50 protein-coding genes, 2 tRNA genes and 1 pseudogene (1 of these 53 only partly in view) are annotated in these 57671 nt (G+C 66.4%); 27 read left to right on the top strand and 26 right to left on the bottom strand.

Annotation, left to right across the window (positions count from 1 at the left end; genetic code table 11):
- Nucleotides 1-619 carry the 3' portion of an Atu2307/SP_0267 family LLM class monooxygenase gene (locus ABD154_RS03035; RefSeq protein WP_211978514.1) on the top strand. It extends 452 nt beyond the left edge of the window, so only the last 619 of its 1071 coding nucleotides appear in the window; its start codon lies beyond the left edge, outside the window; its stop codon occupies nt 617-619.
- A gap of 19 nt (nt 620-638) precedes the next feature.
- Here ABD154_RS03035 and ABD154_RS03030 read toward each other — a convergent pair whose 3' ends face one another.
- The gene (locus ABD154_RS03030) at nt 639-1142 is read right to left on the bottom strand and encodes a MarR family winged helix-turn-helix transcriptional regulator (RefSeq protein ID WP_211978515.1); all 504 of its coding nucleotides are present in this window, start codon (nt 1140-1142) and stop codon (nt 639-641) included.
- A 92-nt stretch (nt 1143-1234) separates the two neighbouring features.
- Between ABD154_RS03030 and ABD154_RS03025 the strand changes: the two genes are divergently transcribed.
- Nucleotides 1235-2020, top strand: coding sequence for an SDR family NAD(P)-dependent oxidoreductase (locus ABD154_RS03025; protein ID WP_211978516.1), 786 nt, complete (start codon nt 1235-1237; stop codon nt 2018-2020).
- A gap of 244 nt (nt 2021-2264) precedes the next feature.
- On the opposite strand, the gene ABD154_RS03020 is transcribed toward ABD154_RS03025, so the two are convergent.
- The 10 genes from ABD154_RS03020 to dnaA form a co-directional block, all read right to left on the bottom strand.
- Nucleotides 2265-2663, bottom strand: coding sequence for a VOC family protein (locus tag ABD154_RS03020; protein ID WP_211978517.1), 399 nt, complete (start codon nt 2661-2663; stop codon nt 2265-2267).
- Nucleotides 2664-2946: 283 nt separating this feature from the next.
- Nucleotides 2947-3019, bottom strand: a tRNA-Ala gene (locus ABD154_RS03015).
- Nucleotides 3020-3170: 151 nt separating this feature from the next.
- Nucleotides 3171-3244 (bottom strand) — tRNA-Ile (locus tag ABD154_RS03010).
- Nucleotides 3245-3390: 146 nt separating this feature from the next.
- Nucleotides 3391-4260 carry a DUF3566 domain-containing protein gene (locus ABD154_RS03005; RefSeq protein ID WP_249120965.1) on the bottom strand — a complete coding sequence of 290 codons (870 nt, stop codon included), beginning with the start codon at nt 4258-4260 and terminating at the stop codon, nt 3391-3393.
- Nucleotides 4257-6905 (bottom strand): DNA gyrase subunit A, encoded by a 2649-nt coding sequence (gene gyrA / locus ABD154_RS03000; protein ID WP_211978518.1) that lies wholly within the window; start codon nt 6903-6905, stop codon nt 4257-4259. Before gyrA ends, ABD154_RS03005 begins: the two co-directional genes overlap by 4 nt.
- 178 nt (nt 6906-7083) lie before the next feature.
- Nucleotides 7084-9081, bottom strand: coding sequence for a DNA topoisomerase (ATP-hydrolyzing) subunit B (gene gyrB / locus ABD154_RS02995; RefSeq protein ID WP_198500092.1), 1998 nt, complete (start codon nt 9079-9081; stop codon nt 7084-7086).
- A gap of 190 nt (nt 9082-9271) precedes the next feature.
- Complete coding sequence (locus ABD154_RS02990) at nt 9272-9784, bottom strand: DciA family protein (RefSeq protein ID WP_198500091.1); 513 nt, start codon at nt 9782-9784, stop codon at nt 9272-9274.
- Nucleotides 9781-10935 carry a DNA replication/repair protein RecF gene (gene recF / locus ABD154_RS02985; RefSeq protein WP_198500090.1) on the bottom strand — a complete coding sequence of 385 codons (1155 nt, stop codon included), beginning with the start codon at nt 10933-10935 and terminating at the stop codon, nt 9781-9783. The genes ABD154_RS02990 and recF overlap by 4 nt, the downstream gene beginning before the upstream one ends.
- The gene (gene dnaN, locus ABD154_RS02980) at nt 10936-12075 is read right to left on the bottom strand and encodes a DNA polymerase III subunit beta (protein WP_171006973.1); all 1140 of its coding nucleotides are present in this window, start codon (nt 12073-12075) and stop codon (nt 10936-10938) included.
- Between the two features lie 527 nt (nt 12076-12602).
- Nucleotides 12603-14261 (bottom strand): chromosomal replication initiator protein DnaA, encoded by a 1659-nt coding sequence (gene dnaA / locus ABD154_RS02975; RefSeq protein WP_198500089.1) that lies wholly within the window; start codon nt 14259-14261, stop codon nt 12603-12605.
- 405 nt (nt 14262-14666) lie between these two features.
- Between dnaA and rpmH the strand changes: the two genes are divergently transcribed.
- From rpmH to ABD154_RS02930, 9 genes are all read left to right on the top strand, one after another.
- Nucleotides 14667-14804: a 50S ribosomal protein L34 gene (gene rpmH / locus ABD154_RS02970; RefSeq protein ID WP_009376895.1), complete on the top strand. Its 138-nt coding sequence runs from the start codon at nt 14667-14669 to the stop codon at nt 14802-14804.
- Nucleotides 14805-14807: 3 nt separating this feature from the next.
- Nucleotides 14808-15185 (top strand): ribonuclease P protein component, encoded by a 378-nt coding sequence (gene rnpA / locus ABD154_RS02965; protein ID WP_198500088.1) that lies wholly within the window; start codon nt 14808-14810, stop codon nt 15183-15185.
- A complete protein-coding gene (gene yidD, locus ABD154_RS02960; RefSeq protein WP_332839536.1) occupies nt 15157-15528 on the top strand; it encodes a membrane protein insertion efficiency factor YidD in 372 nt (123 codons plus the stop codon). Before rnpA ends, yidD begins: the two co-directional genes overlap by 29 nt.
- 106 nt (nt 15529-15634) lie before the next feature.
- Nucleotides 15635-16591 carry a membrane protein insertase YidC gene (gene yidC, locus ABD154_RS02955; protein ID WP_198500087.1) on the top strand — a complete coding sequence of 319 codons (957 nt, stop codon included), beginning with the start codon at nt 15635-15637 and terminating at the stop codon, nt 16589-16591.
- An 8-nt stretch (nt 16592-16599) separates the two neighbouring features.
- Nucleotides 16600-17121 carry a Jag family protein gene (locus ABD154_RS02950; RefSeq protein ID WP_198500086.1) on the top strand — a complete coding sequence of 174 codons (522 nt, stop codon included), beginning with the start codon at nt 16600-16602 and terminating at the stop codon, nt 17119-17121.
- Complete coding sequence (gene rsmG, locus ABD154_RS02945; RefSeq protein WP_198500085.1) at nt 17114-17752, top strand: 16S rRNA (guanine(527)-N(7))-methyltransferase RsmG; 639 nt, start codon at nt 17114-17116, stop codon at nt 17750-17752. Before ABD154_RS02950 ends, rsmG begins: the two co-directional genes overlap by 8 nt.
- Nucleotides 17753-17818: 66 nt before the next feature.
- The gene (locus ABD154_RS02940; protein WP_140955427.1) at nt 17819-18715 is read left to right on the top strand and encodes a ParA family protein; all 897 of its coding nucleotides are present in this window, start codon (nt 17819-17821) and stop codon (nt 18713-18715) included.
- Nucleotides 18708-20486 carry a ParB/RepB/Spo0J family partition protein gene (locus tag ABD154_RS02935; RefSeq protein ID WP_332839535.1) on the top strand — a complete coding sequence of 593 codons (1779 nt, stop codon included), beginning with the start codon at nt 18708-18710 and terminating at the stop codon, nt 20484-20486. Before ABD154_RS02940 ends, ABD154_RS02935 begins: the two co-directional genes overlap by 8 nt.
- Nucleotides 20487-20849: 363 nt before the next feature.
- Nucleotides 20850-21848 (top strand): IS481 family transposase, encoded by a 999-nt coding sequence (locus ABD154_RS02930; RefSeq protein WP_344250248.1) that lies wholly within the window; start codon nt 20850-20852, stop codon nt 21846-21848.
- 2701 nt (nt 21849-24549) lie between these two features.
- On the opposite strand, the gene ABD154_RS02925 is transcribed toward ABD154_RS02930, so the two are convergent.
- The 7 genes from ABD154_RS02925 to ABD154_RS02895 all read right to left on the bottom strand — a co-directional run bounded on the left by ABD154_RS02925 (nt 24550) and on the right by ABD154_RS02895 (nt 34352).
- Nucleotides 24550-25686, bottom strand: coding sequence for an N-acetylmuramoyl-L-alanine amidase (locus ABD154_RS02925; RefSeq protein WP_211978519.1), 1137 nt, complete (start codon nt 25684-25686; stop codon nt 24550-24552).
- A 93-nt stretch (nt 25687-25779) separates the two neighbouring features.
- On the bottom strand, nt 25780-26097 hold the full coding sequence (gene trxA / locus ABD154_RS02920) for a thioredoxin (protein WP_198500082.1): 318 nt from the start codon (nt 26095-26097) through the stop codon (nt 25780-25782).
- A 165-nt stretch (nt 26098-26262) separates the two neighbouring features.
- The gene (trxB, locus tag ABD154_RS02915) at nt 26263-27252 is read right to left on the bottom strand and encodes a thioredoxin-disulfide reductase (protein ID WP_211978520.1); all 990 of its coding nucleotides are present in this window, start codon (nt 27250-27252) and stop codon (nt 26263-26265) included.
- 161 nt (nt 27253-27413) lie between these two features.
- Nucleotides 27414-29843, bottom strand: a complete 2430-nt coding sequence (locus ABD154_RS02910) for a protein kinase family protein (protein ID WP_249120967.1) — start codon at nt 29841-29843, stop codon at nt 27414-27416.
- Between the two features lie 54 nt (nt 29844-29897).
- Nucleotides 29898-31511: a murein biosynthesis integral membrane protein MurJ gene (gene murJ, locus ABD154_RS02905; RefSeq protein WP_344249940.1), complete on the bottom strand. Its 1614-nt coding sequence runs from the start codon at nt 31509-31511 to the stop codon at nt 29898-29900.
- Nucleotides 31512-33821 carry a DUF6049 family protein gene (locus ABD154_RS02900; protein ID WP_211978522.1) on the bottom strand — a complete coding sequence of 770 codons (2310 nt, stop codon included), beginning with the start codon at nt 33819-33821 and terminating at the stop codon, nt 31512-31514.
- A 42-nt stretch (nt 33822-33863) separates the two neighbouring features.
- Nucleotides 33864-34352 carry an NUDIX domain-containing protein gene (locus ABD154_RS02895; protein WP_198500078.1) on the bottom strand — a complete coding sequence of 163 codons (489 nt, stop codon included), beginning with the start codon at nt 34350-34352 and terminating at the stop codon, nt 33864-33866.
- A gap of 105 nt (nt 34353-34457) precedes the next feature.
- Between ABD154_RS02895 and ABD154_RS02890 the strand changes: the two genes are divergently transcribed.
- From ABD154_RS02890 to ABD154_RS02850, 9 genes are all read left to right on the top strand, one after another.
- Nucleotides 34458-35939 (top strand): CCA tRNA nucleotidyltransferase, encoded by a 1482-nt coding sequence (locus ABD154_RS02890; RefSeq protein ID WP_211978523.1) that lies wholly within the window; start codon nt 34458-34460, stop codon nt 35937-35939.
- A 119-nt stretch (nt 35940-36058) separates the two neighbouring features.
- Nucleotides 36059-37765 carry an AMP-binding protein gene (locus tag ABD154_RS02885; RefSeq protein ID WP_282959866.1) on the top strand — a complete coding sequence of 569 codons (1707 nt, stop codon included), beginning with the start codon at nt 36059-36061 and terminating at the stop codon, nt 37763-37765.
- 305 nt (nt 37766-38070) lie between these two features.
- On the top strand, nt 38071-40512 hold the full coding sequence (locus tag ABD154_RS02880; protein ID WP_249120968.1) for a transglycosylase domain-containing protein: 2442 nt from the start codon (nt 38071-38073) through the stop codon (nt 40510-40512).
- 37 nt (nt 40513-40549) lie between these two features.
- Nucleotides 40550-41929, top strand: a complete 1380-nt coding sequence (locus ABD154_RS02875) for a hypothetical protein (protein ID WP_211978525.1) — start codon at nt 40550-40552, stop codon at nt 41927-41929.
- 137 nt (nt 41930-42066) lie between these two features.
- Nucleotides 42067-42357 (top strand): 30S ribosomal protein S6, encoded by a 291-nt coding sequence (gene rpsF, locus ABD154_RS02870; protein WP_137825555.1) that lies wholly within the window; start codon nt 42067-42069, stop codon nt 42355-42357.
- A gap of 32 nt (nt 42358-42389) precedes the next feature.
- The gene (locus ABD154_RS02865) at nt 42390-43010 is read left to right on the top strand and encodes a single-stranded DNA-binding protein (protein ID WP_137825554.1); all 621 of its coding nucleotides are present in this window, start codon (nt 42390-42392) and stop codon (nt 43008-43010) included.
- A 35-nt stretch (nt 43011-43045) separates the two neighbouring features.
- Nucleotides 43046-43285 (top strand): 30S ribosomal protein S18, encoded by a 240-nt coding sequence (gene rpsR, locus ABD154_RS02860; RefSeq protein WP_009376853.1) that lies wholly within the window; start codon nt 43046-43048, stop codon nt 43283-43285.
- A 16-nt stretch (nt 43286-43301) separates the two neighbouring features.
- The gene (gene rplI, locus ABD154_RS02855) at nt 43302-43760 is read left to right on the top strand and encodes a 50S ribosomal protein L9 (protein ID WP_137825553.1); all 459 of its coding nucleotides are present in this window, start codon (nt 43302-43304) and stop codon (nt 43758-43760) included.
- 233 nt (nt 43761-43993) lie between these two features.
- Nucleotides 43994-44677: a hydrolase gene (locus ABD154_RS02850; RefSeq protein ID WP_211978526.1), complete on the top strand. Its 684-nt coding sequence runs from the start codon at nt 43994-43996 to the stop codon at nt 44675-44677.
- 164 nt (nt 44678-44841) lie between these two features.
- Here the strand turns inward: ABD154_RS02850 and ABD154_RS02845 are convergent, their stop codons facing one another.
- Nucleotides 44842-45177 (bottom strand): winged helix-turn-helix transcriptional regulator, encoded by a 336-nt coding sequence (locus ABD154_RS02845; RefSeq protein WP_198500072.1) that lies wholly within the window; start codon nt 45175-45177, stop codon nt 44842-44844.
- A 212-nt stretch (nt 45178-45389) separates the two neighbouring features.
- On the opposite strand from ABD154_RS02845, the gene ABD154_RS02840 reads away from it, so the two are divergent.
- Complete coding sequence (locus tag ABD154_RS02840; RefSeq protein WP_211978527.1) at nt 45390-46025, top strand: DUF1345 domain-containing protein; 636 nt, start codon at nt 45390-45392, stop codon at nt 46023-46025.
- A gap of 249 nt (nt 46026-46274) precedes the next feature.
- On the opposite strand, the gene ABD154_RS02835 is transcribed toward ABD154_RS02840, so the two are convergent.
- The 4 genes from ABD154_RS02835 to ABD154_RS02820 all read right to left on the bottom strand — a co-directional run bounded on the left by ABD154_RS02835 (nt 46275) and on the right by ABD154_RS02820 (nt 48227).
- Complete coding sequence (locus ABD154_RS02835; protein ID WP_211978528.1) at nt 46275-47036, bottom strand: class I SAM-dependent methyltransferase; 762 nt, start codon at nt 47034-47036, stop codon at nt 46275-46277.
- 170 nt (nt 47037-47206) lie between these two features.
- Nucleotides 47207-47854 (bottom strand): DUF488 domain-containing protein, encoded by a 648-nt coding sequence (locus ABD154_RS02830; RefSeq protein ID WP_211978529.1) that lies wholly within the window; start codon nt 47852-47854, stop codon nt 47207-47209.
- Nucleotides 47851-48069, bottom strand: coding sequence for a hypervirulence associated TUDOR domain-containing protein (locus ABD154_RS02825; protein WP_211978530.1), 219 nt, complete (start codon nt 48067-48069; stop codon nt 47851-47853). The genes ABD154_RS02830 and ABD154_RS02825 overlap by 4 nt, the downstream gene beginning before the upstream one ends.
- Nucleotides 48070-48080: 11 nt before the next feature.
- The gene (locus ABD154_RS02820) at nt 48081-48227 is read right to left on the bottom strand and encodes a hypothetical protein (RefSeq protein ID WP_211978531.1); all 147 of its coding nucleotides are present in this window, start codon (nt 48225-48227) and stop codon (nt 48081-48083) included.
- A gap of 134 nt (nt 48228-48361) precedes the next feature.
- Here ABD154_RS02820 and ABD154_RS02815 point away from each other — a divergent pair, with 134 nt between their 5' ends.
- Nucleotides 48362-49660 carry a DUF445 domain-containing protein gene (locus ABD154_RS02815; protein WP_211978532.1) on the top strand — a complete coding sequence of 433 codons (1299 nt, stop codon included), beginning with the start codon at nt 48362-48364 and terminating at the stop codon, nt 49658-49660.
- Between the two features lie 9 nt (nt 49661-49669).
- Here ABD154_RS02815 and ABD154_RS02810 read toward each other — a convergent pair whose 3' ends face one another.
- The 3 genes and pseudogenes from ABD154_RS02810 to ABD154_RS02800 form a co-directional block, all read right to left on the bottom strand.
- Complete coding sequence (locus tag ABD154_RS02810) at nt 49670-50731, bottom strand: FUSC family protein (protein ID WP_344249921.1); 1062 nt, start codon at nt 50729-50731, stop codon at nt 49670-49672.
- Nucleotides 50732-50805: 74 nt separating this feature from the next.
- Nucleotides 50806-51195 carry a VOC family protein gene (locus ABD154_RS02805; protein WP_198500065.1) on the bottom strand — a complete coding sequence of 130 codons (390 nt, stop codon included), beginning with the start codon at nt 51193-51195 and terminating at the stop codon, nt 50806-50808.
- 123 nt (nt 51196-51318) lie between these two features.
- Nucleotides 51319-51549 (bottom strand): annotated as a pseudogene (locus ABD154_RS02800) (ArsR/SmtB family transcription factor); the annotation flags it as partial.
- 149 nt (nt 51550-51698) lie between these two features.
- On the opposite strand from ABD154_RS02800, the gene ABD154_RS02795 reads away from it, so the two are divergent.
- From ABD154_RS02795 to ABD154_RS02775, 5 genes are all read left to right on the top strand, one after another.
- A complete protein-coding gene (locus ABD154_RS02795) occupies nt 51699-52427 on the top strand; it encodes an ABC transporter ATP-binding protein (RefSeq protein WP_211978536.1) in 729 nt (242 codons plus the stop codon).
- 8 nt (nt 52428-52435) lie between these two features.
- Nucleotides 52436-53791 carry an FtsX-like permease family protein gene (locus ABD154_RS02790; RefSeq protein ID WP_249120969.1) on the top strand — a complete coding sequence of 452 codons (1356 nt, stop codon included), beginning with the start codon at nt 52436-52438 and terminating at the stop codon, nt 53789-53791.
- Nucleotides 53792-53817: 26 nt separating this feature from the next.
- On the top strand, nt 53818-55200 hold the full coding sequence (locus ABD154_RS02785; protein WP_198500061.1) for an FtsX-like permease family protein: 1383 nt from the start codon (nt 53818-53820) through the stop codon (nt 55198-55200).
- Nucleotides 55201-55346: 146 nt separating this feature from the next.
- Entirely contained in the window at nt 55347-56684 is a 1338-nt protein-coding gene (dnaB, locus tag ABD154_RS02780) for a replicative DNA helicase (RefSeq protein WP_198500060.1), read from the top strand.
- A 66-nt stretch (nt 56685-56750) separates the two neighbouring features.
- Complete coding sequence (locus tag ABD154_RS02775) at nt 56751-57656, top strand: LysR family transcriptional regulator (protein ID WP_198500059.1); 906 nt, start codon at nt 56751-56753, stop codon at nt 57654-57656.
- Nucleotides 57657-57671: the final 15 nt, after the last annotated feature.

Here is a 57671-nt window from a genome sequence, read left to right as displayed (position 1 = left end):
GCTCGAGCTGCTCGCGAAGCTGCTGCGGGACCAGCCGGTGACGTGGCAGGGAACGACGCGGGCGCCGCTGTCGAACCAGTCCGCGTACCCGACCACGGAGAAGCCGATTCCCGCCTGGGTCGGGGTCGGCGGCAGCCCCGAATCGGTGGTGCGCACCGCGAAGTACGGGTTCAACCTGTTCCTCGCGATCATCGGCGGCGCACCCGAGCGGTTCGCCCCCTATGTCGACCTCTTCAAGCGCGCGCAGGACGAATACGGTGTGCCGCATCGGCCCGTGGCCATCCACTCGCCGGGCCTCGTCGCCGACACCGATGAGGCGGCGCGCGAGCTCGTCGCCGAGGGCTGGCTGCGGTCGCGGAAGAAGATCGGCCGCGAACGCGGCTGGCCCCCGCCGCAGCCGGGCGACTTCGAGGCGGAGATCGAGTCCGGCTCCCTCTACGTCGGCTCCCCGGAGACCGTGGCGAAGAAGATCGCGAGAACCGTGCGCGCCCTCGGCGTCAACCGCTTCGACCTCAAGTACGACCAGGCCGAGGTCACGCACGCCGCGCTGCAGACGTCGATCGGCCTCTATGGGGAATCGGTGGTCCCGCTCGTCAAGGACATCCTCTCCGGCAGCTGACCGCGGGCGGGAGCCGAACTCACTGTTTCGGACGCCAACCGGCACCCGCGTCGATGGCATCGGCGATTCTCAGGCTGGCGTCCCGGAGCGCCATCGCCTGATCGTCGCTGAGCGCATCGAAGACCAGACGACGGACCAGCTCGGCGTGGGCCGGAGACGCGTCGGAGACGATGTCGAGGCCGCTCTCAGTCAGTCGCGCAACGGTGACCCGACCGTCGTCGGGATCGGCGTTCCTGATTGCCAGCCCTCGCTTCTCAAGACGTGCGACTGCACGGGAGAGGCGAGAAAGAGTGCTGTTGGCAAACCGGGCCAAGGCACTCATTCGCAACGTGTGCCCGTCGGCTTCTGACAGGGCGAAGAGGATGCCGAACTCGAAGTGGCTGATCCCCCAGTTCTCCTGCAGCTGCGCATCGAGCACCGGCGGCAGCCATTCGAGCACTGTGGCCAGGGCCGACCAGGTCTCGAGCTGAGACCCCGAGAGGGGACCGCCGCGCTGCAGATCTGAGGATTCCTCGGAGGTCATCCGACCACAGTAGTCGATTACTTGACCAGGAAACCATTCGCGCTTAGTTTTTACTTGTCTGAGAAAGTAAATGAGCGGCAGGGAGTGCAACGATGAGTCTGCAGGGCAAAACTGTGTTCATCAGTGGGTCGACTCGTGGAATCGGCCATGCCATCGCTGTGGGGTGTGCGGCTGACGGCGCCGAGGTGATTGTGCACGGACGCACCGAACCGGCAGTCGACGCGGCCATCGATCGAATCCGTGCTGCGGTGCCCGGAGCGTCGATCAGCGGGTGTGCGGCCGATCTGGCCGTAAGCGTGGAGGTATCAGGGCTCCTCGACCGGCTCCGAGACCTCGGGGTCGACGTGCTCATCAACAACGCCGGGATCTTCGACGTCGCCGACTTCACGACGATCAACGATGATGAGTGGTCGCGGTATCTCACTGTCAACCTCATGGCCGGAGTGCGGCTGTCGAGGGCCCTCCTCGGCGGCATGCTCACGCGGAATTGGGGCCGAATCATCTTCATCGGAACCGAGTCGGCCGTCGATGTGCCCGCGGATATGATCCACTACGGAACGACCAAGGCCGCGGCGCTGGCACTGAGCAACGGACTCGCGAAACTCACCAAGGGCACTGCGGTGACCGTGAATACCGTTCTCGGTGGTCCGACCTATTCTGACGGGGTTTCCGCACGCATCGAGGAGATCGCGGCAGAACGGGAGATTTCGACCGAACAGCTGAAATCCGGCCTCGTGCGCCCGACGTCGCTGCTCGGACGCTTCATCGACCCGGAGGAAATCGCCGACGTGGTGGTCTTCCTCGCCGGTCGTCGTTCCTCAGCGATCAACGGAGCGGCGGTGCGAGTCGACGGCGGCGTCCTCACGACGCTGACGTGAGTGCACTCGCCATGCAACTCGTTCAACGCGCGGCGCAGGGAGCACCGTGTCCATCGCTGTCCGGATGCTCGATCAAGCGCTCGTGCGGATGAGTTGAGGCCGCACAGTGTGTCCGTCCCCGACGTGCGGCCTCCGCGGAGGCTGTATCCGGTACCGCCGGGCGGGGAAGCACCGAGGGAACAGACAGGAGCCGAGCAGCACCCGACGGTGAGCCTGTCGCGCGAACGCAACCTGGGCTGGGACCTCACTCCGGATCCGTCGCCACCCCGGATGCGTCGGCGCCAGCCGGTTCCCAGAGCTGGATGACGTTGTCTTCCGGGTCGGTGAGGATCGCGAACCTGCCGTTGGGATAGGTCTCCGGATCGACGTCCACCGCGATCCCGGCCTGCCGCAGCTGCGAAACCATCAGGTCGAGGTCGGCGACGCGGAAGTTCACCGACCAGGTCTTGGCCGGTCCACCGAAATGCTCCGAGTCCGCGGGCATGGCCGCGAACACGGTCGGGCCGGACTGCTGCCACCACGAGGGCGTGTCGTAGGTCTCGGGAGGTGCCTCGACTCCCAGATGCCGTTCGTACCAGGCGGTCAGCTCATCGGGCCGCTCAGCGCGAAAGAAGACCCCACCGATACCGGTCACACGTTCCATGCCCTCCTCGCTTCCGTCGTTGAGCTCTGGATGGTCCGCCGTTCGGGGCAGTCTGGTCTGGGCAGTCTAGTTCACTCCGGCTGTGTGTGACGCCCGAGACGGGTCGGAAGGAGACGAATCGTCTCTGCGGAACGGGATCCGGTATCGAGGATGACAGTCAGTATCGAGGACGGCAACAGTATCGAGAAGGGCTGGGGCAGCAGACACATCCCGGGCACGACGAAGGCCCCGAACCAGAGGTCCGGGGCCAACGCCTGCGAGTGCTGTCTCAATTGCTCTCGAGTGGAGGTAAGGGGACTCGAACCCCTAACCCTCTGCTTGCAAAGCAGATGCGCTACCAATTGCGCCATACCCCCAGGTGGGTTATCACCCTACACCGAGTCGGTGTGCTTTGACCATTCGGCCTGGGCACGCTGATTCGTGTGCCGCCACCGGAAGAACACCCCCAGCCCCACAAGGGTGAGACCGGAGAGAATCCACTTCTTCATGATCCTCCTCGAAAGGAAGTGGGCCTACCTGGACTTGAACCAGGGACCTCTTCGTTATCAGCGAAGCGCTCTAACCGCCTGAGCTATAGGCCCTTTTCGGGGTGAACCCGAAGTAAAAATATACCGAACGGCGCATCCCCTGCACAAATCCGCGCGCCGTGACACGCCTCACAGCGTGCCGGCGCGCGGATCCTGTGCTGCCGGACCGGTCAGTTCAGACCGGTCATTTGAGACTCAGCTCAGTCGTCGGTGAGCGTCAGGTGGAAGCCTCCGGCGATGAGGGAGCCGATGTTGTAGACGAAGGCCGCCAGCGTCGAGAGCGCAGTCATGAGGACGATGTTGATGACCGCGATGATGAAGCCCGCGGCGACGACCCGGCCGAAGCCGAAGATGCCGACGATCCGCTCAGCCGACTCCGCGCCGGCGAGCTCGGTCATCGTCGCCTCCAGGCCGCTCATCACGCCGGTGGCCTGGAGGACGATCCAGAGGACGACGAACGCGACGATCGTCGCGATGCCGATGGCCACGGACATGAGGAACGACATCTTCATGACCGACCACGGGTCGACGGCGGCGACGGTGAGGCGGACGGTCCGGGGACCCTTCCGCTTCTTCCCCTTGCCGTTGTCGACCATGTTCTTCACGCCCATCTTCACGCCGCCGGAGCTTGCGCGCACCGTGTTCGCGACGTTGCCCATCACCGAGGTGGCCGGACCGCTGCCGGTCCCGCCCGCGGTTTGGGAGGCGGTCGACTGGGAGTCAGCGGTCTGCGTGCTCGCCGAGGTGGCCGGGGCGGTGGGTGCCGATCCCGTCGACGGTGCGCGGCCGGGCTTGGGCGAGGCCTTCGGGGCCGGCGGAGCGACGACTGTGGCCTTCTCCGTCGCCGGGGCAGCGGACTTCTCCGCCTTCGCCGAGGTGCCGGTGCGCGGCGCAGAACCGCCGCGCCCGCTGTTCGACGATCCCGAGGAGCCCGAGCGGCCGGAACCGGAGGACCCGGACGAACCCGAGCTCGCAGCGGTCTCGCTCTTGCCGGAACCGGCGGTCAGACGGGTCGATCCGCTCGATGTGCGGATGATCTTGCCGGGTCCTGACTGCTTGTTGTCGCTCACTCTTCCACATCCTCGCTGCCGGTCTCGGGGTCCAGACCTTCAGGTTCTGCGCCGGCGGTGTCGGCACCATCGGTCGCAGCACCCTCGGGCTGGGCACCCTCGGTCTCGGGTGCCGCGGCCTGAGGAGCTGCGCCCTCGAGTGCCGGAACCTCGGCGTCGTCTTCGTCTTCCACTGCGGTTTCGGGTCCACGGGTTACTGCGATGATACGGTCATTCTTGCCCGGCTTCGCGAACACCACACCCATGGTGTTGCGTCCCTTCGCAGGAACCTCGTCGATATTCGATCGCACCACCTTACCGCGCTCCATGACGACGAGGACCTCTTCTCCCTCGTCGACGATGAGGCCTCCGACCAAGTCTCCGCGCTGCTCGGTGATCTTCGCAACTCGGATTCCCAGGCCGCCGCGGCCCTGGACGCGGTACTCGTCGACCGGGGTGCGCTTGGCGTAGCCGCCCTCGGTGACGACGAAGACGTACGTGCCCGGCTGGACGACGTCCATGGTGAGCAGCTCGTCGTCCTTGAACTTCATGCCGGTGACACCGCCGGTGACGCGGCCGAGCGGCCGGATCGAGTCGTCGTCGGCTGCGAAGCGGATCGACATGCCCTTGCGGGAGATCATGAGGAGGTGGTCCTCGGATCCGACGATGCGTGCGGAGACGAGTTCGTCCGGCTCCCCCTTGTATTCGCGCAGGTTGATGGCGATGACGCCGCCGGTGCGGTTCGAGTCGTACTCGCTCAGGCGGGTCTTCTTGACGACACCGGACTTCGTCGCGAGGACGAGGAACTCGGCTTCGTCGTAGTCGCGGATCGAGAGCACCTTCGCGATCGTCTCACCCGGCTGAAGTGCCAGGAGATTCGCAACGTGCTGTCCCTTGGAGTCCCGGGAACCCTCAGGGATCTCATAGGCTTTCGCGCGGTAGACGCGGCCGGTGTTCGTGAAGAAGAGGAGCCAGTTGTGCGTCGAGGTGACGAAGAACTGCTCGACGACGTCGTCGCCGCGCAGCTGAGCGCCCTTGATGCCCTTGCCCCCGCGATGCTGGGCGCGGTAGAGGGTCGACTGGGTGCGCTTGGCGTAGCCGCCGCGCGTGATCGTCACGACGACCTCCTCCTCGGGGATGAGGTCCTCCATCGACACGTCGCCGTCGAACCCGGCGAGGATCTTCGTGCGGCGGTCGTCGCCGAACCGGTCGACGACCTCGTCGAGCTCCTCGGAGACGATCTCACGCTGGCGCGCAGGCGTTTCGAGGATGTGGTTGTACTCGGCGATGAGGGCCTCGATCTTCTCCGACTCCTCCTGGATCTTCAGCCGCTCGAGGGCCGCGAGGCGACGCAGCTGGAGGTCGAGGATCGCGTTGGCCTGGAGTTCGTCGACCTCGAGGAGCTCCATCAGCCCGGTCCGCGCCTCGTCCGAGGACGGGGAGCGGCGGATCAGGGCGATGACCTCGTCGAGGGCGTCGAGGGCCTTGAGGTAGCCGCGCAGGATGTGGGCGCGCTCCTCGGCCTTGCGGAGGCGGAACTTCGTCCGGCGGACGATGACCTCGATCTGGTGCTTGACCCACAGGCGCAGGAACGAGTCGAGCGAGAGGGTGCGCGGCACGTTGTCGACGAGCGCGAGCATGTTCGCGGAGAAGTTCTCCTGCAGCGAGGTGTGCTTGTAGAGGTTGTTGAGCACGACCTTCGCGACGGCGTCGCGCTTGAGGACGATGACGAGGCGCTGGCCGGTGCGGCCCGAGGACTCGTCGCGGAGGTCGGCGATGCCGGCGACCTTGCCGTCCTTGACGTACGAGGCGATCTTCGCCGCGAGCGTGTCGGGGTTGACCATGTAGGGCAGCTCGGTGACGACGAGGCACGTGCGGCCCTGGATCTCCTCGACCTCGACGACGGCGCGCTGGGTGATCGATCCGCGGCCGGTCCGGTAGGCGTCCTCGATGCCCTTGTGGCCGAGGATCGTCGCCCCGAGCGGGAAGTCGGGACCCTTGACGATGCCGAGGAGGGCTTCGAGCGCCTCCTCCTTCGTCGCCTCGGGGTGGGAGAGGAGCCACTGGGCGCCGGCGGCGAGCTCGCGGAGGTTGTGCGGCGGGATGTTCGTCGCCATGCCCACCGCGATGCCCGCCGAGCCGTTGGCGAGCAGGTTGGGGAACCGGGAGGGCAGGACGACGGGCTCGAGGCTGCGGCCGTCGTAGTTCGGCTGGAAGTCGACGGTGTCCTCGTCGATGTCGCGGACCATCTCCATGGCCAGCGGCGCGAGCTTGCACTCCGTGTACCGCGGTGCTGCGGCCCCGTCGTCGCCGGGTGAGCCGAAATTGCCCTGTCCGGCGATGAGCGGGTAGCGCATCGTCCACGGCTGGACGAGGCGGACGAGGGCGTCGTAGATCGCGGAGTCGCCGTGCGGGTGGTACTGGCCCATGACGTCGCCGACGACGCGGGCGCACTTGGAGAAGTTGCGGTCGGGGCGGTACCCGCCGTCGTACATCGCGTAGAGGACGCGGCGGTGGACGGGCTTGAGTCCGTCGCTGACGTCGGGCAGCGCGCGCCCGACGATGACGCTCATCGCATAGTCGAGGTACGACTTCTGCATCTCGAGGTTGAGATCGACCTGTTCGACGCGGTTGATCTCGGTGGGGGTTTCAAAATCGTCAGCCAATGTGGGCTCTTCCCTTGTGTCGTGACCGTTCTTCTGGCCTCGGTGCCCTCTCCCTCAGCGGGAGCAGCGCTCCCGCCCGTGAAGGCGCGGGGTCCGTGGCGAACGGCGGCGGATGGAATGTGCGTGGCAGGAGTGCGGATCCGGCGCCGAGGTGGGGCATCCGGATCCGCATGCCGGCTCAGATGTCGAGGAAGCGGACGTCCTTCGCGTTCTCCTGGATGAAGCGGCGACGTGAGTCGACGTCGTCGCCCATGAGGACGGTGAAGATCTCGTCGGCGACGATCCCGTCGTCGAGGGTGACCTGCCGGAGCAGACGCGTGTCGGGATCCATCGTCGTCTCCCACAGCTCTTCGTAGTTCATCTCGCCGAGGCCCTTGTAGCGCTGGATCGCCTGTTCCTTGGGCAGCCGCTTGCCCTCGGCCTTGCCGGTGGCCAGCAGCGCGTCGCGCTCCTTGTCCGTGTAGGCGAACTGGTAGGGCGCGTTCGACCACTTGATCTTGTAGAGCGGCGGCATCGCGAGGTAGACGTAGCCGTGTTCGATGAGCGGCTTCATGTACCGGAAGATCAGGGTGAGCAGCAGCGTCGTGATGTGCTGGCCGTCGACGTCGGCGTCGGCCATGAGGATGATCTTGTGGTACCGGAGCTTGTCGAGGTCGAACTCCTCGCCGATGCCGGTGCCGAAGGCGGTGATCATCGCCTGGACCTCGTTGTTGCCGAGTGCCCGGTCGAGCCTGGCCTTCTCGACGTTGAGGATCTTGCCGCGCAGCGGCAGGATCGCCTGCGTGAACGGGTTGCGTCCCTGCACGGCCGAACCGCCGGCAGAGTCGCCCTCGACGATGAAGACCTCGGAGATGTTCGGGTCCTTCGACTGGCAGTCCTTGAGCTTGCCGGGCATGCCCGAGGACTCGAGGAGGCCCTTGCGCCGGGTCGCCTCACGGGCCTTGCGCGCGGCGAGTCGGGCCTGCGAGGCCTGCAGCGCCTTGCGCACGACGTCCTTGGCCTGGGCGGGGTTCGACTCGAGCCAGTGTCCGAGCTCGTCGCGGACGACGCGCTGGACGAAGCCCTTGACCTCGGAGTTGCCGAGCTTCGTCTTCGTCTGTCCCTCGAACTGCGGGTCGCCGACCTTGACGGAGATCACGGCGGTGAGGCCTTCGCGGATGTCATCGCCGGTGAGGTTGGGGTCCTTCTCCCGCAGCAGCTTCTGCTCGCGGGCGTAGCCGTTGATGAGCGAGGTCAGCGCGGTGCGGAAGCCCTCCTCGTGGGTGCCGCCCTCATGCGTGTTGATGACGTTGGCATACGTGTGGACCGACTCGCTGAAGGCCGTCGTCCACTGCATCGCGATCTCCAGGGAGAGCGTCTCGGAGGTCTCCTCGGCTTCGAAGACGATGATGTCGGGGTTGATGAGATCGACCTTCTTCGCCGAGTTGAGGTATTCGACGTAGTCGAGCAGCCCGTGATCGTACTGGTACGTGACCTCGCGCGGCTTTGCGTCGGCCTCTTCGTCCTCGTCGATCTGGACATTGTCGTCGTCGACCTGGGCGTGGCGCTCGTCGATGAGCCTGATCTTCAGACCCTTGTTGAGGAAGGCCATCTGCTGGAACCGCGCGCGCAGGTACTCGTAGGAGAAGTCGGTGGTCTCGAAGATCTCCGCATCGGGCCAGAAGGTGACGATCGTGCCGGTCCTGTCCGTCGGCTCCCCGCGCTGCAGCTCACCGGTGGGCACGCCCCGGCGGAAGTCCATCGTCCAGTGGTAGCCGTCGCGGAGGACCTCGACGTCGAGGCGCTCGGAGAGCGCGTTGACGACGGTCGAGCCGACGCCGTGGAGGCCGCCGGCGACCGCGTAGCCGCCACCGCCGAACTTGCCGCCGGCGTGGAGGATCGTGAGGATGACCTCGACGGTGGGCTTGTGCTCGGTCGGGTGCATCGCCACCGGCATTCCGCGGCCGTTGTCGGCCACGCGCACTCCGCCGTCGGCGAGGATCGTCACGTCGATGTCGTCGGCGTATCCGGCCATCGCCTCGTCGACGGAGTTGTCGACGATCTCCTGCACGAGGTGGTGGAGTCCGCGCTCCGAGGTCGACCCGATGTACATGCCAGGGCGTTTGCGGACCGCTTCGAGACCTTCAAGTACCGTGATGTCCCCGGCGTCGTAATGGGGCTGTTCCTCGGTCGTCATGTGACTCCTCGTGCAAATGGACGTTATCAGCTCACTATTCTACCGCGCACGGCTGACAAATGCCCGCAAGCGGCACAGAAACGTCCATATCGGGATTTTCGACCCGGCAGACGTACCCCCGGACGCAGACGGGTCCGATTATCGCCGCTACAGGCCTTCTGCTGATTCTGCCGACATCGCCGATCTCCCTCTATCCGAAGGTGTCGCGCGGACCGCGTCCGCGCACGCTGCGGCGGCCCTTCTTGAAGGTCCGCCCGGCCGGCCCGCGGATCTCGAGTTCGGTGATCGTCGAGGATCCCAGTCCCGCCTCGAGGGCCCGAAGGATCGTCGGACGCAGCACCCGCAGCTGCGTGGCCCAGGTCGTCGAGTCCGCGGCGATGACGAGCAGCGGCGGAGAGAAGTCGACGGGAGTGCAGTGGCGGGCGACCTGTTCGCCGACGAGGTCGGGCCAGCGCCCGAGCACCTTGCCGATGTCGATCGACGACGACCAGCCGCGGGAACTGATGAGTCCGCCGAGGACCGAGGAGATCGCCGTGGGATCGCGTCGGTCCTTGCCCGCCGAGGTGTACGTGACCTCCGCGCGGATGCGGGAGCGGCGGCGACTGCGGACGAATCGCGCCTCGGTCGCCTCCATCCGCCGCACCCGGTCGAGGGCTTCGAGGGCGGCGACCGGGGTCGCCTCGTCGCGTTGAATGCCGCTCATGAGGCGGGCTCCTCATCCGGGCCGTCGGTCCGGAGCATTGTCGACTGATCGATCCGCGCGCCATCGAGACCCGCGGGCAGGTCGGCGTCGACGGCGGCGGTGACGAGGACCTGCTCGGCCGCGGTGATCCGTGCCGCCAGCCGGTTGCGTCGCCCGGTGTCGAGTTCGGCGAAGACGTCGTCGAGGACGAGGATCGGCTGTTCGGCGGTCGATCCCGCGTCCGCGCTGAGGAGATCCCAGCCGGCGAGCTGCATCGCCAGGGCGAGCGACCACGTCTCACCGTGGGAGGCGTACCCTTTCGCCGGGTGCGAGCCGATCATCAGGGAGAGGTCGTCGCGTCCGGGGCCGTGGAGGGTGACTCCGCGGTCGATCTCCGTCGTCCGGCGCCGCTCGAGGGCGCCGAGGAGGAGTTCGCGGGCCTCGCTCGCCGAGGTGGTCTGCGAGTAGTCGATGCGCGAGTCGTAGGTCGCGCTCACTCCCTGCCTCTCCAGGCGGGCGTCGGCGGCGATGTAGGCGAAGTTCTCCTTGAGCGGGTCGACGATGTCGGCGAGCACCCTCTGCCGGCCGAAGACGAGTTCGGCGGCCGCCTCGGCGTAGGCCATGTTCCAGATGTCGAGGGTCGCCTCGAGTCCGGGATCGCGGTCCTCGCGGAGGCGCTTGAGGAGGGCGTTGCGCTGCTTGAGGGCACGCTCGAAGTCCGTGATCACCGAGGCGAAGCGCGGATTGCGGGCGACGACGAGGGTGTCGATCCACGACCGCCGCTCGGCCGGTTCGCCGCGCACGAGGGCGAGGTCCTCGGGAGCGAAGACGACGGCGGAGACGAGTCCGAGGATCTCCCTGATCCTCACGGGTGAGCGGTTGACCCGGGCGCGGTTGGCGCCTTTGGCCTGGATGGAGACTTCGACGGCGGCATGCCGCGTCCCGCGGTTGACGAGGGCGGAGACGGTGGCCGAGCTCGCCTCCTCGTGGACGAGTGGGGCGTCGAACGCCACCCGGTGGGAGCGCAGATGCGCGAGATACCCGATCGCCTCGACGATGTTCGTCTTGCCGGTGCCGTTGTCGGCGACGAAGGTGGTGACTCCGGGCCCGAACTCGAGGTCGAGCTCGGGATACGACCGGTAGTTACGCAGCGAGAGTCGGGATATCCACATTCAGATGCGCGTGGGCATGAGCAGGTAGCGATACGACTCATCGGCCGACGAGTCGAGGTCCTTCTGCCCGGAGATGATGACGGGCTTCATCGGCTGGGTGAAGGAGAAGTTGACGTAGGGGCTCTCGATCGCCGCGAGTCCCTCGGCGATGTAGTGCGGGTTGAAGCCCACGGTGATCGGCTCGCCCTGGAGCACGGCTTCGACGGCCTCGGAGGCCTGTGCGTCGTCGCCGGTGCCGGCGTGGAGGGTGAGCATGCCGTCACTGACCTCGAAGCGCAGCGGAGTGTTGCGCTCGGCGACGAGGGAGACGCGACGCACGGCTTCGCGCAGCACCGCGGTCTCGACGATCGCGTGGATCGGCACGGAGTCGGGGAAGAGCGAGCGGACCTTCGGGTACTCGCCCTCGACGAGCAGCGAGGTCGTCACCCGTCCCGCCGAGGTGAAGGAGATGAGGTCCTTGCCGGCATCCGTGCTCAGGCCGATCGTGACATCCCCGCCGAGGGACTTCGAGACATCGGAGAGCGTGCGGCCGCGCAGCAGGGCGACCGCGGAGACGTCGGGGCGACCCGGGTTCCACGTGAATTCGCGGACGGCGAGGCGGTAGCGGTCGGTGGCCAGCAGGGTGACCTTCTCGCCTTCGATCTCGACGCGGACGCTGGTGAGGATCGGCAGGGTGTCGTCCTTCGACGTGGCGATCGTGACCTGCGAGACGGCGTTCTGGAACTCCCCGGCGGAGACGGTGCCCGAATCGTCGGGGACCTGCGGCAGCGACGGGTATTCGGCCACGGGCATCGTCATCAGCGAGAAGCGCGAGGAACCGCACGTGACGTCGACCTTCGACCCGACCTGTTCGAGGGTGACCTCCTGGTTGGGCAGCGCCTTGGAGATGTCGGCGAGGAGTCGACCGGAGACGAGCACGGTGCCCGGGGAGACGACGTCGGCGGAGATCTCGACCCGGGAGGAGACTTCGTAGTCGAAGACGGCCAGGCGCACCGTGCCGCCGGTCTCGGCGGTGATGAGGATGCCGGTGAGGACGGGAGCGGAGGGCCGATTGGGGAGGGTCTTGGTCGCCCAGGTCACGGCGTCGGCGAGGACGTCACGATTGACTTTGAACTTCAGAGGGGTTGCTTCGGCGTTCACTTCACTCCTTCGGGAAATCACCCGATGTGCTCGCGACTGTGGCTTGACGGTGCTCGGAAAACTGTACACAGCCTAACCGATGATCCGATACCCGAGCGTGGTCGTCACGGCTGCCCGGACGATCGCCGAGGCGGTGCTCACCACCGCGGATCTCGGATCCGAGAATCATCGCCGAGGCGATGTTCGAATAGTCCTCAGCCTCCGGAGTGACCGCACGGTAGCCGAGCCGTCCGCCGAGCGCAGTCGATGGCGTCCGCCCTCCTATCCCCTTGAGTTGATACAGCAGAAGTATCAGCACCTGTGGAATCTGTGGACGACGGTCGGGGAGGTGCCGGAGATCAGGGGATCGCCGCCTCGGCGAGGGTGTGGATCGCCTGTGCACCGCAGGATGACCGGACGGGGAGGCCTGGGTAAGCACAGGCGTGTAGTTCACAGCGGTCCACGTGCTCGACGGCCTTCGTCCCCAGGGTTATCCCCATTGTGATCGGATTGTCCCCAGACTTATCCACAGGTGTGCATAGCGTCTTCTATAGGCGGTGCTGTTGTTTGATGCGGTTTGTGAGTTCGGTGACCTGGGTGTAGACGGCCCGTCGCTCGGCCATCTGCGTTCGAATCTTCTTGTTCGCATGCATGACCGTCGTGTGGTCGCGGCCGCCGAAGGCCTGGCCGATCTTCGGCAGCGACAGATCCGTGAGCTCCCGGCACAGGTACATCGCGATCTGCCGCGCCGTCGTCAGCGTCCGGGAGCGCGAGGTGCCGCAGAGGTCGTCGAGGGTGAGGCTGAAGTAGGCGGCCGTCTGGCCCATGATGTCGGCAGCGGTGATCGCCGGGGTGTCGTCCTGGGTGATGAAGTCCTTGAGCACCGTTTCGGCGAGCGAGACGTCGACCTGCTGATCATTGAGGTTGGCGAAGGCGGTGACGCGGATGAGGGCGCCCTCGAGTTCGCGGATGTTCGACGAGACCCGGGAGGCGATGTACTCGAGCACCTCGTCGGGGACGTCGAGCTGCTCGCCGGCGGCCTTGCGCCGCAGGATCGCGAAGCGGGTCTCCATGTCCGGGGGCTGGACGTCGGTGAGCAGGCCCCATTCGAAGCGAGAGCGCAGCCGCTCCTCGAAGCCCTTGAGCATCTTCGGCGGCTGGTCGGAGGTGATGACGACCTGCTTGGCCTCGTTGTGCAGGGCGTTGAAGGTGTGGAAGAACTCCTCGACGGTGGCGTCCTTGCCCTGGAGGAACTGGATGTCGTCGATCATGAGGATGTCGACCTCGCGGTACCGCCGCTGGAAGGCGGGACGGAGCGCGTTCGACGTCCGTGATGAGCCGATCGTGTTGATGAAGTCGTTGACGAACTCTTCGCTCGACACGTACTTGACGCGGATCTCGGGGAAGAGCTGCGTCGCGTAGAACCCGATCGCGTGGAGGAGATGGGTCTTGCCGAGTCCCGAGTCCCCGTAGATGAAGAGCGGGTTGTACGCCTTCGCCGGTGCCTCGGCGACGGCGAAGGCGGCGGCGTGGGCGAAGCGGTTCGAGGCGCCGATGACGAAGGTGTCGAACGTGTACTTCGGGTTGAGCTGGGCGACGCCGGGAACGTCGACGGGCGGAGCCGGGGCAGCGGTCGCCTCGGCGATCTCCGCTTCCCGCATCCCCGTCACGCCCGGCGCCGCCTCGGGGAGAGGGGCCGCGGTCTCCGGGCGGGGGGTGGCGGTCTCGGGTCGGTCCGCCGGGGTCGGGGCGGGCTCGGCCACCGGAGTCTCCACCGGGGCCGGGGCGGAGTGCTCGTGAGCAGGAGCCGTGGCGGTCTGGCCGGCGGGTGCCGAGGCGGTCGTCGATCCCTGGCCGGCCGGCGTCGTGCCGGTGGTCGGCGCGGAGGCGACGTAGTCGGTCTCGTCGATGAGCTCCTCGAAGCGGATCGGGACGTCGAGTTCGGGATCGACGACGAACCCGAAGGTCACGTCGAAGCCGATGACCCGAGAGAATTCCCTGGTCAGAGGTTCTCGGAGGCGGGTCTCGATGGTGCGTCGGGAATGCTCGTCGCGGACGGCGAGGAGGACGAGGGCATTGTCGACGATCGCCTTGGGCAGCGCGAGGTAGAGGAAGCTCTTCTGATGCTTCGTGAGGTCGGCGTCCTGATCCAGGTTGGAGACCACCGTTCGCCATTGGCTGATGAGCTCGTTCTTGGAATTCGACACCGTCGATCCTCTCTGTTGTCGTTCGCGGTCGTCCCACAGTCCACACCTGTGCATGACTTCCACACAGTTTTCCACAGTTTGTGGAGGACTGACGAGTCGACCGGGCAATCCTCCACACGGGTGGATAAGCGTGTGGAAAACTACATGATTGTGACTTGTGGAAGACGGCAGTCGACGCGGAGATGAACGTGAGTGAATGGGCCGAGACGGTGACGTGAAACATGATCGGCCGGTTTGACCGGCCTCTCCGGCCTTGGCTAAGATGGAGTGTCCTGTGTACCGGGCTGCATCCGATTCTGTTCTAGCTCTTATGCACAGGAGTGCTCGGCGGTCGAGACTCGCACCGCCGTTTTTTGTGAGAACGCGTCAGGCGTTCACCCGCAACCCAGAAATCGGAGACCTCAAGTGAGCAAGCGTACTTTCCAGCCGAACAACCGCAAGCGTGCCAAGAAGCACGGCTTCCGCCTGCGCATGCGGACCCGTGCCGGTCGCGCCATCCTGGCTTCGCGTCGTCGCAAGGGACGTTCCGAAGTCTCGGCCTGACCTTTGATCCCGGATGCGCACCGGCTCCGGCGCGGCGAGGACTTCAGACGAGTCTTCAGAGCCGGCGTTCGGGTGCGCTCGGACCACCTCATGGCGCACAGCCTGTCAGAGGCAGATGATTCCCACGCCCCGCGCGTGGGTTTCATCGTATCCAAGGCCGTCGGCAACGCGGTCAAGCGCAACAAGGTGAAGCGCCGGCTGCGGGAGATCATGCACCCGAGGCTGGCGGAGATGGAGACCGGCAGCCTGTTCGTCATCCGAGCACTGCCCAATGCCACCGAGGCGGCCTTCGCCGACCTCGAGACCGAAGTGGGCGTGCTCATCGAGAAGGCCCGGAAGAAGCAGCAGAATCGTGGACGCCGAACACGACCTCAGACATGAGTCGGAGGTGCCGCGCCGCCCGGCCGGATTCTGGCCGGGGGTGTGGTGGTTCCTGCGCATCGCGCCCCGGATGCCCTTCGTCTGGTTCATCCGGGCGTATCGGATCGTCGTCTCCCCGCTCTACGGACAAGTCTGCCGGTACTATCCGAGCTGCTCGATGTACGGGCTCGAGGCCTTCGAGATACACGGAGTTCTCAAGGGAATGGTGTTAACTGGATGGCGGATACTGCGGTGCAATCCGTTCTCCCACGGCGGGGTCGATCACGTTCCCGGCTCCGCTCGCGAAGCTCGGTCTGCGGCGATGAGGACCACCGGCTCCGGACACGGGCAGGAGCGCTCGTGATCGCCCGTCCCGCGCGGGACGCACCGGTCCGCGCCCATGTCGCGACCGACTGACAACAATGGCACAATGAACGACGCGCACGAGTCGTTGTAACGAGGAGAACTGAATGGACTGGATCGACAGCTTGCTCTACCCCCTGCAGTGGGTAGTGGCATGGATCCTCGCGATCTTCCACGACATCTTCACCGCACTCGGACTCCCCGCCGCGAACGGCTGGACGTGGGTCCTCTCGATCGCCGGCCTCACCGTCGTCATCCGTGCTCTCCTCATTCCGCTCTTCGTCTACCAGATCCGCGCCCAGCGCAAGATGCAGCTCCTCCAGCCCGAGATCCAGCGGCTGCAGGCGAAGTACAAGGGCAAGAAGGACCAGTACTCCCGCCAGGCCATGGCCGAAGAGCAGATGAGCCTCTTCCGCGACAACAAGACGAGCCCGTGGGCGTCGTGTCTGCCGCTGCTCGTGCAGATGCCGATCTTCTTCTCGCTCTTCCGCGTCATCCACAACATGCAGGCCGTGGCCGAAGGCCGCATCGACGCGATCGGCGGTCTCACCCAGGAGCTCGCACAGCAGGCCGAGGAGTCCTCCGTCTTCGGCGTCTCGCTGTCGGCGACCTTCATGGATCCGGGCATCACCGTCAAGGTGCTCACCGCGGTCCTCATCATCATCATGGCTGCGACGATGTTCATCACGCAGAAGCAGATGATGGCGAAGAACATGTCGGAGGCCGCGATGGCCAACCCGATGATGCAGTCGCAGAAGATGCTCCTCTACATCATGCCGGTGGTCTTCGGCATCGGCGGCATCTACTTCCCGCTCGGTGTGCTCTTCTACTGGCTCGTGTCGAACACGTGGACGATGGTCCAGCAGCACATGGTCATCAGGAACATGCCCGCACCGGGGTCGAAGGCGGAGAAGGAGATGCTCGAGCGCAAGGCGCGCAAGGGCAAGACCGTTCCGCAGGCAGAGGTCAAAGGCGCCGCTGTCCCTGCCGAGGAGGCTCCGAAGTCGTCCGGGCAGCGTCAGCAGCCTGTGAGTAAGAACCGCAAGAAGAACAAGAAGCGCTGAGGTAGGACATGTCAGAAGAAGTCATCGACGACAAGGCTGCGAAGCCCACCCGTGCCGAGCTCCTCGAGGAAGAGGGCGAGATCGCGGCGGATTATCTCGAAGAGCTCATGGACATCGCCGACATCGACGGTGACATCGACATCGATGTCGCCGACGGGCGTGCGCAGCTGTCCATCGTGTGCGAGGACGAGGACGACTCGAACCTGCGCACTCTCGTGGGTCGCGACGGCAAGACGCTCGGCGCTCTGCAGGAGCTCTGCCGACTCGCTGTGCAGACGAGCACGGGTCAGCGTTCATGGCTCATGCTCGACATCGACGGCTACCGGTCGAACCGCCGTGATGAGCTCATCGACAAGGCCGAGGCCGCGATCGAACAGGTCAAGGAGTCCGGCGAGGAGTTCGCGTTCAAGGCGATGAACAGCTTCGAGCGCAAGATCATCCACGACCAGGTCGCCAAGGCCGGTCTGGTGTCGGAATCCGAAGGCGAAGGCGAGGGCCGCCACGTCGTCGTCCGCCCCGCAGATGACTGATCTCTCCGCGCTCGAGGTTCCCCCGGCGGGAACCGAGGAGTACTTCGGTGAGGCGTTCCCGCTGGCCCAGCGCTACGCGGAGCATCTGGCGACCACGGGCATCGAGTGGGGTCTCATCGGACCGCGGGAGATCGACCGACTGTGGACGCGGCACATCCTCAACTGTGCGGTCGTCGCTGAATTCGTGTCCTCCGACGACGTCGTCGGGGATGTGGGCAGCGGAGCCGGACTGCCCGGGATTCCGATCGCGCTCATGCGCCCGGAGGCGAAGGTCGTGCTCATCGAGCCCATGGAGCGCCGAGTCGAGTGGCTGAAGATGGTCGTCGACGATCTCGGTCTGAGCAACGTCCGGATCGTCAGGGCCCGAGTCGAGGACCTCGTCGACGAGGAGATGTTCAGCGTCGTCACTGCGCGGGCCGTCAAGGCGATGACGACACTCGTCGAGTGGACGCACGACGTCATCGGGCCCGAGGGCCGGATCCTCGCGCTTAAGGGTGAGTCGGTCGAGGGTGAGCTCGTCAAAGCGAAGAAGCTGCTCAAGCGCTACCGCTTCGGGCAGCCGACGATCCACGTCGTGGACGGCGGAATCCTCGAGGTTCCCAGTCGTGTCGTGGAAATAGCGAAGAAATAGAACGAACCAAATGTGGTCTAGGCTGTCAGTAGCTTTGTGAACCCGATGGATGATGGAGTGCGCCGAATGCCGATCATGGACGAGTCGTCTCCGATAGGTGCCGCGATCGCTCGCGACAATCGTCGTGCCGACCGCCTTGCGCAGGTCAGTTTTCCCAAGCCGGATTCCACTCGCATCTTCACGATCGCCAATCAGAAGGGCGGTGTGGGGAAGACGACGACGGCGGTGAATATCGCCGGAGCGCTCGCGAAGCAGAACCTCAACGTCCTCGTCATCGACATCGATCCGCAGGGCAACGCGAGCACGGCGCTCGGCATCGATCACTACTCCGATGTCACGAGCATCTACGATGTGCTCATCGATGATGTGCCGATGCGCGACGCCGTCGCGCAGGCGCCGGACTTCGACACTCTCGTCTGTGTGCCGGCGACGATCGATCTCGCCGGCGCGGAGATCGAACTCGTGTCCCTCGTCGCCCGTGAGCAGCGTCTGCAGCGTTCGCTCGGTCTCTACCTCGAGGAGCGGGCGGCTGCCGGTGATCGGGTCGACTACGTCATCATCGACTGCCCGCCGAGCCTCGGACTGCTCACCGTCAATGCCTTCGTCTCGGCCCGTGAGGTTCTCATCCCCATCCAGTGCGAGTACTACGCGCTCGAGGGGCTGAGCCAGCTGCTCAAGAACATCCAGCTCATCCAGAAGCATCTCAATCCGCAGCTGTCGGTCTCGACGATCCTGTTGACGATGTACGACGGTCGCACGAACCTCAGCGCCCAGGTGGCCGAGGATGTGCGGACCCACTTCCCGGAGCAGGTGCTCGGCACGGCGATTCCGCGGTCTGTGCGGATCTCTGAGGCACCGAGCTACGGTCAGACTGTCATCACCTATGATCCCCATTCCAGCGGCGCTCTGTCCTACCTGGAAGCTGCTGAAGAGATCGCGAACCGAGGAGTGGAACGTGGCTGAACGCAAGAAGCGCGGGTTGGGACGGGGTCTCGGCGCGCTCATCCCCGACGCTGCGACGAGTGATCGTCCCGTCGATGTCTTCTTCTCCGGCGGCAGTGCCGAGGAGCAGTCGCGCGGTTCAGCCCCGGCCGAGGACTCGAAGTCGACCCGGACCCGGCGGACCGACCCTGCGGCGTCGATGCAGTCGTCACGTCGTCGCAAGCCGAAGGCGGACGCCACGGAGACCTCTTCCGCGGGTGGATCCCGGAAGGGCGGCACCAAGGCGTCTGCGGCCACAACGAGCGCGGCGAAGGGCGCTGCGAAAGCTGGGACTGCGGCCGAATCGGGCACGGGCGCCACGGTCGGCACCTCTGCGAAATCAGGTGCAGCGAAGTCGGCGTCGAAGTCGAGCGGTGCGAAGACGGGCGGAGCGAAGACCGAGTCGACGGCGAAGTCCTCTTCGGCCAAGTCGTCGACCCGAAAGGCGTCGACAGCGAAATCATCGGGCGCCAAGACCGGCACTGCGAAGACTGCCACTCCGAAGACCGCGACCAGCAAGGTGCCGGCGTCCGCGGACAAGCGGACCGCGGTCAAGCCTGCTCCTGTCTCCGACTCCGCAAACGATGAATCGGCTGTAGTCGACGAGCAGACGACTGTACCGTCGGTCGCGCCTGACGATGTTGCCGGTTCGAGCGCGAGTTCTGCGTCGGTTGAGAGCTCTGCGTCCATCGGCGATTCTCGGTCGATCGACGACGTTGAGACGGCTGATGATGTCCGTGAGCAGCACCCCGGGGTCTACACCTCGAAGGGCGGTTCGCTCGACGATGACGACGCCGATGTGGACGCCACCGAACCGGTGGATGAGACCATTGACCAGAGTGAGAAGCAGGTCGAAGCCACTGACACTACTGAAGTAGTGAACTCCACGGGTGGCTCCTCGAACGACGGCCCCGAGTTCGACGACGGACCCGGTATGGATTCGATCCCCGACACCGCGTTCGGCGAGATCGAGGTTGAACTCATCGACCCGAACCCTCGTCAGCCGAGGACGGTCTTCGATGAGGATCAACTCGCTGAACTCGTTCACAGCATCCGTGAGATCGGCGTTCTCCAGCCGGTTGTCGTCCGACGCAAGCCGGGCGCTGACGAGCGTTACGAGCTCATCATGGGTGAGCGTCGCCTGCGAGCGACGAAGGAAGCCGGCCTCGCCACGATTCCCGCGATCGTCCGTTTCGTCGATGACACCGATCTGCTCCGTGATGCCCTGCTTGAGAACCTCCATCGCGCTGAACTCAATCCGCTTGAAGAGGCTGCAGCTTATGGACAGCTGCTCGAGGACTTCAACTGCACCCAGGAGGAGCTGTCGGAGCGTATCGGTCGGTCGCGTCCGCAGATCTCCAACACCCTGCGTCTGCTTCGTCTGCCCCCGCTCGTTCAGCGTCGCGTGGCGGCCGGCGTGATCTCCGCCGGCCACGCTCGGGCGATTCTCGGGCTCAAGGATCCCGAGCAGATGGAAGTCCTCGCGCAGCGCATCGTCGCAGAGGGACTGTCCGTTCGGGCGTCCGAGGAAGCCGTCGTCCTCCTCAATCGTGGGGACTCCGTGAATGTTTCACGTGCAACGTCACGAGTCGCGCCTGAGTTCATCGAGGTCGCCGAACGACTCGGCGACCGTCTCGACACGAAGGTCAACATCACGGTCGGCAAGCGCAAGGGCAAGCTGAGCGTCGAGTTCGCCAACCAGGAGGATCTCGATCGAATCCTGTCGCTGCTTGGCGTGAAGTCCACCGAGTAGTCGCCCGTTCTCTTCTCCGCTGACCTTCTCGTTGCCCCCTCCGCTGGTTGTGGGCATGCGATCGTGCATCCGCCCTGTTGTGAACGAGTCACATCAGTCGGAGCACCCAGAGCTGACTGAGTTGAGCTGATTTCCCCGTGTGGATAGGCGAATCCTTCGCAAGCTGGACGGTTTGAATGGCGCCATTCCCGCTGGTTTCACGTGAAACATCAGCAAGCAGAGGTCGATTGGCCCGCTAGCTGTACTGCCCAGGCAGGTTGGTTGAATTCTTGCGACGACACGATCTGAATTGATGGGATGACGAAGGCCCCCTGATGTGGAGTGGAGCTGTCTAAGAAACCGCTTCACAAACAGGAGGCCTTCGTGTCCCACGCTAATGCAGCATTGACCCCAAAAGCACGTCTGAAGATTGCCCGTCTCATCGTCGACGAGGGCTGGAGTGTCTCCACCGCGGCGAAGCAGTACATGGTCTCCTGGCCCACGGCCAAACGATGGGCGGACCGTTACCGCGCCCACGGTGAGGACGGCATGGCCGACAAGCCCAGCCGGCCACGCTCGAGCCCGAACCGCACCCCGCAGGCCATGGTGAAGAAGATCGTGGCCTTGCGCTGGCGCAAGCGCATGGGCCCGGTCCAGATCGCCTTCCACCTGGGCCTGGCCGCCTCGACGGTGCATGCGGTGCTGGTGCGGTGCCGGATCAACCGGCTGCGCTACATCGACAGGATCACCGGCGAGCCGATCCGCCGCTATGAACACTCGTATCCCGGGGCGATGATCCACGTGGACGTCACCAAGTTCGGCAATGTCCCCGATGGCGGCGGACATCGGTTCCTGGGCCGGCAGGCCGGGGAACAGAACTCACGGGCGACGGCGAACCGCACCGGCCAGCGCACTTCCAGCGGGCATCCGAGGCTGGGTACCGCGTTCGTGCACACCGTGATCGATGACCACTCAAGGATCGCCTACGCGGAGATCCACAACGACGAGAAGGCCCTCACGGCCATCGCCGTGCTCGAGCGGGCCGTGGCCTGGTTCGCGGCCCGGGACGTGGAGGTGGAGCGCGTTTTGAGCGATAACGGCTCCGCCTATCGCTCGCACGCCTGGCGTGATGCCTGCACCGACCTGGGCATCAAGCACAAGCGGACCCGGCCCTACCGGCCCCAGACCAACGGCAAAATCGAGCGCTTCCACCGGACCTTGAACGACGGATGGGCCTACGCCAGGCTCTATGGCAGCGAGACCGCGCGCCGCGAGGCCCTACCGGCATGGATCCATGAGTACAATCATCATCGGCCCCACACCGCCATCGGGAACCAGCCACCCATCAGCCGCTTAACCAACGTCGCTGGGCAGTACAGCTAGCGGGGCCTTGGTGCGATTCGTGAGTGAAACGATACTGTTCAATCAATGAGTTCGTGTTCGGTTGCCGTCAGTTCGGGGTTGAAGTCGTCGTCGGGTATATCCAGAAGCTCTCCTTCGCCCGTTCGTCGAATGTGTCTGAACCGTTGCTGGTACGACGTCCCCAGACGATTCCGTTCGTCGTGGCTGCGGTCTGCAGGCTCGGTGGAATGGCTGAACTCCATGGAACGGCTGATCTCCGTGGGTGATCGGCCCTTATTTGATGGGTTTCACGTGAAACGGAACGGCACCCGGCTTCTCGGCAGGTGTCTTTGCCGCACCCGGGGGACAGTCACCTCTATCGCGCCTTCTGAGTACCGCGTCCCCGTTGCACCCGTTGTTCAGCGGCCGCGCTGCCGGACAGTTCAGATAGCGTCAGGCCAACAATCGTTAGGTGAACGGTTGTGCAGTCTGCGATTCGACGGTGCTCCAGCATCATTTCCCCGTGACAGCGCCGTTTCGTTGTCGCTGCCGTCGCGTGATTCGCCAAGTTGCATGACCGTTGAAGGAATGGACAACTAGGGCTCCCCGCAATGCCGATCACAGATCGCTCGCAGAACGACTATCGGCTGGCCCCTACGCAAGCACAGACCGGCTCGAGCCAAGTTCGGCGCGGCGCCGTCTCTTGTCCATTCGCAGACCGGCCAATCGCACTTCAGGGGATGAGTATGTTTCACGCGAAACCAGGAAATTCTGGAACTTTCGCACGGTAGTTAGCGACGGACACCTACTGTTGCGATGACGTGCGTTCTGAGAATGACCATCCGGTGAGAATTCGTTGGAACGAAATGCCTGTGGTTTCATGTGAAACACCATCATCAGATTCAGCCAATCGGTGCTGAGAATCGTAGTCGGAGCGTCAGATTTGACCTCGCCCTGCAGCCACAATCTGGTCCGCGAGGATGGTTTCACATGAAACGGACGCGGTGGCGTTGGGATTCTCGTGATTCTAACGTGGAGGTTCGTGGTTCGTCGTGGTTACAGCCAGCCACACGCTGGCTGCTAAGTACGGTTTCACGTGAAACGGACGCGGTGGCGTAGGGATTCTCGTAGTTCCCACCTGCAAGCTCGTCGTTCGTCGTGGTTTTACAAGCTACGAGCCGGTTGGCGGGTATTGTTTCACGTGAAACAGACGTTTTAGCGAAACGATTAGATTACCCTCAACCGGCACAGCTGCGGTTCGTCGTGGTCCGTATAGCGTAGACAGTGGTTGAGCATGTGCTTCTGTCTGATGTCCCGGGGCTGCCCTCCTCCTGTGCCCCCCTCGCGATCGTCCATAATGGTTGGGTTCTGTTCACTTCCTGGGGTTCGTGGCTATGTGGACGAATCAGATGGCGCGTCTGTGTCTTCGTGTTGCCGAGCGTCTGGAGCAGAATCGATCGTAGCGCTTGATCTGCTATCTCCGACAGCACTGGATCGATGAAGTCGAATCCGGGAGAGAGATGCCAGGGTGCGCCTGATTCACAGAATATTACCCCGCAGTTCGATAGAGCTCGGCGTTTCACGTGAAACAGGGCCACTCGGAGACCATTATTGCCGACGCAGCCGAGTCCCGTGTGAGGCATTGCCAGCATGGTTGAGAATGCGTAGGTGTTTCACGTGAAACGGCCTGCCCGGTCCTTCAAGGTTCAAGATGCAGTGTTGCAGGCGCTGTTGTCGACAGTCGTACTAGCCTCCCCAAAGGACCGTAGAGCATGACCTTCTGCCTCGCGTCGTCGCAGAATGGTCGATAGTGCATTGCGGATACAGCTATTCGGGGCGCTTGTCCGTCTGTTTAGCTGCCGGGCGTCAAATCTTCTTGCCTTCCCTCTGCATCGGGTGTTTCACGTGGAACACAGACGTGGGTGGTTCACGTGGAACGGTGAGTCGGTTGTTTCACGTGGAACGGATCGGGCGTTTGCTACCGTGACTACAGTGGATCGGCGCCTGAACAATCAAACTTCTCCGCGCCGCCTCATGAAGGCTCGGTCATTGCATCGTATTGAGGTTTCGGCCTTTCTGTAAAACGCGTAGGCCGTCGTCGCCGAGGCGAATTCATCCGTCAGTCGCCTGAAACTGGGCACTTTGCATGGTGGCCGCGGCGCTGGAAAAGCGTTCAATAGCGAGCCGATTCAAGTCGCGTCTCTCAATCTCGGAAGTCCCCGCCCGAAGGCGTCTCGACATGTTCCGAGTGAAGCGGTCGGTGTGTTTCACGGGGAACGGCTTTTCCGCGAATGAGTGACGGGCGAGCGTGCTAGTTCCCTTCTGCTAACCGCGCAATCGAGGGTTCGTCATTGTTTCACGTGAAACCTCAGCCAACGTCGTTATGCCGGTCCATCGCAGCGATCGCCGTACAGTCATTGGTGTCAGCGCTGGACGGTTGTGTATCCGCACTCAGTGGACGACCTCGTCGGCGAGCGGACCGTAAACCGTAAGGACTGAGCGCAGTATGTTTCGCGGCCGGTTTGGCAATTGGATAACTTGGGTCCGTCCCACGAGAATTCCAACTCAAAAGGCCGGTCGGTCTGATGAAGATCCTCGCCGGTCCTAACTTTTTCTGGCGAAGAATCGATGAGAGCTCTCAGGACCCGTCTCGGTAGCGGTTGTGCCAGCGAGTGAATGCATGCGCCAGCGTGTGTACGCATCGGCGTCGGCCGTAGGCTTTGATTGAGTGTGCGCCTCGGCGTCAGCCGTAGGCTTTGATCTCGGCGAGACTGAGCGTGCCGGTTGCCGGGTCGGCATCCTCTTTCACGTAAAGGCGCTGCAATGCCGCCGCGATGCCGTCGGCGATGGCGTCGCGCACCGCGGGGTCCTCGAGGTTGCGGCGATCGTCGGCGTTGGTGAGGTACCCCGTGACGACATGGACTTTGGGTGTCCGGAGTCGCTTGAGTGACGACCACGTGCGTCCGTGCGAGCGGCAGTCGAGCATACCCGTGCGCGCGGTGATCTCGCTCTGGATGAGAGAGGCCAGTCGCTTCCCGACAGGCGAGTTGAGATCCGGGTGCTCCTCATGCCCGAAGTAGAACGTCGCCAGACCGTTCGCCCCGGGCGAGCGGCTGACGTCGGCGGTGACGGTGATGACCGCTGAGGCACCGAGCTGATCTGCGGCGTTGATCTCTGCCGCGTCGCCGTCGAGCACGATGGCTCCGGCCCCGACCGCTTCGAGACGGCCGGCCAAACGTCCGGCTACATCTGTAGTGACATCGCGTTCGAGCTTCTTCTGCCACTCGTTCATCGGCAGCGTGACGAAATCGGTGGTCGTGGTGGCCGCTTCGATGACGAAGGTCCGACCGGCCAACGAGGTCCCGGATGCTGCGACGCGTGCCGTCTCCTCGAGCGCGTAGAGGTTCCCCGTCGTGTGCTTGCGGTCGACGGCGTCGAGTCCACGGAGAGTCTGCGGGCCGGCGATGCCGTCGACCTTCGCTCCCAGACCCATCTGCAGCTCCTTGACGGCCGCCTCGGTGGCAGCGCCGTACTCGGCGTCGATTCGGCCGGCATAGAAACCGAGACCCGAGAGACTGCGCTGGAGGGTGAGCACATCATCGCCTGTGAGGACCTTGACGGGGTCGAAACGGAGTACACGGTCACCGAGCTGGAAACGGGCACGATCAAGCTCTGTGAACGTCTCAGAGCCGAGCACACCGTCGCAGAGGATCCCCCGGGTCTGCTGGAACTGCCGAACGGCGAGTTCGAACGGCCGATCGAAGTCCTCGCCGCGGGGATCTCCGACATTGAGACCCAGACGCGCCATCTGCGATTTGATCGCCGGCAGGACCTCTGAAGCGTCTCCGCTTCTGAACTGCGGTCGTTCCTGGTGATTCAATGTCGTGCCAATCTGCTGTGCTGAGGATGTGAAACTGCGGGGATGTACGCCGAAGGCGCCTGTTGATATTACAACAGGCGCCTTGGAACTTGATCAGATGAAGTCTTTGAGCTCGTCTTCGAGGGCAGGCTTCGGGCGGGCGCCGATGATGGTCTTCGCGACCTCACCGTCCTTGAAGACGTAGAGAGCGGGAATCGAGGTGATTCCGTACTTGCTCGCGGTCTCGAGGTTCTCGTCGGTGTTGACCTTGACGACGGTGAGCTTGTCAGCGTTCTCGTCGGCGATCTGATCAACGATGGGGCTGACCATGCGGCAGGGCCCGCACCAGGGTGCCCAGAAGTCGACAAGCACGGGCTTGTCCGACTTGAGGACGGTGTCTTCGAATGTAGCGTCAGTGACGTCGGTCGACATGATCTCCCTTTCTGCTGGTGAGTGTCATAAGCGGCAACAGCGTGCACGCGGGTTTCATTCCCCGAGGCCGCGGCCCGCTGGACCGAGGATTCTCGGATCCTCAGGGAATTCGGTCCCTTAGGGATTTCCGTCCTTCAGGCAAGTCGGCTCCTCAGGGAAACCGGCTCAGGCGTTCATCACCTCGACGGCGGCCTCGTGGTCACCCTCGGCCTCGAGGACATCGGAGGCGTCGAGATCCGCGAGATAGTTCTCCGCGTCGAGGGCCGCGGCGCAGCCGGACCCGGCAGCGGTGATCGCCTGACGGTAGACGGAGTCGATGACGTCGCCGGCGGCGAAGACGCCTTCGACAGCGGTCTTCGACGAGCGGCCCTCGACCTCGAGGTAGCCATCGGGACGCAGCGGCAGCTGCTCGGCGAACAGGCTCGTGCGCGGATCCGAGCCGATCGCGACGAACAGACCGGTCACCGGCAGCTCGGAGGTCTCTCCCGTCTCCGTGTTGCGCACGGTGATCCCGGTCAGCGCGTCCTCGCCGTGGATCGCCTCGACCTCGGTGTCGAGCATGTACTCGAGCTTCTCGTCGGCCTTCGCCCGATCCTGCATCGCCTGGGACGCACGCAGCTCCTGACGGCGGTGGATGAGCGTGACCTTCGAGGCGAAGCGGGTGAGGAACGTCGCCTCTTCCAACGCCGAGTCGCCGCCGCCGACGACGGCGATGTGCTGGTCACGGAAGAAGAAGCCGTCGCAGGTCGCGCACCAGCTCACACCGTGGCCCGACAGCTTCTTCTCGTTCGGCAGCCCCAGCTCGCGGTAGGCCGATCCCGTGGCGAGGATGACGGCCTTCGCGGTGTAGCGGGACCCGAGAGCGGTCTCGATCTGATGGGCACCGGGGTGCAGCTTGAGCGTCTCGACATCGTCGTAGACGACCTGCGCCCCGAACCGCTCCGCCTGCTCGCGCATGTTCTCCATGAGCTCGGGGCCCTGGATGCCGGCCGGGAAGCCGGGGTAGTTCTCGACGTCCGTGGTGTTCATGAGCTCGCCGCCGGCCGTCACCGAGCCCGCGATGACCACAGGAGACAGGTTGGCCCTGGCGGCGTAGATCGCGGCCGTGTACCCGGCCGGTCCCGACCCGATGATCACGAGTTGAGTGTCAGTCATGTGCGTTCCCTGTCCCTGTTGTGTGTTCTGTCATGTCGCGCCGCAGCGGCGCTGATTGGGTGCTCTCTAGGTAACCGAGCATACTCGGTGACTATTCCTCGCCGAGGCGGTCGATCGGTGCTGACCGCCCGACGGGGTTCGGTTGTCCTCCGACGGAGTGGCTAGGCGATGTCGACGGTGCTGATGACGGCCCGGTATCCGCCGTCGTCGCGGGGCAGCTCGGTGACCCAGAGGATGAGGCTGTCGGTGTCGACGCCCTCATCGAGGGTGACGGTGACGCCGCCCTTCGCATCGTCGAACTCCCCTTCGCCGACCTTCTTCGCCGACTCGGGGTCTGCGCCGCTGAGGATCTCGAACGCTCCGCCCGACGTCGACGAGACGACGGTGACCTCACTGACGGGTGCCGTCTTCTCGAACTCGAAGAGCAGGCCGACGCCGTCCTTGAGGTTGCCGAACTCCGCCGAGTTGTACCGGTCGGTGCGCCACGACCCCTTCTCGCCCTTGATGACGTCCTTGGCCTGATCGTCGTTCTCCGTGTCATCGCCCTGCGGGTCGAGCGCCGTGACCTTGTCGATCACCGGGGGCTCAGCCTGAGGCTCCTCCGTGGGCTGCTCTTCGGCCGGCTGACTCGGAGCCGTCGAGGCGGGTGTGGCGGTCGGCTCGTCCCCGCCCGAGTTGAGGTTGACGACGATGATGCCGATGATGACGGCGGCGATGACGAGGAGACCGAGGACGAGCAGTGCGAAGGGCTTGCGGGTGCGCGTCTTCGCCGCCTGCGGATCCTCATCAGCGGCGACCGCCCGGGAGCTCGCCGCGGCGCCTCCGCCGTTGCCGCCCCGCCCCCCGGCCGCACGTGACTGTGCGCCCGTGCCTCCGGGTGGCTGGGCACCGGCGCCGCCGGCACCTGCAGCGGCAGCACCTGCACCGGCCACTCCGGCACCCGCAGCCGCTCCGGCGACGGCAGTGCGACTGTTCGAAGGTGAACCGCCCGCGCCGGAGGCTCCCGCACCTGCGGCCGCTGCGGCACCCGAACCGCCGCCGGACCCGGAGCCGCCGCCGCCCGAGCCGGAACCGGCCCCGAGGCCGGCTGCCGTGGGGCGCTCGTCGACGGTCTCCGGCGAGAGCCGGCGCATCTGCTTCGGCGGAGTCGCGGCATTGGCCTCCTCCTGGCGGGCCGCCGAGGACGCCTCGAGCGCTGCCAGACGCCGGCGAGCCTCTTCCTCCTTGGCCTTCGAGATCCGGCGCTCACGCTCGTATTCGCGCAGCTGATGCTCGCGCTGCTGCTCCGAGGTCTCGAACATCCCCCCGAGGAACCACGAGCCGTCGTCCTCGTCGTCGATGATGACGCGGGTGTCGTTCTCGTCCTCCTCCTCGTCGATCGCGACGATGTCGAGGGCCTGAGTGTCCGGTTCGGGCTCGTCGCGGTTGAGGATCGGCGAGGTGAGGTTCTCGTCGTACTCGTGGGCCGAGTAGCCCGAGTACTCCGAGTAGGTCTGCTCCGGCTGCCACTCGTCCCAGTCCTTCGCGGCATTGTCGATCTGCTCGGCCCCGATCGGGAAGCTCGATGCCTTCCGCATCTGCATCCGATCGGCGTATCGTCCGGTGGTGCGACCGGAGACTCCGGCAGCGAGTCCCCTCGTCCCCGGCCGGGTGATGCCGATGCGCACGAGCGCGGCCTTGACCTGGTCCTCGCTCGCCGGTGTCGTCGCTCCGCCGATCGTCGGGGTCCCCGCCGTCGGCAGGCTCGTGGCCTCCTCGAAGCTCGCCGGTGAGGCGTCGAAGAGCTTGTCGTTCTCGGCCGCCGGGGTGCGGTTGACGTAGCGGAGCAGCTCGGCGTCCCACTCGTCGATGAAGCCGAGCACCTCGGCGACGGATCCCGGACCGGGGTCCTGCCCGGTGAGCACGCCGCTGATGAAGTCGTCGAGCTCTGCGGGCACCTCGGGGTTGAGCGCTTTCGCACGGGCGATCCGCGAGTTCTCCCGCGGTGCCGCGGGCACTCCGCTCATGCCCTCCTCGGCGGGCCAGTAGCCGGTCACCGCCGCATAGAAGAGCCGGATGAGGTCGAGGGCGTCCTGCCGGGAGGCCTTCGTCGGCGTGTAGTCGTCCGGGTCGATGACCCCGGTGCCCAGCGCCAGGGCCGCGTCGATGCCGATGCCGGAGACGAGGATGCCGCCCGACGAGGTGATCCCGACGACGCTCGGCCGGAGGAACATGTGGAAGAGTCCCCGCCGCGCCGAGGTGACGAGAACCGTGCCGATCTCCCCGATGAGCGCCTTCGCCGCGTCGACGGGCAACGGGGTCTTCGGCAGGATCTGTCCGAGCGCGGTGACGGCGATGCGCTGGGAGACGACGTAGTCGAGGCCGTTCGAATGCCCGACGTCGAGGGTCGGGGCGATGCGGGGGTCGCCGAGGATCGAGACGCGCTGGGCGGCTTCGAGGACGTCGGAGGAGGCCTCGGCGTCGGCGACGTGGATGAGGACGGGTTCATCGAGGATCGCATCGAGAGCCGTGCACACCGTGCCGACAGCGGGCTTGTCCTCGAGCCAGGGGCGGTCGACCGTTGATACGACATAGCGACCGGCTACGACCATGCCGGGTTCGATATCGATCAGGGGGATCACCTCCGGGGGCGGGGATTGGGCAGGCTATCTCTTCAGTTTTCCAGCTGCGAGCCCAATAATCGAATGCAACTCTCTGACACGGAGCAGAAAACAGGCGCCGATGTAGACAAGGAGCATGACCGATCCGACGACAGCCGTGGTGACGAAGGCCTGCCATCGGCCGGCCAGGGCGAAGTCGGGGAAGAGCAGGAGCATTCCGAATCCGGCGAGGCCGGCCGCGAGCGCCGCGATGAGGAACTTCACATGCGCCTTCGCGATCGCTCTGATGTCGATGTCGCCGAGGCGGCGGCGCAGGATCGCGAACGAGAGGATCATCGCGAACAGGTACCCGAGGCTCATGACGAGGCCGATGATCGCCACCGTCACGGACTTCGGGAAGATCGACGCCGAGAGCACCGCAAGGGACTGGAAGATGATCTGGGGCAGCTGGATGAAGAACGGGGTGCGCGCGTCCTCGTAGGCGTAGAAGACGCGCTGGGCGAGATAGTTCGCACTGAACGGGATGAGTCCGAAGACCATCGTGATGATGACGAGTCCGACCGCCGTCGCCTGTTCCCGGCCGGAGCCGGCGATGATCATCGCCACGGGCGAGGCGAGGACGACGAGGGCGGCGACGGCGAAGGAGTTGATGAGCCCGACGGTGCGCACGCCCATTGAGAAGTCCGACTTCACCGCTGCCGTGTCGTGGTCGGCGGCGTTCCTGCTCAGCGACGTGAAGAGGGCGGTGGCCAGGGAGACCGCGATGAGCGAGTGCGGAAGCATGAAGACGAGGTAGGCATTGGTGTACGCCGCGTTCGACGCGTTCCCTTCCCCCGGCACCGAGGCGCCGGCGGCGACCCGGGAGATGATGAGGAATCCGAGCTGTCCGACGAGCATCGCCGCGAACGTCCAGAACGCGACCTTGCCGGCGGTGCCGAGGCCGACTCCGCGGAATCCGAAGGTCGGCCGGTATGAGAACCCGATGCGCTTGAGCGGCCAGATGAGGATGAGCGCCTGCGCCGCGACGCCGAGCGTTGCCGACCCGCCGAGGAGGGCGATCTTGTCCGGCGTCCACGTGTCGAGGGTGTGCGGGGAGGCGGTGTTCGTGCCGAAGACGACGATGAAGATGAGCAGGCCGATGATCGCGACGACGTTGTTGAGCACCGGGGCCCACATGTAGGGACCGAACGACGACTTCGAGTTGAGCACCTGGCCGAGCAGCGTGTAGAGCCCGTAGAAGAAGACCTGCGGCAGACACCAGTAGGCGAAGGCCGTGGCCAGTGCCAGCTGTTCGGGGCTCCATCCCGAGGAGTAGAGCCACACGAGGATCGGCGCGGCGAGCGTCGCGATGACGGTGACGATCGTCAGCAGGAGGAACGAGAGGGTGAGGAGGCGGTTCGTGTAGTCCTGGCCGCCGTCGTCGCGCTTGGCCGCACGGACGAGCTGCGGGACGAGGACGGCGTTGACGACACCGCCGGCGAGCAGCATGTAGAGCGTGTTCGGGACCTTGTTCGCGACGTCGAAGACGTCGGCCTGCACTGCGGTGATGCCGATCGCGGTCGCGAGCAGGGAGGCCTTGACGAGGCCGAGGATCCGCGAGGTCAGGGTGCCTGCCGTCATGATCGCCGACGAGCGGGCGAGCGAGGAGAATGACGCCACTTACTGTCCCTTCCTCTCGGGGTTGTCGTTCTTCGCCCGGGCGACCGCTGCGGCCAGCTGCTGCTCCGGGATCTTCCTGCGTCCGCGGCGCACGGACTTGACCAAGCCGATCACGAACACCGCCGCGAGCGCCAATCCGACGACCGCGGTGCCGATGTTCTCCCAGTCCGCGCGCACCCGCACGAGCAGGGAGGTGCTCTGCGGGAGGACGACCCCGGATTCGGAGATCATCTCGATGCGCGTGGGCACGTCGGCATTGGCGAGCCCCTCGACGGGCACGTCGACGCGCATCGTCTCCGCCGGGGGCACGACGACGGTCTCCGTCGTCTGCGCCCGCAGCTGCGGAGTCTGCGGTTTCATCGAGAGCTTGAGCGTCGCCTCGGCGCCGGAGTCGTTGACGATCGTCACGGGGATCGTCGTCTTCTCCCCGGTGACGAGGAGCACCGACGATCCCTTCTCGAGGTAGAGGCTGTCGAGCTGGGCCTGGCTCGTCTGCTGCGCCTGGTCGAGGCACGTCGCGGAGTCCCCGCCGAGCGTCCACGCCACCGAGGTGCAGCCGAGCAGCGCACGATCGGTGCGGCGATTCGCGGCGTCAGGATCGGTGAAGACGCTGTTGAACTGCGTCTGCCGGGCACGGATGTCGGCGAGCCCTTCGAGCGTGCTCGTGGCGATCCGCTCGGGATCCTGCGCCTTCTGGAGCAGTCCGCGCGGCTCGATGTCGCTGCTGAGCAGGCTGTCGAGGTTGGCGGCGTCGACCCACGGGGAGCCGGCGACCGTGGAGACGACCTGCTCCCACTGCGCCGAGGCGGTCGTCCGCGGCAACGGGACGAGGAGGTGGCGGGACCGGTTGGGGGCCTCGGACTGGATCGCCGCGGTCGTCGCGACGAGCTCGCTCATCGCCGCGGCCGGCCGGTCGGCGGCGATGACGTCGGCACTGGCGGCAGTGAGAGCGGAGTCGCTGATGAGCGTTTCGACCATCGCGCTGCCGTCGGAGTTCGTCCGCGTCTGCGAGTGCGCGCTCTCCCGGATGCCCGACAGCGGCGGCTGCTGGACGTCGTCGAGGATGATCGTCTTGTTGCCGGCCGCCGAGAGCGCGGCGAGATCGGCGCGGGTCGCCGTCCCGGCGATCGGCCATCCGATGTCGGTCCGCGCCTTCGGCAGGACGTCCTTGACGAGCCGCTTCTCCTCCTGCGCGAACCGGCCGAGGTCGTCGAGCTCCCTGCCGGCCAGCGAGGCCTGATCGGGATCGCCGAAGGGCAGCGCGATGACGGTGTGGGAGCCGGCGGTTGCGAGGAAGTCCCGGTACCACGTGTCGAGCCGCTGTCGACGCTCTTCTGCCGCCCTCTCCTCTTCCGGGCTCTGCGCGCCCGGATCGTCCTCGGGCGGCGCGGTGCCGGCGTCCGTCGCCGGAGCCGAGGGCTCCTCGGTGGCAGCGGGGTCTCCGTCGTCGCCGGGCGGCGGCGGTTCGGCGACGGCAGCCTCGAACGAGGCGATGATCCGCGGGTCGAGGGCGATCGCGACGCCGGGGGTCTGGAGGACTCCGTTGACCGCGGTGAGCGGGCCGTCGGCGGCGATGGCCCGATCGAGCTCCTCGGCGCTGATGAGTCCGTCGCCGGTGTAGCCGGGCAGCGTCACCGGGGCGAGGAAGCTGATCCGGGTCTGATCGAACTTCGGATCCGGGTACCACGTCGTGAATGCGACGCCGGTCGCCAGCGCCCCCGAGGTGTCGCTGAGCTGGACGCTGAGACCGCGCGGGCCCCACGAGGTGTTCGGCGAGGACCGGGGCAGGCCGAGCTGGTCGGCGGGCACGGTCATCGTGAATTCGCCGGTGGCGCCCGGGCTGAGCCGGTCGGCGAACGTCGCATCGACGGCGGTGACCGGGTCGCTGTCGGCGGAGCTGCGGTTCCGCGCATCGGGTCCGTTGTCGTCGAGATCGGCGATGACCCGGTGCATCGACGGGTCGGTCTTCCACGCCTCGATGCGGTATTCGGCGTCGAGGTTGCGCGTCGACATGCCCAACCGCAGAGTGGGGTCGGAGATCGCGGCATCCGTCGAGTTCGTCACCGTCCCGCGGACCGTGAGCGTGCCGCTGCCGTTGAGCCAGGGGGTCACCTCGGTGAGGGCGATCGAGACGCCGGTTCCCGATTCCCCGCCGTCGGTGTCACCGCCGTCGGCGGCCCCGCTGCCGCTCGAGCGCGTCGGTGAGGCGGTGCCCGACTGGCTCGCCGAGGCGGTCAGCGGGTAGGCGAAGACCGACCCTGCCAGCAGCAGGGTCGCACTCAGCAGCGCGAAGAGAAAGCGCGTGATCACAGGTCCTCTGACTTCATCCGGCGGTCCACCGGGACACCGCTCTCACAGCTCCCACCTGCGCACCATGGGACGAGCAGCGGCGACGATGCGGCGCTCGTTGGCGAACGACAGCTTCGATCGCAGGTCGTCGAACGGCACCCAGGCGGCGTCGACGGCCTCCTGATCGGGATCGTTGTCGACGGTGAGCGTGCCCGACCTTGCGCGCAGGAGGAAATGGTGGACGAGCTTGTGGATCCGGATGCCGGTGACGGTGAACCAGTAGTCGACGGTGCCGAGCGGGCAGATGACCTGGCCGGAGATCCCGGTCTCCTCCTCGACCTCACGGCGGGCCGCCTCGGCGGCGGTCTCCGCTCCCTCGAGATGGCCCTTGGGCAGGCACCATTCGAGTCTGCCCGCCCGATTGAGCCGGGCGATGACGGCCACACTGAGATCATCGCTGGCGAAGTCGACGACGATGCCCCCGGCGGAAGTCTCCTCGACCGTCGTGCGGCGGGATGCCCGGGGTCCAGGTTTGGGCATCGGTGTGGTCATTCTCCTACCTTAATGGTCGATTCTTGGAAGTTTCGTCCGACGCGCTCCCGGTAGGCTGGAGGTTGCCTCCGGCAGGGAACCTGACGATCGAGAAGAAGGAGTTCGGTGGATCCGCAGAGCGCGCACGTCCGGCTGTACGACAGGCTCGACGACCTCGATGACATCCTCGAGCCCCTCGGCCGCCGCTTCGCTGACGCCGGCTTCGAACTCGCCCTCGTCGGCGGGTCCGTGCGTGACGCACTTCTCGGTCGGCCGATGCCCGATCTCGACTTCACCACCGACGCCCGGCCCGACGACATCCTCGCCCTCATCTCCGACTGGGCCGACGCCCACTGGGACATCGGTCGCGACTTCGGCACGATCGGAGCGATGAAGTCCGGCGTCCAGATCGAGATCACCACCTACCGAGCCGAGGCGTACGAGCCCGAATCGCGCAAACCCGTCGTCCGGTTCGGCGACAGCCTCGACGACGACCTCGTCCGCCGCGACTTCACGATCGGGGCGATGGCCGTCCGCCTGCCCGAGAAGACCTTCGTCGACCCCCACCAGGGCTTCGACGACCTCCTCGCCGGGCGCATCCGCACCCCCGGGGCGGCCGAGGACTCGTTCTCCGACGACCCGCTGCGGATGATGCGGGCGGCCCGGTTCACCTCCCAGCTCGGCCTCGACCCGGACCCCGAGGTCGAAGCGGCGATGGAGGCGATGGCGGGACGGATCGCGATCATCTCCGCCGAGCGCATCCAGGTCGAACTCGTCAAGCTCATCACCGGCACGGACCCGGCCGCCGGCATCGATCTCCTCGTGCGCACCGGGCTCGCCGACCATGTGCTCCCCGAGGTCTCCGGCCTGCGGCTCGAGACCGACGAGCACCACCGGCACAAGGACGTCTACCAGCACAGCCTCACCGTGCTCCGGCAGGCCGTCGACCTCGAAGCAGAGTACGCGGCGCGGCAGCGACGCGCGGACATGAGCGCCGACGACCCGCAGCACCTGCCCGAACCCGACTTCGTCGTCCGGTTCGCCGCGCTCATGCACGATGTCGGCAAACCCGCGACGCGCAACTTCGTCAACGGCGGGGCCGTGACCTTCTACCATCACGATGTCGTCGGCGCGAAGCTCACCGCGAAGCGGATGAAGGCCCTGCGCTTCGACAAGGACACGACGAAGGCCGTGGCCCGCCTCGTCGAACTCCACCTGCGCTTCTACGGCTACGGCGACGCCGGCTGGACCGATGCCGCGGTGCGCCGCTACGTCACCGATGCCGGGTCCCTGCTCACCCGCCTCCACATCCTCACCCGCGCCGACGTCACGACGCGGAACCGGAAGAAGGCCGACCGGCTCGCCTTCGCCTACGACGATCTCGAGCACCGGATCTCCGCGCTCGCCGCACAGGAGGAGCTCGCTGCGATCCGCCCCGACCTCGACGGGCGGCAGATCATGGAGATCCTCGGCATCGAACCCTCCCCGCTCGTCGGGAAGGCGTACAAGCACCTCCTCGAGCTGCGTCTCGAGCACGGGCCGTTGGGGACTGAGCGCGCCGAGGCGGAGCTGCGGGCCTGGTGGGCGGAGAACGCTCCCGCGGAATGAGAGCGCAGGTCACCCCACCCCTGCCGGTGTCGCAGCGGGAGGGCACCTGGTAACTTCGGTCTCGAGACCATGTGTCCGTCGTCACAGGCGACGGTGAGCGAGCACGCGAGGAGACCGTGATGACCGTGACCGACGAGTTCCGCAGCGCCAGGGACCGGCTGATCGACCTGCGCACCGACTACGAGGCCGCGCGGGCCGACTTCGCGTGGCCGCAGTTCACGCACTTCAACTTCGGCATCGACTGGTTCGACCAGATCGCCGTCGACAACGACAACCCCGCGCTGTGGATCGTCGAACAGGACGGCACGGAGGGCAAGTGGAGCTTCGCCGAGCTCGCGGCCCGCTCGAACCAGGTGGCGAACTTCCTCCGGCGGGCAGGCGTCAAGCGCGGCGACCACGTCATGGTCATGCTCGGCAATCAGGTCGAGCTCTGGGAGACGATGCTCGCCGGCATCAAGCTCGGCGCCGTGCTCATGCCGACGACCACGCAGCTCGGACCGATCGACCTCGACGACCGGGTCGAGCGCGGGCAGGCGGAGTTCGTCGTCGCCGGCCCCGAGGACGCGGCGAAGTTCGACGACGTCGACGCCGAGGTCATCCGCATCGTCGTCGGCGGCGAGCCGACCAGGCAGCAGGACTACGACTACGCCGACGCCGATGAGGAGAGCACCGAGTTCGACCCGCACGGCCGCTCCCGGGCCGACGACCTGCTCCTCCTCTACTTCACCTCGGGGACGACGTCGAAGGCGAAGATGGTCGCCCACACCCACGTCTCCTACCCCGTCGGCCACCTCTCGACGATGTACTGGATGGGCCTGACCCCCGGCGACGTCCATCTCAACGTCGCCTCGCCCGGCTGGGCCAAGCACGCGTGGTCGAACATCTTCACCCCGTGGATCGCCGAATCGTGCGTGTTCCTCTACAACTACTCCCGCTTCGACGCCAACGCCCTCATGGAGACCATGGACCGGGTGGGCGTGACGAGCTTCTGCGCCCCGCCGACCGTGTGGCGGATGCTCATCCAGGCCGACCTCACCCAGCTGAAGACCCCGCCGACGAAGGCGCTCGGGGCCGGCGAACCCCTCAATCCCGAGGTCATCGACCGGGTGAAGAGCGACTGGGGCGTGCTCATCCGCGACGGCTACGGACAGACCGAGACGACCCTGCAGATCGGCAACTCGCCGGACCAGCCGCTCAAGTCCGGGTCGATGGGCAAGGTCCTGCCCGGGTACGACGTCGTCCTCATCGATCCCGCGACCGGCGAGGAGGGCAGCGAGGGCGAGATCTGCCTGCTCCTCGATCCTCCGCCCCTGGGGCTGACGGCCGGATACTGGAACAATCCGGAGAAGACCGCCGAGGCGTTCGCCGGCGGCGTCTACCACACCGGTGACGTCGCGGAGCGGGACGAGGACGGCTACATCACCTACGTCGGGCGCGCCGACGACGTGTTCAAGGCCAGCGACTACCGGCTCTCCCCGTTCGAACTCGAGAGCGTGCTCATCGAGCACGACGCCGTCGCCGAGGCGGCCGTCGTCCCCTCCCCGGATCCGGTGCGGCTCAACGTGCCGAAGGCCTACGTGGTGCTCACCGGCGGATACGAGGCGAACGCGGAGACCGCGCGGGACATCCTCGCGTACTGCCGCGCCAACCTCGCCCCGTACAAGCGGATCCGCCGCCTCGAGTTCGCCGAGCTGCCCAAGACGATCTCCGGCAAGATCCGCCGCGTCGAGCTGCGGGCACGGGAGGATCAGCTCCACCCCTTCAGCGGCGAACCGGTCGTCGAGGGGACCGAATACGCCGACACGGACTTCGACCTCAAGGGGTGAGCGGATCGCGGATTCGGCGGCACCGGGGACGACCCCATAGGATGGGCACCGAGGTGCCGCTCTGCCTGAATGTGAGGAATCACGCAGTCTGAGTGTTTGCTTTACGCAAACGCAGGTATAACCCCAGGTGAACAGGGGTGCGGTACGCTGTCTGCTCTACCGCAGAGTAGTTGAATGCGCGCGTAATCCCGCATTTTTCACGGTGTTCCAATGAACGCGTGCGAAACTGAAACCCATTTGTGACCCTTTTTCCACCCCCGTCGCGACTCCGCTGCGGCGCACGGAGAAGACCTGGAGGACTGTGGATGGCCAAGGCTGAGAATCCCACGAACACCAAAGGCAGGACGGCGAAGAATCTGCTCAACTACCCGCGTGCGGGCGTGAGCGGCTGGACGCGCTTCCTGCCGAGTCTTCGCATCCTCGTCGTCGGCGGCCTCAGCGCCGTCATCCTCGGATGCATCGCGTTCGCCATCGGCTATGCGACGACCGACATCCCCGAGCCGAACCTCGAGGCCACCGGGCAGACGTCGACGATCTACTACGCCGACGGCGAGACGCCGATCGGCCACTACAAGATCGAGGACCGCAAGTCGGTGCCGATCGACGAGATCTCCGAGCCGATGCAGAAGGCGGCGATCGCCGCGGAGGACACCTCCTTCTATGAGAACCGCGGCATCTCGGTCAAGGGTCTCTCCCGCGCCGTCGTCGGCGTCGCGACGAACCAGTACGCGGGCGGCGGGTCGACGATCACCCAGCAGTACGTGAAGAACTTCTACCTCACGAACGAGCACTCCCTCGACCGCAAGGTCAAGGAGATGTTCATCGCGCTCAAGATCGACCAGCAGCAGAGCAAGGACGAGATCCTCGCGAACTACCTCAACACGATCTACCTCGGCCGCCGCTCGTACGGCATCGAGGTCGCCAGCCAGAACTACTTCGGCAAGTCGGCGAAGGACCTCGACGTCAGCGAGTCAGCGCTGCTCGCCGCGATGATCCAGCGCCCCGGCGCCGCGGACCCCGCAGAGGATCCGGGTGCCTACGAGGACCGCTTCAACTACGTCATCAAGTCGATGGTCGACGAGGGCTTCATCACCCAGGAGCAGGCCGACCAGGTCGAGATGCCCGAGGTCCAGCCTCCGAGCAAGGAGGACTCCCTGAGCGGCCAGAAGGGCTACATGTGGGAGTACGTCCGCAAGGAGGCGATGGCCAAGCTCAACATCGATGAGTCGCAGCTCGACCGCGGCGGCTACAACATCGTCACGACCTTCGACGAAGACCGGATGAAGGAAGCCGAGAAGGCCATCGAGTCGCTGCCGAGCAACCAGCCGAAGGGACTCCAGGCCGGACTCGTCTCGATCGACCCGAAGACCGGTGGCATCGAGGCGTTCTACGGCGGCAAGAACTACCTCGACCAGGCGTTCAACACCTCGACCCAGGGTCACGCGCAGGCGGGCTCGACGTTCAAGCCGTTCGCTCTCGTGGCCGGCTTCGAGAACGGCGTGCGCCTGTCCGACCGCTATCCCGGCAGCCCGACGACGCTGAACAACGACGGCACGCCGTGGGAGGTCAGCAACTTCGGCAACTCGAGCTACGGTCCGGTGACGCTGCTCAAGGCCACACAGTCCTCGATCAACACCGCGTACGCCGCGCTCAACGTCCAGGTCGGTCCCGACAAGACCGTCGACGTCGCGCAGCGGGCGGGTCTGAGCCCCAACTGCACGAAGGAGCAGATGGCTTCAGGCGATACAGCCAGCTGCACGATCGACCTCACGCCGAACGCCGCGAACGTGCTCGGCACCCCGAGCGTCAAGGTCGTCGACATGGCGACGGCATACGCGACGTTCGCGTCGAACGGCGTCCGCCACGAGACCCACTCGATCGAGTCGATCTCGAAGGACGGCGAAGAGGTCTACAAGGCCGACACCGAGGGCGAGCGGGTCTTCGACAAGGCCGTCGCCGCGGAGACCACCTACGCGCTCAGCCAGGTCGTCAACGGCGGTTCGGGCAGCTACGCGCAGAACCTCGGCCGTCCCGCCGCCGGCAAGACCGGTACGTCGACGTCGAACAAGTCCGCCTGGTTCTCCGGCTACACCCCGCAGCTGGCGACCTCGGTCGTCCTCTACCGTGAGGTCGACGGCAAGTCGGTTCCGATCGGACCCTACGGCGGTCGCGGCGAGGTCACGGGCGGATCGTTCCCGATCCAGGTGTGGACCGACTACATGAAGGCCGCCCTCGAGGGCACCGAGGTCGAGAAGTTCCCGAAGCGCGGAACCCTGCCCGAGGTGAAGAAGCCCGTCAACACGAACGCTCCTCCGGCCCCGCGTCCGCAGCCGAAGGACGACGGTGAGGACACGAAGAAGAAGGCGCCGGTCGACGAACCGACGAAGAAGCCTGCCGACGACGAGAACAAGGACTCGGAGAAGGACAAGGAGAAGGACGCCGATTCGTCGTCCGACTCCAACGAGTCCGCCGACGGGTCGAAGGACAGCGAAGGCTCGAAGGACACCGGAGACACCGGAAACGACACCGGGTCGTCGACCGGCGGCGGTAACCAGGGCAACGAAGACGGCGGTGGCACGAGCACCGGCGGAGGCGGCTCCCGCGACGGCGGAGGCTCCGGTGGCGGTGGAGGCTCCGGTGACGGCGGAGGCGGCGGTTCCGGTGGCGACACCGGCGGCGGCAACGGCTCCAGCGGCGGGAGCGGAAACGGCGGCTCCACTCGCGCGCCGGTCGCACCGGGCGGATGATTCCGCTCGGGGAAGCCGTGACCGGTAACCTCTGAATATGCCTTCGAACCACGCCACCCGGATCGCCGAGCCCCTGCTCGGCGGTCCGGACGGCATTCACCGCGGTGTCGCCTCGGCGGTGTACCGGCGCACTCAGGCCTATGTCCTCGCCGGCGTCCTCGGGGTGACGACGTTCCTCGCGCTCGCCCTCCAGGCGCCGTGCCTGAGCTCGGGCTACCAGCAGCCGAGCGCCGCGGCGAGGATGTGCGCCGGTCCCCTCTCCGCATCGTTCCTCGGTCAGCTCAACCCGCAGGCGGTGGGCCGGGCCGACGGCGGACTCGCCGACCTCTCCGTCATCGACGCCCGCCTCGTCGGTCTCTTCCGGCTCGTCACCGACGACGTCTCCGTGTTCATGACGTTCGTCCTCCTCATCAACGTGTTCGCCGTCGCAGCGAGCGGTGTCGCCCTCCTCATCCTCGCCCGGCAGCGGGCCTGGCTCGTCGCGGTCTTCGCCTCACCGGCGATCCTCTTCACCCTCGGCTCGACGCTCGACCCGCTCGCCCTGGCGCTCAGCCTCTGGGCGGTCGTCCTCGTCGTCGCCCCCGCACCGGTGACACCGCAGCCGTGGCTGGCGGGGATCCTGCTCGGCATCGCCACGTTCATCAACCCGCTCGCCCTCCTCGTCCTCGCCGCCCTCACCCTCTCCGGGCTCCACCCGGCCGGGCGGCTCGCCCCGCGCAGCCCGCTGATGATGATCGCAACCGCGACGATCACCTCGGCGCTCCTCCTCATCGCCGACGGCACCGCGCTCAGCCGGATCGTCCACTGGACGACCGACGCGATCGACGGCGGCTCGTTCGCCTCGATCCTGCTCATGGCCCGCATCGGGAACGCGGAGACGTGGGCGATGGTGTGGATCGTCGTCAGCGGACTCGCGGTCCTCGCCGTCGGCGCGGCGATGGTCGTCGTCGCCCGGCGCGGCATCGATCCCGCGGTGGCCGCGTGCCTGCTCATCGGTTCGGCGCTCGTGTTCGCCCCCGGGCTCATGCCGTGGGATTCGCTGTGGATCCTGCCGTTCCTCGCCCTCGCCGTCTCCCGCTGGTGGGTGCTCATCGCCTGGGCGCTCGTCGAGGCGGTCTTCGCCGTCGCGATCCAGCTCGGCGACATCGCCGCGAGCGAGCCGGACAAAGCCCTCGAACCCTCGTTCATCGCGCTCTTCGCCCTGCTCCGGCTCTTCGTCCTCATCATGGTCATCGTCTTCGCCGGGGAGAACCTCCACCGGCGGCGCATCCGCGGGCGGCTGCGCGACCCTCAGCCGCCTCGGCGCAGCGACGCGAACGATCCCCGGCCGGAGCCCGCGGTCGCCGGGAACGGGGAGCCGCCTCGGCGCGGAGATCAACCGGCAGAGCGTAAGCCAGGGCACGGACCATCGACATGACAGCCTGCGGGGACGTCCCGTAGAATAGTGAGGTCTGTTCTCATTTCGCACACCGGTGCGAAGGCGGAACGGCAACGCATTTACCCTCCTGCCATGGACCGACCATGGCCGCTGAGACCAGAGGAGGTGGGTGACACATGCGTCATTACGAGCTCATGCTCATTCTCGACAACGACCTCGAAGAGCGGACGTTGGCTGACACCGTGAACAACCTGATCAAGGTTGTCCCGGCCGAGAAGGGAACCGTCGACAACGTGGACATCTGGGGACGTCGGCGCTTCGCCTACGAGATCCAGAAGAAGTCCGAGGGCTACTACGTCGTGGTTGATTTCCACGCGGAGCCGGCCACGACCAAGGAACTCGATCGCCAGCTCGGACTCAACGAGTCCGTTCTGCGCACCAAGATCCTCCGCCCGGACGCCAAGTAAGCGTCACGCGACCTCGCTGACAGGAGCATTCAATGGCAGGCGAAACAGTCATCACGGTCGTCGGGAACCTGACAAGCGATCCCGAACTGCGCTTCACACCCAACGGTGCTGCAGTCGCGAACTTCACCGTGGCCTCGACGCCGCGCATCTTCGATCGTCAGTCCAACGAGTTCAAGGACGGGGAGACCCTGTTCCTGCGCTGCTCGGTCTGGCGTGAAATGGGAGAGAACGTCGCCGAATCGCTGCAGCGGGGCACACGGGTCATCGTGCAGGGCCGACTGAAGTCGCGCTCGTTCGAGACCAAGGAAGGCGAGAAGCGCACGGTCATGGAGCTGGACGTCGACGAAGTCGGCCCCAGCCTGCGCCGTGCCACCGCCCAGGTCTCGAAGAACGAACGCGGCGGAGGCGGATTCTCCGGTGGTGGCGGCTACGGCGGCAACCAGCAGGGTGGCGGCCAGCAGGGCGGCTACCAGCAGCAGTCGTCGGGCTGGGGCAACAACCCGCAGCAGGGCAACCAGCAGCAGGGTGGCCAGCGCCAGGGCGGCTACAACCAGGGGAACAACGGTCCGGGCAACGACCCGTGGGCATCATCGAGTCCGCAGAACGACAACGGCGGCTGGGGCAACCCCGGCGCCGACGAACCGCCGTTCTGATCCACGCACAGACATTTCTCACACAGGAGATACTCATGGCAAAGCCAGAGATCCGGAAGCCTATCAAGAAGAAGGCGAATCCGCTCAAAAAGGGCGAAGCGGCGAACATCAACTACAAGGACACCGCAACGCTCCGCAAGTTCATTTCTGACCGTGGCAAGATCCGTGCACGTCGCGTCACCGGCGTGACCGTGCAGGAACAGCGCGTCATCGCGAAGGCCGTGAAGAACGCCCGCGAGATGGCACTCCTGCCCTACTCGAGCTCTGCTCGCTGATCGGAGGAGAACAGACATGCCTAACCGCAAAGTGATTCTCACCCAGGAAGTCGACGGCCTCGGTGCCGCCGGCGACATCGTCGACGTGCGCGCCGGTTACGCGCGCAACCTGCTCGTTCCCCGCGGCTGGGCCACCCCGTGGACCCAGGGTGCGGAGAAGCAGATCGTCGCCCTCCGCAAGGCCCGCCAGGCCAAGCAGATCGCCGATCACGACGAAGCTGTCCGCGTCAAGGAGCAGCTCGAGACGACGAGCGCCCGCATCGAGCTCAAGGCCGGAAAGAACGGTCGCCTCTTCGGCGCCGTCACCCCCGCCCTGGTCGCCGAGGCGCTCCAGACCGCAACCGGACACGACTTCGATCGTCGTCAGGTCGCGCTCACCGGTCATGTCAAGACGCCCGGCAGCTACACCGCTGTCGTGCGCGTCAACGACGACATCACCGCGAACGCCAAGTTCGACGTCATCGGCAAGGCCTGACCGACCGCGGCTGAGTCCGCTGCCGGCGGTCCGCGCTCGCTGTGTGCGGGTCGGACCGCTGGTGTCGGGTGATTCTGCTCCGGGTCAGCTGAGTCCTGACACGACGAGCGCCGGGTGCTCCCGTAAGGGGGCACCCGGCGTTCGCGCATTCACGGGCAGGGAATATTCTCGGGCGATCATGGTTTCAATCTATAACGGGGTGACAAAAAGTAACCCCAGGAGAAAGGAACACCATGACCGACATCGGTCCCGCGAACTTCAACGGCGCTCGTCCCGTCATCGATCCCGAGAATGCCGTCCTGCTCATGATCGACCATCAGAGCGGACTCTTCCAGACGGTCAAGGACATGCCCATGACTACCTTGCGCCGTCATGCGGCCGCGCTGGCGAAGATCGCCTCGCTCGCTGACATCCCGGTCATCACGACCGCCTCGGTGCCGCAGGGCCCCAACGGTCCGCTGATCCCGGAGATCCACGAGAACGCACCCCATGCGCAGTACGTCGGGCGCAAGGGCGAGATCAACGCGTGGGAGAACCCGGACTTCGTCGCGGCCGTCAAGGCCACGGGCAGGAAGCAGCTCATCATCGCCGGCACCATCACCAGTGTGTGCATGGCCTTCCCGGCGATCAGCGCCGTCGCCGACGGCTTCCAGGTCTTCGCGGTCGTCGACACCTCGGGCACCTACTCGAAGATGGCGGAGGAGATCACCCTGGCGCGCATCGTCCAGGCCGGCGTCGTGCCGATCGATGTCGCGGCCGTGGCGTCCGAGCTGCAGCACACGTGGAATCGTGAGGACAGCGGCGAATGGGCACAGGCCTACACGCAGATCTTCCCCGAGTACCAGCTGCTCATCGAAAGCTACGCGAAGGCCCAGGAGGTCGAGCGCACGCAGGAGACTGCTGACTCCATGAAGTGAGGAAGGTGCGATCTGTCGCCCTGAAGCAAGGGTTGGCTCGCTGACGTGAGGGAGCGGCCGGTCGGATGACCAGCCGCTCCGTCATCTTCGGGGTGCTCCGTCGTCGTGAGGTCTGGACCGTCGTGAGGTCTCGACCGTGGACTGGCGCTGAGGGCGCTGAGCCCTCAGGGCTCGTCGGGATCGGCGTCCATCTCCTGCGCCCAGGTGCGGAGGGCATCGAAGGCCGGGCGCAAACGGAGTCCGCGCGGCGTGAGCGCGTAGGTCACGGTGATCGGGGGGCCGGTGTCGACTTGGCGTTCGACGAGTCCGAGGGCTTCGAGCTCGCGCAGCCGTTCGCCGAGGACCTTGTTCGACAGGCCCTCGACGCCGCGCTCCAACTCGCTGAAGCGGGCGGGACCCTGGAGGAGCAGGTCGATGATGAGCCCGCTCCAGCGCTTTCCCAGCACCCTCCACGCACGGTCGGTCGAGGTGCAGAGGTCGGTACCCAGCACATCAGCCATGCGACCAGAATACCAAGGCGGCCGATCGTCGATTCCGGGCCGGTGCGCGGCTGAGTCCGGGGCCGTCACTGCCGTCGGCCCGACGAATTGGCTGGCTGTGAGACGGGTGAGATCCGGCTGTGTTGTGGCAGAGTGTTCTCGTAAGCCGCATTGCCTCAACCGGCATTATCGGACCGTCCCTCTGCGACCTCACTCGAACGGAGCACCCACCGATGAAGCAGTTCCTCATCAGCGCGACGGGTCGTCTCATCGCGTCCATCGTCATCGGCGTCGTCGTGGGCTGGATCGTCGGCGCCTTCACCACCACGGGCGACGGCTTCCTCGTCGGCATCTCCACGGCGACGACGTTCTTCGTGCTCGTCGGGACCGCCGCCCTGTGGCCGATGTCGTCGGAGGAGACGAAGTCGAACGCGAGCCGCGAGGACTTCAACCCCGTCCTCGACGAGGTGGTCATCACGATCGCCCAGCTCTGCGGCCTCGGCGGCATCGTCCTTCTCCAGGTCGTCGGCGGATCGCAGGCCGGCAACTGGGAAGCCGCGATCGCCCTCCTCGGCGTCTTCATGTCGTGGGCCGGCCTGCAGATCCTCTACAGCGCCCGCTACGCCTACATGTACTTCGGGGACGGCACTCCCGGCGGCATCGACTTCAACTCCGACCGCGTGCCCAACTACAAGGACTTCCTCTACTTCGGCTACGCGGTGGGCATGACCTTCGGCGTCACCGACACCTCGGTCTCCGATACGCAGATCCGCGCCGTCGTCCTGCGCCACAGCCTCCTGTCCTACGTCTTCAACGCCGTCATCCTCGCCACGGCGATCAACCTCGTCGTCGGGGTCTTCTCGAACTGAGAGCGCGACCGCGGTCGGCAGGGCTGCGGTGCGGACGCATGGCCGGGGTGCGCACGGCCGGAGCCACGGGGTCGTCGGTTCAGACTGCGCGCGCTGACTGTGGCTGGGCTTCCGGAGGTGGATCCCGCTCGATTTCCGGCTCGATCTCGAGCGGGATCCACCTGGCAAGCAGGGCCAAGGGTTGTGTGTGCCGCCCAGGGGTGTCTCATCGCTCCGGGTAGGTGATGCGGTTGTCAGTGGAAGTCGCGGTCACCGAGGGCTAGGGGAAGCCAGCAAAAGCAGCGCGCGATTGCGCGTCTGCAGATCGGCGGTTCCGACGGCCTCGGCCAGCGCGCGCCGCATTTCACATCGACTTTCCTGCGACATGGTCAGCTGGTCAGAGTGTGTGGAGACCATCGAGAGCCACTCGTGAGCCGCATACCACCGCGGTTCGTCGCAAGTGATCTCGCGGACCTCGAAGTCGTGAGCCTCGAGCCGGGCGACATCTGGATGAGAGGCATCGTCTGGTTCTGGTTCCGGAACGGCACGGGGAAGGAATTGTTCGTAGACGCCGGCAATCTCCGCTGCGCGGCCGTCAACGGGCTCGATTCGATTCCACATCAGGGCGAGTCGACCTTCCGGACGGAGAATCTGTCGGATTTTCGGCAACGCGGTTGCCGGATCCACCCAATGGAACGATTGCCCGAACGTGACAAGATCGAACGTCCTGTCGCCAGCGTCCCAGGACTCGAATGTGGAGACTTCGACCTGGCACCCTTTGCTTCGGGCGACCTCCGCCATCTCGGGGTCGGGTTCGACCGCAGTCACCTCACAACCCGAAGCTGTGAGCTGTGCTGAGAATATTCCAGTGCCTGCTCCGACATCGAGCACACGCGTCGGCCGGACGTCAGCAGGGAATTCGCCGAGCACCTCAGTGAGGAGAGCGCCCGGATACCGCGGACGGACGCGATCATAGGTCTCGGCGACCGAACCGAAGGATTCGGCCCGTGCACGGTTCTCGAAAGGCTCCATCTGCGCATCTTAGCCGCGCGATCAACCCGCAATGCCGGTTCGGACAGCCGCCGCGTTTTGAGTGCGGACGGATTTCCGGAGGTGGATCCCGCTCGATTTCCGGCACGATCTCGAGCGGGATCCACCTCGCAAGCGGGGTCAAGGGTTGTGTGCGGAGGTGCGGGGGTGTCTCACTGCTCCGGGTAGGTGATGCGGACGTCGGCGGAGTCCCCGCGATCATCCGCGGGCATGGATCCGGCGCTGCCACCGGGCTCGCCCTCGATGACGGCACCGGAACTGAGCTCCGCCTCGGCGGTCTGACCGGGACCGAGGACATGGAGAACCTCACGGTCATGCGCGAGCAGATAGTCGGCGATGATGCGCCGATGACAGCGCCACCACACGGCTTCCGAGCACATCACCGCGCACCGCCGCTCATCGCCCCAGTCCAGCAGCACGGCGATGTCGGCGGCGAACTCCGCGCCGAGGGCGTGATCGGCATAGTTGTGGAAGCTGCGGTTCTCCCACCACGCGTTGACCTCAAACGGCACGTCCCGGCTGACGGGTCGCCGCCCGGTGAGACCGTCGAGCCGGCGCAGCTCGATGCCGACCGCGGCCAGCGCATCGCCGAGCACATCCTCGTTGAACTGCGGATTCGCGTTCGACCCGGGCAGCTTGCGGACGTCGACGACCACCTCGGCGCCGGAGTCGCGGAGCAGGTCGATGAACTCCTTCAGGGAGCGGTTCGAATGGCCGATCGTGAGGAAGTCCGGCACCGAGGCGGGCCCGCCGCGGGCGGGCTGGTGGGCGATCTCCCGGTCCGGCTCGTCGGCGGTCATTCGTCGTCGATGAGGCGGAGCGCGCTGCCCTTGTGCGCGGCGATGTGATCGGTCCTGTCGCTCCTGATCTCGTACTGCGGGTCGGCCTCCGAGGCGCGGTGGGTGTGGCCCTTGTAGTCGAAGTCCGAGGTGTGGACCCTGATGATGTGGCCGGAGACCTCGCCGGCCTCGGAGTTCCACCCGACGTGATCGCCGACGGAGAATTCGTGTGCCATGTCGATCTCCTTCAGAAGCCGATGCGCTCAGCCGGGGGGAACCGGGTGCAGACGACGCTTTCGTTGAGCGGGGCCGGCTCGAGGCAACTCGGAACGCCCTCGTCGAAGACGAGGAGGAGCGCTGTGTCCCTCTCGAGGTCGGTCAGTGCTCGGATCATGCCTCCACGGTACTCCGGCCGGCCGCAGCACTCACAGGGGCTGCACGCGGCAGGGCGCGTTCCCAGGCGCAGTCCAGCCGGTCGGCATCGAACCTGCGCCGAGGTTCGCTAAAGTCAGTGCCCAGGGGGTAACAATGACGATCGAGAGAACCGAGCCGGTGCCGCGCTTCGACGGCCCGAACGAACTCACACCCGAGGACCGGGAACGGGCCAGGGGCCTGCGGAAGATGCGCACGCTGGCGCTCTCACTGCTCATCCTCGCGACCCTCATCTTCCTCGCCACGAACCTCTTCACCGATCTGTCCGGCGTCTGGGGATTCGTCGCCCGCGGCGCCGAGGCCGCGATGATCGGCGCGATCGCCGACTGGTTCGCCGTCACCGCCCTCTTCCGGCATCCCCTGGGCCTGCCGATCCCGCACACCGCGATCATCCCCCGGAAGAAGGACGCTCTGGGAGCGAGCCTCTCCGCCTTCGTCGCAGCGAACTTCCTCCACGCCGAGGCGGTGTCGACGAAGATCCGCTCCGCCCACGTCGCACAGCGCGCCGGCGAGTGGCTGAGCAAGGCCGCCAACCGCGACCTCGTCGTCGACCGGGCCGCCGCCGGTCTCGAATACGTCCTCTCCCGCATCGACGACAAGTCGATCGTCGCCCTGACGAAGAACGTCATCCTCCCGCGCCTCATCGCCACCCGGAAGTCTCCGGTGCTCGGCAAGCTGCTGCGCCAGATCGTCCTCGACGGCGCCCACCACAAGCTCGTCGACCTCGTCGTCGCCGAGGCGTACACATGGCTGAGCGACAACCCGCAGGTCATCGACGAGATCGTCCACAACCGCGCCCCGTCGTGGGTGCCCGACTTCGTCAACGAACAGCTCGCGAACCGCCTGCAGCGCGAGATCCTCGGCTGGCTCGTCGACGTCCGCGACAACCCTTACCACAAGGCCCGCCAGGCCCTCGACGCGTGGCTCGTCGACCTCTCCACCGACCTGTCGACCGACACCCCGCTGGCCGACAAGGCCGAGGACATCATCAACGACCTCCTCACCCAGGACGGCGTCGTCGACTCCGTCCTCGAGATCTGGACCTCGCTCAAGCAGCTCCTGCGCGAGGCGATCATCGAACCCGACGGTGAAGTGCGCGGCCGCATCGCCGACCTCATCGGAGAATTCGCCCAGCGCCTCCAGACGGACACGGAGTTCGCTGAGACGATCGACGACCGCGTGGCCACGACCGCCGGCGACCTCGCCGAGAGCTTCGGACCCGAGATCGCCAGCGTCATCTCCGACACCATCGAACGCTGGGACGCGAAGGAGGCCGCCGACCGCATCGAGCTCTACGTCGGCCGCGACCTCCAGTACATCCGCATCAACGGCACCGTCATCGGCGCCCTCGTCGGCATCCTCCTCCACACGGTCATCGTCCTCATACCCGGGTGAGGGGTCACCTCACGCCTCGGCGCGGCCGCCCGTGTCACCGCGCGTCCGCGCCCGGCGCCTGCCGACGTACCCGACGACGAGGACGACGGCGATGCCGACGACCGCCCCGAGCAGCGTCTCGACCCCGCGGTCGATGATGAGCGTCGACCGCGGGATCGGATGCGCGAGCTGCGTCATGAGCAGGATCATCGGGGTGAAGAACGTCAGCGCGAACCCGTAGTTGCGCATCATCAGGTACTCGGTGGGGAACTGCAGGAGGATGACCGGGATCGCCAGCCACAGCGGTGACGGGTCCGGCCAGAGGATGAGCGCGGTGACGATGAGCCCGGAGAACGTCCCGAGCACCCGGTGCACGCCCCGGGCGATCCGGCCCGGCAGCTCCGCGGCGGCCAGCGGCACCGCTGCCGACGCCATCGCCCAGTACGCGTGGTCGAGTCCGATGAGCACCCCGATGAGACCCGCCGAGGCGACCGCCACCGCATACGTCGCCGCATGCCTGAGCATGGCGAGGGCGTGGGGCCCGCGGAACGGGGTGATCATCCGCCGGGACCCCGCCCGCCACGTGCGCGTGCGGAACCATCCGAGGAAGCCCAGGGTGATCGCGAAGGCCGCCGCGAGGACGCTGATCCCGACGGGGATCCACGGCGGTGCGAGCGGTTCGACCGAGGCGCACGCCCCGAGGGCGAAGATGCCGAAGAACGGGCCGCCCGGACGCATCCGCGCGCGGTCGGCGATGATCGACCCGACGGCGGCGAAGAAGGCCTCGATCGCGATGAGGGCGAAGACCGGGGTGTCGAGCATCGCGAGCATGACGCCGATGACGACGCCCGAGAGCAGCAGCACCGCGGCCTGCAGCTGGTGGATGAGGCGCAGCTGGTGCGCCTCACCGCGACCGTACATCCCGCAGAACGCCCCGAAGACCGCGTAGATGATGAACTGCTCATACCCGAGGAGCAGGAGGACGAGGGAGGGAATCGCCACGCCGAGGCCGACCCTGAGCGGTGCCCGCCGATCGTCGTCGGTGGGTTCGAGGCGCAGGGTCCCGCGGATGTACTCGGCGATCCTCTTCATGGCCGTGCAGCGGTCGGCGCGACCACCGCGCCCGCCCGGGTCGTCGGGCCGGCGCCGGGCACGCGGAACCGCGGTCAGTCCTCCTGGTGAATGAGCTGAACGAGATTGCCCACGGTGTCGTTGAGAACCGCGGTGGTGATCGGTCCCATCGACAAGGGTTTCTGTGTGAACTCTACTCCGAGGGCGCTGAGGCGCTGGTATTCGGCCTCGACGTCGTCGACGGCGAACTGGTTGATCGGGATCCCGTCGGCCATGAGCGCTGCCGTGTAGTCCCCGGCCGCCGGATGTCCCTTCGGTTCGAGGACGATCTCCACTCCCTCCGGGTCCTCGGGCGAGACGACGGTGAGCCACCGCGCGTCTCCGACGGGAACGTCGAACTTCAGCTGGAATCCGAGCTTGTCGGTGTAGAAGTCGAGCGCGCGCGCCTGGTCGTCAACGGGAATGCTGATCCACTGGGCCTTCATGACGGTGTCTCCTTTCTCAGGCGGTGCCTGGGGTGATGCGGGTGGGCCGGTGTCCTGGTCGGTGTCCGGTGGTCGGGCGTCCCGCGTCCCGCCGGTCCAGCGATCGAACGCTGTGCGCAGCGGCGCGGGATCGAGTGTGTGGTACTTGTAGCGCCCCTCGCGGCGGGTGACGACGAGACCGGCGGATTCGAGCACCTCGAGGTGTTGGGACACCGCTTGGCGTGAGAGCCCGAGACCATGCCGATTGGCCAGACGCGAGCAGATCTCGAAGAGAGTCTGATCATCGCGTTCGGCGAGTTCGTCGAGGATCGTCCGCCTGGTCGGGTCGGCGATCGCCTTGAAGAGGTCGGCCACACCGACACCATAGGCAAGTACTGACTTGCATGTCAATGGACGCAGGTCACATTCGGTCGCGATTTCCCTCCGCGACTCTCGGGTTTTCCTCGCGCCAGTCGTGGGAGGACTGCATGGCCGCTGGCAGCGGCCTGCGAAAGCATTGAGTCATGACCACAACACACATGCCTGCGATCATCACGGCCTCCTCTGTCACCAAGCACTACAACCAGACCTACGCCCTTGCCGGCGTCGACCTCACGATCGGCCTCGGCGAGTCCCTGGCGATCATGGGACCCTCCGGTTCCGGCAAGACGACCCTGCTCCACTGCCTCGCCGGCATCCTCCGTCCCGACGAGGGCCACATCCGTCTCCTGCCCACCGACCGCAGCGCCGCCGCGGACATCACCTCGCTCAAGGAGGCCGGCCGCACCGCGCTGCGCCGGGAGGTCTTCGGGTTCGTCTTCCAGCAGGGTCTGCTCCTGCCCGAGCTCTCCGCCGAGGACAACGTCGCGCTCGCCGCGATGCTCGCCGGAATGAACCGCGCCGAGGCGACGAGGCACGCTCGTGCGTGGCTCCAGCGCCTCGGCCTCGCCGAGCACCTCACCAAGCGCATCGGCCAGCTCTCCGGCGGACAGGCCCAGCGCGTGGCCATCGCCCGCTCGCAGGTCACCCAGCCGGTCGTCACCTTCGCCGACGAGCCGACCGGCGCGCTCGACTCCCGCACCTCGACCGAGGTCCTCTCCGAACTGCTCGCCTCGACGACCGGGCGCGGTTCGACGCTCGTCGTCGTCACCCACGACGAGAACGTCGCCGCCCGCTGCTCCCGCGTCGTCCGCCTCGCCGACGGCCGCATCGTCTCCGACTCCGCCGCGCAGTATGCGGCGAACAACGGGTGAGGCCGATCATGAAGGTCCTCCCACTCGTCCTGTCGAAGCAGACGTTCACGTCGCCGACCGCGCGCCTCGTCGCGATCGCGTTCTTCGCCTGCTCCACCCTCTTCCTCACCGTCGCCGCCGGTGCGTGGGCGTTCAACGACCGCCCCGATGTGCCCCGCTACGCCGAGGTGGTCGACCTCTACCGGATGCTCGCGATCCTCGCCACGGTCTTCCTCGTCGTGCCGGCGATCAGCCTCGGCGTCGCCTCGGCGAAGCTCAGCGCCCGACGCCAGGATGAGCGCCTCTCCACGCTCTCCCTCCTCGGCGCCTCGAAGGGCACCGTCCGGCTCGTCGCCGTCGCCGAACCCTTCATCCCCGCTGCCGCCGGGATCCTCGCCGGCATCGTCGGCTACCTCGCTCTCGCCTACCCGCTGAGCCTCATCGTCTTCACCGGCGTGCCGCTGGGCTACTCCGCCCTCCTCATGCCCCTCTGGCTGCTCGCCGGGGTCGTCGCCGCTCTCCTCCTCATCTGCCTCCTCGCCGCACTGGTCGGTCTGCGGAAGGTCATCGTCTCGCCCCTCGGCGTGCGGACGCGGTCGCTCGGGCGGAAGTTCCCCCTCCTGCGCATCATCGCCGTCGTCGTCCTCGCCATCGGCATGGTCGCCGCCCTCGTCTTCTCCCTCCAGGACGGACAGTCGCAGCGCACCGCGATCATCGCGAGCATCCTCACGATCGGCGTCGCCCTCCTCCTCATCAACGTCCTCGGCGTCCTCGTCATGCGGGTCCACGCCTGGATGAGCGGCAAGACGGCGCGGCGCCCGGCCGGCATGCTCTCCGCGGCGATGATCGCCGACGCCCCCGCACAGTACTGGCGGCGGGTCGCCGGGCTCGCCCTCATCACGTTCATCGCCGTCGTCGGCGGCACCGGGGCGGCGATGATGCGCGGCAGCGGCGACGAGATGAGCGCGGCCGAACGCGAGCTCATGGGACCGCTGCAGTACACCGGCGACGACGTCTTCACCGGCCTCATCCTCACCCTGGCGATCGCCTTCGTCCTCATCGTCGTGTCCGCGACGATCAACCAGGCCGCGGACATCCTCGACCGCGCCTCGACCTACCGGGAGCTCCACGCCGCCGGCATGTCGCCGGCGATGATGCACGGGGTCACCGTGCGCGCCGTGATGTCCCCGATCGTCCTCGTCACCCTCGTCTCGCTCGTCCTCGGCGGACTGCTCGCGATCGCCATGGCCTCGGCGAACGACCTCGGTGATCCGATGACCATCGCCGTCGTCGCCTCCGTCCTCCTCGGCGGCATCGCGATGGTGTGGCTGGGACTGCAGTTCACCCGTCCGCTCGTCCGGCGCGTCACCGCGGTGACCGCCTGAGGCCCCGCCTCGATCAGGAGTCAGTGATGTCAGCACCCGCCAGCATCGTCCCCCTCGTCCTCGGTCGCAAGACCGTGACGGCACCGAGCTCGCTGCTCGTCATGAGCTCGTTCTTCGCCTGCGCGACGCTGTTCCTCACCGTCGCCGCCGGGGCTTGGATGTTCTTCCAGATCCCGCCGAGCACCGATCCGAACACCCAAGGACTCGATGTCGCCTACAAGTTCTTCGCGGGACTTGCCACGATCCTCCTCGTCATCCCCGCGAGCACCCTGGCCTCCGCCTCGGCGACGCTGTCGGCCAGGCGGCAGGACGAGCGGCTCTCGACGATGTCGCTGCTCGGGGCCAAGCGCTCGGAGATCACCGCGGTTGCCGTGGCCGAACCGCTCGTGCCCGCCGTCATCGGCATCGTCGCAGGCGTCCTCGGCTACCTGGGGCTCGCGTGGCCGGTGAGTCACATCCACTTCCTCGGGCAGCCGATCGGGTACGCGAACATGCTCATGCCCCCGCTCCTGCTCGCCGCGGTCGTCGTCTTCCTCATCCTCGTCTGCGTCGTCTCGGCGCTGCTGGGGCTGCGGAAGGTCGCGATCTCCCCGCTGGGAGTCCGGACGAAGTCGCTCGAGCGGAAGTTCCCCGTCGCCCGGGTCATCGCGGTGATCGTCGCGATCCTCGTCCTCCCGGTCGTCGTCAGCCTGTCGAGGTCGGCGAGCCTGGGGATGGGGGTGATGATCTCGGCGATGCTCGCGGTCTTCGTCATCGGCCTCATCGTCGTCGACCTCCTCGGCGGGCTCTTCGTCCGCTGGTTCGCCCACCTGGCGGGCAAGCGCGCGCTGACGCCGGCCCGGCTCATCGCCGCCCGGCTCGTCTCCGATGAGCCGAAGCGGTTCTGGCGCCGCGTCTCCGGGGTCGCGATGACGGCGTTCGTCGCGGCCGTCGGCGGCACGGGCATCGCGCTCATGCAGTTCGCCACGGACATCTCCGACGACCCGAGCGTCGACATGCCGCAGGAGCACCTCACCCTCTACCAGGACCTGTTCACCGGCGTGCTGCTCGTCATGGGGATCTCGATCGTCCTCATCGCGGTCTCCGCGCTCATCAACCAGGTCGCCGACGTCTACGACCGGGCCGACACCTTCTCCGACCTCTATGCCGCAGGCATGGACGTCGACACGATGCACGCGGGGATGGTGCGCGCGGTCCTCGGTCCCGTCATCTGGGTGTCGCTGCTCGCCGGCGGTCTGGGACTCGTCCTCGTGCTCCCGCTGGCCGGGGCGGCCCTGGTGATGAAGCCCGTCACGTTCCTCACGATCCTCGTGTCAGTGGTCGTCGGTATCGTCGTCATCAGGCTGGGACTCCAGCTGGCGAAGCCGATCCTCGCCGCGGTCGCCACCGCCGGCCGGGCACGGCTGTGACGCTGGGCCGCTGCGCCGCCTCGGCGAGATCGGGGCGGCACCGGCGGTGACGTGAATCGCTGTCGAGTCCGCGCGTGGCACGGGTAAAGTGGGATGGCACTGCACCCGGGCCGGGCAGGCGTTGGCACAGAGGAGGAGACGTGGGAGTGAGCAGCGATCTGGGGTACGACGGACTCAGAACTCCTCCGCAGGACATCGAAGCCGAGGAGAGCGTCCTGGGTGCCATGCTCCTGTCGAAGGACGCCATCGCCGACTGCGTCGAATCGATGTCGCGTGATGACTTCTACAAGCCCGCGCACGAGACGATCTACGAGGCGATCCTCGACCTCTACTCCCGCGGCGAACCCGCCGACTCGGTCACGGTCGCGAACTACCTGACGAAGTCCGGCGACCTCTCCCGGATCGGCGGACCCGCCTACCTCCACACGCTCATCTCCTCGGTCCCCACCGCCGCGAACGCCGGATACTATGCGACGATCGTCCGCGAACGCGCGGTGCTGCGCCGCCTCGTCGAGGCCGGCACCCGGATCGTGCAGATGGGCTACGACGCCGAGGGCGACACCGACGCCGTCGTCAACAACGCGCAGGCCGAGATCTATCAGGTCACGGAGAAGCACACGACGGAGGACTACGTCATCCTCGCCGACATCCTCGGCGAGGTGGCGGCCGAGATCGAGCGCAACGGCGACACCGACGGGCAGACGGCCGGGGTGCCGACCGGGTTCACGGAGTTCGATCAGCTGACCAACGGCCTCCACCCGGGGCAGATGATCGTCATCGCCGCCCGACCCGGTGTCGGCAAGTCGACGCTCGCCCTCGACTTCATCCGCTCGGCAGCGATCCACCACAAGCAGGCCGCGGTCTTCTTCTCCCTCGAGATGGGCAAGAACGAGCTCGTCATGAGGCTCCTGTCCGCGGAGTCGGAGATCCCGCTGCAGAATCTGCGCCGCGGTGAGCTCAGCCCCCACGACTGGACGAACCTCGCGGCCACCGAGGCGCGCATCAACGATTCGCCGCTCTTCGTCGACGATTCGCCGAACATGGCGCTCACGGAGATCCGCGCGAAGTGCCGCCGGCTCAAGCAGCAGCACGACCTCAAGATGGTCTGCGTCGACTACCTCCAGCTCATGAGTTCGGGCAAGCGCGTCGAGTCCCGCCAGCAGGAGGTCTCGGAGTTCTCCCGCTCGCTCAAGCTGCTGGCCAAGGAGCTCGAGGTGCCCGTCATCGCGCTCTCCCAGCTCAACCGCGGCAGCGAGCAGCGTACCGATAAGCGACCGATGATCTCCGATCTCCGCGAATCCGGATCGATCGAGCAGGACGCCGACATGGTCCTCCTCATCCACCGTGAGGACATGTACGACAAGGAGCACGAACGCGCCGGTGAGGCCGACATCATCGTCGCCAAGCACCGTGCCGGACCGACCGGAGACATCGCCGTGGCCTTCCAGGGCGCGAAGTCCCGGTTCGTCAACATGCCGCAGTAGGTTTCCCGCCACAGGAGCGAGCCTGCCCGGATCGGTGCCCTCACGTCACTTTGTACGATGGCAGGCATGGACACGACCCCGAACGATCTGCTCGTGCTGCTCGCGGTTTCCCGCTCGGCGAAGTTCGCCACGGCGGCCCATGCGCTCGGGGTCAACCACACGACGATCTCACGGCGGATCGCGGCGTTGGAGAAGGCACTCGGCGGCCGGGTGCTCGCCCGGTCCGGCAGCGGATGGGAGCTCACGGAGCTCGGCGCCGAGGCGGTGCGCGTCGCCGAGCAGGTCGAGCTCGCGGTCGGCAGCCTCGGTGAGTCGGGCGAGACTCCCGATCCCGTCAGCGGTGTCGTGCGGATGTCGGCGACGGACGGATTCAGCGCCTATGTGGCCTCACCGGCCGTCGCGGCGCTGCGGCGGACCCATCCAGGTCTGAGCGTCGAGATCATCACGGTGACACGGCAGGCCCTGCAGCAGCGGTCCGGCCTCGACATCGAAGTCGTCGTCGGCAAACCGCAGGTCCATCGCGCCGAGGCGGTCCACCTCGGCGACTATGCGCTGGGAATGTACGCCGCGCGGGACTACCTCGCCGACCACGGCACCCCGACGACGGTTGACGCGCTCATGGAGCACCAGCTCGTGTACTTCGTCGACTCGATGCTCCAGGTCGACGACCTTGACGCACCCCGGCGCCTCGTCCCGTCGATGAAAGACGGTGTGACCTCGACGAATGTCTTCGTCCATGTCGAAGCCACGCGTGCCGGCGCCGGCATCGGGTTCCTGCCCTGTTTCATGGCCGACCGGCATGCCGACCTCGTCAGACTTCTCCCGGACGACCTCACCGAACACCTCCCGTACTGGATGGTGCTGCGGCCCGACTCCATGCGCCGTCCCGCCGTCGCCGCGGTCGCCAGAGCGCTCAAGCACCAGACGGCGGCGTGCTACGACGCCCTCATGGGGAAGGAAGAGAGGGTCTGATCGACGTACGGCGCC

The sequence above is a fragment of the Brevibacterium sanguinis genome (assembly GCF_039528855.1).
GTDB lineage: Bacteria > Actinomycetota > Actinomycetes > Actinomycetales > Brevibacteriaceae > Brevibacterium > Brevibacterium sanguinis.
This window is presented reverse-complemented; position numbering and strand designations above follow the sequence as displayed.

Coding starts and splice junctions, on each gene's coding strand:
- ABD154_RS03030 (WP_211978515.1), bottom strand. CDS start 1,142: ATGACCTCCGAGGAATCCTCAGATCTGCAGCGCGGCGGTCCCCTCTCG.
- ABD154_RS03025 (WP_211978516.1), top strand. CDS start 1,235: ATGAGTCTGCAGGGCAAAACTGTGTTCATCAGTGGGTCGACTCGTGGA.
- ABD154_RS03020 (WP_211978517.1), bottom strand. CDS start 2,663: ATGGAACGTGTGACCGGTATCGGTGGGGTCTTCTTTCGCGCTGAGCGG.
- gyrB (WP_198500092.1), bottom strand. CDS start 9,081: ATGACGACCGAGGAACAGCCCCATTACGACGCCGGGGACATCACGGTA.
- ABD154_RS02990 (WP_198500091.1), bottom strand. CDS start 9,784: ATGAGCGGCATTCAACGCGACGAGGCGACCCCGGTCGCCGCCCTCGAA.
- recF (WP_198500090.1), bottom strand. CDS start 10,935: ATGTGGATATCCCGACTCTCGCTGCGTAACTACCGGTCGTATCCCGAG.
- yidC (WP_198500087.1), top strand. CDS start 15,635: ATGGACTGGATCGACAGCTTGCTCTACCCCCTGCAGTGGGTAGTGGCA.
- ABD154_RS02950 (WP_198500086.1), top strand. CDS start 16,600: ATGTCAGAAGAAGTCATCGACGACAAGGCTGCGAAGCCCACCCGTGCC.
- rsmG (WP_198500085.1), top strand. CDS start 17,114: ATGACTGATCTCTCCGCGCTCGAGGTTCCCCCGGCGGGAACCGAGGAG.
- ABD154_RS02940 (WP_140955427.1), top strand. CDS start 17,819: ATGCCGATCATGGACGAGTCGTCTCCGATAGGTGCCGCGATCGCTCGC.
- trxA (WP_198500082.1), bottom strand. CDS start 26,097: ATGTCGACCGACGTCACTGACGCTACATTCGAAGACACCGTCCTCAAG.
- trxB (WP_211978520.1), bottom strand. CDS start 27,252: ATGACTGACACTCAACTCGTGATCATCGGGTCGGGACCGGCCGGGTAC.
- ABD154_RS02910 (WP_249120967.1), bottom strand. CDS start 29,843: ATGGTCGTAGCCGGTCGCTATGTCGTATCAACGGTCGACCGCCCCTGG.
- ABD154_RS02895 (WP_198500078.1), bottom strand. CDS start 34,352: ATGACCACACCGATGCCCAAACCTGGACCCCGGGCATCCCGCCGCACG.
- ABD154_RS02885 (WP_282959866.1), top strand. CDS start 36,059: ATGACCGTGACCGACGAGTTCCGCAGCGCCAGGGACCGGCTGATCGAC.
- ABD154_RS02880 (WP_249120968.1), top strand. CDS start 38,071: ATGGCCAAGGCTGAGAATCCCACGAACACCAAAGGCAGGACGGCGAAG.
- ABD154_RS02875 (WP_211978525.1), top strand. CDS start 40,550: ATGCCTTCGAACCACGCCACCCGGATCGCCGAGCCCCTGCTCGGCGGT.
- rpsF (WP_137825555.1), top strand. CDS start 42,067: ATGCGTCATTACGAGCTCATGCTCATTCTCGACAACGACCTCGAAGAG.
- ABD154_RS02865 (WP_137825554.1), top strand. CDS start 42,390: ATGGCAGGCGAAACAGTCATCACGGTCGTCGGGAACCTGACAAGCGAT.
- rpsR (WP_009376853.1), top strand. CDS start 43,046: ATGGCAAAGCCAGAGATCCGGAAGCCTATCAAGAAGAAGGCGAATCCG.
- rplI (WP_137825553.1), top strand. CDS start 43,302: ATGCCTAACCGCAAAGTGATTCTCACCCAGGAAGTCGACGGCCTCGGT.
- ABD154_RS02850 (WP_211978526.1), top strand. CDS start 43,994: ATGACCGACATCGGTCCCGCGAACTTCAACGGCGCTCGTCCCGTCATC.
- ABD154_RS02845 (WP_198500072.1), bottom strand. CDS start 45,177: ATGGCTGATGTGCTGGGTACCGACCTCTGCACCTCGACCGACCGTGCG.
- ABD154_RS02840 (WP_211978527.1), top strand. CDS start 45,390: ATGAAGCAGTTCCTCATCAGCGCGACGGGTCGTCTCATCGCGTCCATC.
- ABD154_RS02835 (WP_211978528.1), bottom strand. CDS start 47,036: ATGGAGCCTTTCGAGAACCGTGCACGGGCCGAATCCTTCGGTTCGGTC.
- ABD154_RS02830 (WP_211978529.1), bottom strand. CDS start 47,854: ATGACCGCCGACGAGCCGGACCGGGAGATCGCCCACCAGCCCGCCCGC.
- ABD154_RS02825 (WP_211978530.1), bottom strand. CDS start 48,069: ATGGCACACGAATTCTCCGTCGGCGATCACGTCGGGTGGAACTCCGAG.
- ABD154_RS02820 (WP_211978531.1), bottom strand. CDS start 48,227: ATGATCCGAGCACTGACCGACCTCGAGAGGGACACAGCGCTCCTCCTC.
- ABD154_RS02815 (WP_211978532.1), top strand. CDS start 48,362: ATGACGATCGAGAGAACCGAGCCGGTGCCGCGCTTCGACGGCCCGAAC.
- ABD154_RS02810 (WP_344249921.1), bottom strand. CDS start 50,731: ATGAAGAGGATCGCCGAGTACATCCGCGGGACCCTGCGCCTCGAACCC.
- ABD154_RS02805 (WP_198500065.1), bottom strand. CDS start 51,195: ATGAAGGCCCAGTGGATCAGCATTCCCGTTGACGACCAGGCGCGCGCG.
- ABD154_RS02795 (WP_211978536.1), top strand. CDS start 51,699: ATGACCACAACACACATGCCTGCGATCATCACGGCCTCCTCTGTCACC.
- ABD154_RS02790 (WP_249120969.1), top strand. CDS start 52,436: ATGAAGGTCCTCCCACTCGTCCTGTCGAAGCAGACGTTCACGTCGCCG.
- ABD154_RS02785 (WP_198500061.1), top strand. CDS start 53,818: ATGTCAGCACCCGCCAGCATCGTCCCCCTCGTCCTCGGTCGCAAGACC.
- ABD154_RS02775 (WP_198500059.1), top strand. CDS start 56,751: ATGGACACGACCCCGAACGATCTGCTCGTGCTGCTCGCGGTTTCCCGC.